55 protein-coding genes and 1 pseudogene (2 of these 56 cut by a window edge) are annotated in these 56722 nt (G+C 70.9%); 31 read left to right on the top strand and 25 right to left on the bottom strand.

What is annotated here, in order from left to right; genetic code table 11:
* A protein-coding gene (locus OG598_RS11460; protein ID WP_328654389.1) for a RecB family exonuclease crosses the window boundary here: on the bottom strand, window positions 1-882 show its 5' portion. It extends 33 nt beyond the left edge of the window; the window shows 882 of its 915 coding nt (coding positions 1-882); it begins with the start codon at window positions 880-882; its stop codon lies beyond the left edge, outside the window.
* 140 nt (window positions 883-1022) lie between these two features.
* Here OG598_RS11460 and OG598_RS11455 point away from each other — a divergent pair, with 140 nt between their 5' ends.
* Genes OG598_RS11455 through OG598_RS11445 form a run of 3 tightly spaced genes read left to right on the top strand, consistent with a single transcriptional unit; the run spans window position 1023 to window position 3731 of the window.
* On the top strand, window positions 1023-2114 hold the full coding sequence (locus OG598_RS11455; protein ID WP_442931500.1) for a site-2 protease family protein: 1092 nt from the start codon (window positions 1023-1025) through the stop codon (window positions 2112-2114).
* A complete protein-coding gene (locus OG598_RS11450; RefSeq protein ID WP_430501835.1) occupies window positions 2111-3112 on the top strand; it encodes a tRNA (adenine-N1)-methyltransferase in 1002 nt (333 codons plus the stop codon). The genes OG598_RS11455 and OG598_RS11450 overlap by 4 nt, the downstream gene beginning before the upstream one ends.
* A gap of 46 nt (window positions 3113-3158) precedes the next feature.
* Entirely contained in the window at window positions 3159-3731 is a 573-nt protein-coding gene (locus tag OG598_RS11445) for a hypothetical protein (protein WP_091408625.1), read from the top strand.
* A 50-nt stretch (window positions 3732-3781) separates the two neighbouring features.
* On the opposite strand, the gene OG598_RS11440 is transcribed toward OG598_RS11445, so the two are convergent.
* Window positions 3782-4075 (bottom strand): ferredoxin, encoded by a 294-nt coding sequence (locus tag OG598_RS11440; protein ID WP_091408893.1) that lies wholly within the window; start codon window positions 4073-4075, stop codon window positions 3782-3784.
* A gap of 178 nt (window positions 4076-4253) precedes the next feature.
* Here OG598_RS11440 and arc point away from each other — a divergent pair, with 178 nt between their 5' ends.
* Window positions 4254-6038, top strand: a complete 1785-nt coding sequence (gene arc / locus OG598_RS11435) for a proteasome ATPase (RefSeq protein WP_210781710.1) — start codon at window positions 4254-4256, stop codon at window positions 6036-6038.
* 64 nt (window positions 6039-6102) lie between these two features.
* Here the strand turns inward: arc and OG598_RS11430 are convergent, their stop codons facing one another.
* Window positions 6103-6456 (bottom strand): GtrA family protein, encoded by a 354-nt coding sequence (locus OG598_RS11430; protein ID WP_328654387.1) that lies wholly within the window; start codon window positions 6454-6456, stop codon window positions 6103-6105.
* Window positions 6457-6666: 210 nt separating this feature from the next.
* Here OG598_RS11430 and OG598_RS11425 point away from each other — a divergent pair, with 210 nt between their 5' ends.
* The 7 genes from OG598_RS11425 (at window position 6667) to prcA (ending at window position 13788) form a co-directional block, all read left to right on the top strand.
* Window positions 6667-8235 (top strand): DUF2142 domain-containing protein, encoded by a 1569-nt coding sequence (locus OG598_RS11425; RefSeq protein ID WP_328654386.1) that lies wholly within the window; start codon window positions 6667-6669, stop codon window positions 8233-8235.
* Window positions 8236-8272: 37 nt separating this feature from the next.
* Entirely contained in the window at window positions 8273-9790 is a 1518-nt protein-coding gene (dop, locus tag OG598_RS11420; RefSeq protein ID WP_112726389.1) for a depupylase/deamidase Dop, read from the top strand.
* A 113-nt stretch (window positions 9791-9903) separates the two neighbouring features.
* On the top strand, window positions 9904-11130 hold the full coding sequence (locus tag OG598_RS11415; RefSeq protein ID WP_328654385.1) for an acyltransferase family protein: 1227 nt from the start codon (window positions 9904-9906) through the stop codon (window positions 11128-11130).
* Window positions 11131-11238: 108 nt separating this feature from the next.
* Window positions 11239-11454, top strand: a complete 216-nt coding sequence (locus OG598_RS11410) for a ubiquitin-like protein Pup (protein WP_030332902.1) — start codon at window positions 11239-11241, stop codon at window positions 11452-11454.
* 6 nt (window positions 11455-11460) lie between these two features.
* Window positions 11461-12132, top strand: coding sequence for an endonuclease VII domain-containing protein (locus tag OG598_RS11405; protein WP_328654384.1), 672 nt, complete (start codon window positions 11461-11463; stop codon window positions 12130-12132).
* Complete coding sequence (gene prcB / locus OG598_RS11400; protein ID WP_181518379.1) at window positions 12051-12890, top strand: proteasome subunit beta; 840 nt, start codon at window positions 12051-12053, stop codon at window positions 12888-12890. Before OG598_RS11405 ends, prcB begins: the two co-directional genes overlap by 82 nt.
* Before the next feature lie 58 nt (window positions 12891-12948).
* Complete coding sequence (gene prcA, locus OG598_RS11395; RefSeq protein ID WP_328654383.1) at window positions 12949-13788, top strand: proteasome subunit alpha; 840 nt, start codon at window positions 12949-12951, stop codon at window positions 13786-13788.
* A gap of 53 nt (window positions 13789-13841) precedes the next feature.
* On the opposite strand, the gene OG598_RS11390 is transcribed toward prcA, so the two are convergent.
* The 6 genes from OG598_RS11390 to rfbB are packed head-to-tail and all read right to left on the bottom strand — an operon-like array spanning window position 13842 to window position 19121.
* On the bottom strand, window positions 13842-14870 hold the full coding sequence (locus tag OG598_RS11390) for a glycosyltransferase family 2 protein (protein WP_328654382.1): 1029 nt from the start codon (window positions 14868-14870) through the stop codon (window positions 13842-13844).
* On the bottom strand, window positions 14867-16177 hold the full coding sequence (locus OG598_RS11385) for a lipopolysaccharide biosynthesis protein (protein ID WP_328654381.1): 1311 nt from the start codon (window positions 16175-16177) through the stop codon (window positions 14867-14869). Before OG598_RS11385 ends, OG598_RS11390 begins: the two co-directional genes overlap by 4 nt.
* Complete coding sequence (locus OG598_RS11380) at window positions 16174-16875, bottom strand: glycosyltransferase family 2 protein (protein ID WP_328654380.1); 702 nt, start codon at window positions 16873-16875, stop codon at window positions 16174-16176. The genes OG598_RS11385 and OG598_RS11380 overlap by 4 nt, the downstream gene beginning before the upstream one ends.
* Window positions 16868-17239, bottom strand: a complete 372-nt coding sequence (locus tag OG598_RS11375) for a DUF2304 domain-containing protein (RefSeq protein ID WP_112587313.1) — start codon at window positions 17237-17239, stop codon at window positions 16868-16870. Before OG598_RS11375 ends, OG598_RS11380 begins: the two co-directional genes overlap by 8 nt.
* A complete protein-coding gene (rfbD, locus tag OG598_RS11370; protein ID WP_328654379.1) occupies window positions 17236-18123 on the bottom strand; it encodes a dTDP-4-dehydrorhamnose reductase in 888 nt (295 codons plus the stop codon). Before rfbD ends, OG598_RS11375 begins: the two co-directional genes overlap by 4 nt.
* The gene (gene rfbB, locus OG598_RS11365; protein WP_328654378.1) at window positions 18120-19121 is read right to left on the bottom strand and encodes a dTDP-glucose 4,6-dehydratase; all 1002 of its coding nucleotides are present in this window, start codon (window positions 19119-19121) and stop codon (window positions 18120-18122) included. The genes rfbD and rfbB overlap by 4 nt, the downstream gene beginning before the upstream one ends.
* 85 nt (window positions 19122-19206) lie before the next feature.
* On the opposite strand from rfbB, the gene rfbA reads away from it, so the two are divergent.
* The 4 genes from rfbA (at window position 19207) to OG598_RS11345 (ending at window position 22418) form a co-directional block, all read left to right on the top strand.
* Complete coding sequence (rfbA, locus tag OG598_RS11360) at window positions 19207-20097, top strand: glucose-1-phosphate thymidylyltransferase RfbA (protein WP_328654377.1); 891 nt, start codon at window positions 19207-19209, stop codon at window positions 20095-20097.
* A complete protein-coding gene (rfbC, locus tag OG598_RS11355; RefSeq protein ID WP_328654376.1) occupies window positions 20094-20717 on the top strand; it encodes a dTDP-4-dehydrorhamnose 3,5-epimerase in 624 nt (207 codons plus the stop codon). The genes rfbA and rfbC overlap by 4 nt, the downstream gene beginning before the upstream one ends.
* A 68-nt stretch (window positions 20718-20785) precedes the next feature.
* Window positions 20786-22144: a Pup--protein ligase gene (gene pafA / locus OG598_RS11350; RefSeq protein WP_328654375.1), complete on the top strand. Its 1359-nt coding sequence runs from the start codon at window positions 20786-20788 to the stop codon at window positions 22142-22144.
* A 79-nt stretch (window positions 22145-22223) separates the two neighbouring features.
* Window positions 22224-22418 carry a hypothetical protein gene (locus tag OG598_RS11345; RefSeq protein WP_328654374.1) on the top strand — a complete coding sequence of 65 codons (195 nt, stop codon included), beginning with the start codon at window positions 22224-22226 and terminating at the stop codon, window positions 22416-22418.
* Window positions 22419-22524: 106 nt separating this feature from the next.
* Here OG598_RS11345 and OG598_RS11340 read toward each other — a convergent pair whose 3' ends face one another.
* Window positions 22525-23610, bottom strand: a complete 1086-nt coding sequence (locus OG598_RS11340) for a DUF3866 family protein (RefSeq protein WP_328654373.1) — start codon at window positions 23608-23610, stop codon at window positions 22525-22527.
* Window positions 23611-23658: 48 nt separating this feature from the next.
* Window positions 23659-24663 (bottom strand): cation diffusion facilitator family transporter, encoded by a 1005-nt coding sequence (locus OG598_RS11335; RefSeq protein WP_328654372.1) that lies wholly within the window; start codon window positions 24661-24663, stop codon window positions 23659-23661.
* Window positions 24664-24780: 117 nt separating this feature from the next.
* On the opposite strand from OG598_RS11335, the gene OG598_RS11330 reads away from it, so the two are divergent.
* The 6 genes from OG598_RS11330 (at window position 24781) to OG598_RS11305 (ending at window position 29592) form a co-directional block, all read left to right on the top strand.
* On the top strand, window positions 24781-25779 hold the full coding sequence (locus OG598_RS11330; protein ID WP_328654371.1) for a helix-turn-helix transcriptional regulator: 999 nt from the start codon (window positions 24781-24783) through the stop codon (window positions 25777-25779).
* Window positions 25776-26831 (top strand): helix-turn-helix transcriptional regulator, encoded by a 1056-nt coding sequence (locus OG598_RS11325; protein ID WP_328654370.1) that lies wholly within the window; start codon window positions 25776-25778, stop codon window positions 26829-26831. Before OG598_RS11330 ends, OG598_RS11325 begins: the two co-directional genes overlap by 4 nt.
* A 10-nt stretch (window positions 26832-26841) precedes the next feature.
* The gene (locus OG598_RS11320; RefSeq protein ID WP_328654369.1) at window positions 26842-27087 is read left to right on the top strand and encodes a hypothetical protein; all 246 of its coding nucleotides are present in this window, start codon (window positions 26842-26844) and stop codon (window positions 27085-27087) included.
* A gap of 159 nt (window positions 27088-27246) precedes the next feature.
* Window positions 27247-27561 (top strand): Sec-independent protein translocase subunit TatA, encoded by a 315-nt coding sequence (gene tatA, locus OG598_RS11315; protein ID WP_091408718.1) that lies wholly within the window; start codon window positions 27247-27249, stop codon window positions 27559-27561.
* Window positions 27562-27579: 18 nt separating this feature from the next.
* Window positions 27580-28530 carry a twin-arginine translocase subunit TatC gene (tatC, locus tag OG598_RS11310; protein ID WP_328654368.1) on the top strand — a complete coding sequence of 317 codons (951 nt, stop codon included), beginning with the start codon at window positions 27580-27582 and terminating at the stop codon, window positions 28528-28530.
* Window positions 28531-28668: 138 nt separating this feature from the next.
* Window positions 28669-29592 (top strand): diacylglycerol kinase family protein, encoded by a 924-nt coding sequence (locus OG598_RS11305; protein WP_328655315.1) that lies wholly within the window; start codon window positions 28669-28671, stop codon window positions 29590-29592.
* Here OG598_RS11305 and OG598_RS11300 read toward each other — a convergent pair.
* Window positions 29555-30472: an EamA family transporter gene (locus OG598_RS11300; protein ID WP_328654367.1), complete on the bottom strand. Its 918-nt coding sequence runs from the start codon at window positions 30470-30472 to the stop codon at window positions 29555-29557. The genes OG598_RS11305 and OG598_RS11300 overlap by 38 nt on opposite strands.
* Before the next feature lie 113 nt (window positions 30473-30585).
* Here OG598_RS11300 and OG598_RS11295 point away from each other — a divergent pair, with 113 nt between their 5' ends.
* Window positions 30586-30882 (top strand): hypothetical protein, encoded by a 297-nt coding sequence (locus OG598_RS11295; protein ID WP_328654366.1) that lies wholly within the window; start codon window positions 30586-30588, stop codon window positions 30880-30882.
* Window positions 30879-31277 (top strand): PIN domain-containing protein, encoded by a 399-nt coding sequence (locus OG598_RS11290; RefSeq protein ID WP_238659051.1) that lies wholly within the window; start codon window positions 30879-30881, stop codon window positions 31275-31277. The genes OG598_RS11295 and OG598_RS11290 overlap by 4 nt, the downstream gene beginning before the upstream one ends.
* An 18-nt stretch (window positions 31278-31295) precedes the next feature.
* On the opposite strand, the gene OG598_RS11285 is transcribed toward OG598_RS11290, so the two are convergent.
* Entirely contained in the window at window positions 31296-32066 is a 771-nt protein-coding gene (locus OG598_RS11285) for an HAD family hydrolase (RefSeq protein WP_328654365.1), read from the bottom strand.
* Window positions 32067-32152: 86 nt separating this feature from the next.
* Between OG598_RS11285 and OG598_RS11280 the strand changes: the two genes are divergently transcribed.
* On the top strand, window positions 32153-34954 hold the full coding sequence (locus OG598_RS11280; RefSeq protein WP_328654364.1) for a DEAD/DEAH box helicase: 2802 nt from the start codon (window positions 32153-32155) through the stop codon (window positions 34952-34954).
* 165 nt (window positions 34955-35119) lie between these two features.
* Window positions 35120-36004, top strand: a complete 885-nt coding sequence (locus OG598_RS11275) for an MHYT domain-containing protein (protein ID WP_328654363.1) — start codon at window positions 35120-35122, stop codon at window positions 36002-36004.
* 43 nt (window positions 36005-36047) lie between these two features.
* On the opposite strand, the gene OG598_RS11270 is transcribed toward OG598_RS11275, so the two are convergent.
* From OG598_RS11270 to OG598_RS11260, 3 genes are all read right to left on the bottom strand, one after another.
* Window positions 36048-36920: an endonuclease/exonuclease/phosphatase family protein gene (locus OG598_RS11270; RefSeq protein WP_328654362.1), complete on the bottom strand. Its 873-nt coding sequence runs from the start codon at window positions 36918-36920 to the stop codon at window positions 36048-36050.
* A 131-nt stretch (window positions 36921-37051) separates the two neighbouring features.
* The gene (locus tag OG598_RS11265) at window positions 37052-37990 is read right to left on the bottom strand and encodes an SMP-30/gluconolactonase/LRE family protein (protein WP_328654361.1); all 939 of its coding nucleotides are present in this window, start codon (window positions 37988-37990) and stop codon (window positions 37052-37054) included.
* A gap of 160 nt (window positions 37991-38150) precedes the next feature.
* Entirely contained in the window at window positions 38151-40484 is a 2334-nt protein-coding gene (locus tag OG598_RS11260; protein WP_328654360.1) for a beta-L-arabinofuranosidase domain-containing protein, read from the bottom strand.
* 691 nt (window positions 40485-41175) lie between these two features.
* On the opposite strand from OG598_RS11260, the gene OG598_RS11255 reads away from it, so the two are divergent.
* Both OG598_RS11255 and OG598_RS11250 read left to right on the top strand, forming a co-directional pair.
* On the top strand, window positions 41176-42954 hold the full coding sequence (locus tag OG598_RS11255; protein ID WP_328654359.1) for a family 43 glycosylhydrolase: 1779 nt from the start codon (window positions 41176-41178) through the stop codon (window positions 42952-42954).
* A gap of 340 nt (window positions 42955-43294) precedes the next feature.
* Window positions 43295-44674, top strand: a complete 1380-nt coding sequence (locus tag OG598_RS11250) for an endo-1,4-beta-xylanase (protein ID WP_328654358.1) — start codon at window positions 43295-43297, stop codon at window positions 44672-44674.
* Between the two features lie 98 nt (window positions 44675-44772).
* Here OG598_RS11250 and OG598_RS11245 read toward each other — a convergent pair whose 3' ends face one another.
* From OG598_RS11245 to OG598_RS11235, 3 genes and pseudogenes are all read right to left on the bottom strand, one after another.
* On the bottom strand, window positions 44773-47640 hold the full coding sequence (locus OG598_RS11245) for a glycosyl hydrolase (RefSeq protein ID WP_328654357.1): 2868 nt from the start codon (window positions 47638-47640) through the stop codon (window positions 44773-44775).
* 272 nt (window positions 47641-47912) lie between these two features.
* Window positions 47913-48266: pseudogene (locus OG598_RS11240) on the bottom strand (MmcQ/YjbR family DNA-binding protein); the annotation flags it as partial.
* 40 nt (window positions 48267-48306) lie between these two features.
* Entirely contained in the window at window positions 48307-49002 is a 696-nt protein-coding gene (locus OG598_RS11235; protein ID WP_328654356.1) for a DUF1223 domain-containing protein, read from the bottom strand.
* 155 nt (window positions 49003-49157) lie between these two features.
* On the opposite strand from OG598_RS11235, the gene OG598_RS11230 reads away from it, so the two are divergent.
* Window positions 49158-49460, top strand: a complete 303-nt coding sequence (locus OG598_RS11230) for a GNAT family N-acetyltransferase (protein ID WP_091408758.1) — start codon at window positions 49158-49160, stop codon at window positions 49458-49460.
* 22 nt (window positions 49461-49482) lie between these two features.
* Here OG598_RS11230 and OG598_RS11225 read toward each other — a convergent pair whose 3' ends face one another.
* On the bottom strand, window positions 49483-50073 hold the full coding sequence (locus OG598_RS11225) for a TetR/AcrR family transcriptional regulator (RefSeq protein WP_328654355.1): 591 nt from the start codon (window positions 50071-50073) through the stop codon (window positions 49483-49485).
* Window positions 50074-50282: 209 nt separating this feature from the next.
* Here OG598_RS11225 and OG598_RS11220 point away from each other — a divergent pair, with 209 nt between their 5' ends.
* Window positions 50283-50999, top strand: a complete 717-nt coding sequence (locus tag OG598_RS11220; protein WP_328654354.1) for an isocitrate lyase/PEP mutase family protein — start codon at window positions 50283-50285, stop codon at window positions 50997-50999.
* Window positions 51000-51197: 198 nt separating this feature from the next.
* On the opposite strand, the gene OG598_RS33545 is transcribed toward OG598_RS11220, so the two are convergent.
* The 5 genes from OG598_RS33545 to OG598_RS11195 form a co-directional block, all read right to left on the bottom strand.
* Window positions 51198-52391: a helix-hairpin-helix domain-containing protein gene (locus tag OG598_RS33545; RefSeq protein ID WP_442931469.1), complete on the bottom strand. Its 1194-nt coding sequence runs from the start codon at window positions 52389-52391 to the stop codon at window positions 51198-51200.
* A gap of 278 nt (window positions 52392-52669) precedes the next feature.
* A complete protein-coding gene (locus OG598_RS11210; RefSeq protein WP_328654353.1) occupies window positions 52670-54019 on the bottom strand; it encodes an FAD-dependent oxidoreductase in 1350 nt (449 codons plus the stop codon).
* Window position 54020: 1 nt separating this feature from the next.
* Window positions 54021-54431, bottom strand: coding sequence for a TcmI family type II polyketide cyclase (locus tag OG598_RS11205; protein ID WP_328654352.1), 411 nt, complete (start codon window positions 54429-54431; stop codon window positions 54021-54023).
* Between the two features lie 130 nt (window positions 54432-54561).
* Complete coding sequence (locus OG598_RS11200; protein WP_328654351.1) at window positions 54562-55359, bottom strand: AfsR/SARP family transcriptional regulator; 798 nt, start codon at window positions 55357-55359, stop codon at window positions 54562-54564.
* Between the two features lie 280 nt (window positions 55360-55639).
* Entirely contained in the window at window positions 55640-55786 is a 147-nt protein-coding gene (locus tag OG598_RS11195; RefSeq protein WP_328654350.1) for a hypothetical protein, read from the bottom strand.
* Between OG598_RS11195 and OG598_RS11190 the strand changes: the two genes are divergently transcribed.
* Window positions 55785-56123, top strand: coding sequence for a TcmI family type II polyketide cyclase (locus OG598_RS11190; protein WP_238685782.1), 339 nt, complete (start codon window positions 55785-55787; stop codon window positions 56121-56123). The two genes, OG598_RS11195 and OG598_RS11190, sit on opposite strands and share 2 nt — an antisense overlap.
* Window positions 56120-56722, top strand: the start of a protein-coding gene (locus tag OG598_RS11185) for an acetyl-CoA carboxylase carboxyltransferase subunit alpha (protein ID WP_328654349.1). 1146 nt of this gene lie beyond the right edge of the window; only the first 603 of its 1749 coding nucleotides appear in the window; its start codon is at window positions 56120-56122; its stop codon lies off the right edge, out of view. Before OG598_RS11190 ends, OG598_RS11185 begins: the two co-directional genes overlap by 4 nt.

The following is a 56722-nucleotide window of genomic DNA, read 5'->3' as shown; positions in this document are numbered from 1 at the left end:
CCGGGAGTCACGCAGCGGGTCGGCGCTCGCCGCGGCGACCGGGAACGGCGGCGGGGTGCCGCCGAAGCTGGGACAGAGCGCCTGGTGGCTGCACCAGTCGCAGAGCCGGCTCGGCCGGGGCCGGAAATCCTGCCGGGCGGTGGCCTGCTCGATCGCCCGCCACAGCGCCACCACTGTGCGCTCGAAGCGGACCAGCTCGTCGGCGTCGGGGGTGTAATCCAGCACCTCGGCGTCGCGCAGGTAGAGCAGCCGCAGCACCCGGGGAACCACCCCCCGGGTGCGCCACAGCACCAGGGCGTAGAACTTCAGCTGGAACAGCGCCCGCGCCTCGAACGCCTCCCGCGGAGCGCCCCCGGTCTTGTAGTCGACCACCCGTAGCGCGCCGTCCGGAGCGACGTCGAGCCGGTCGAGGTAGCCCCGGATCAGCAACTCCTCGTCGACGACCGCGGAGATCAGGCTCTCGCGTTCGGCCGGCTCCAGCCGGGTCGGGTCCTCCACAGCGAAGTAACCCTGTAACAGCCCGGCGGCGGAGCGGAGGAACTCCACCGGGCCGGCCGGCTCCGCGCCGTCGAAGATCCCGGCCAGCTCGGGCTGCTCGGTGACCAGCCGGTCCCACTGTGGGGCCACCAGGTCGCCGGCCGCCTCCGGTGTGCGGCCGGTGGCCGGCAGGTCGAACAGGCGCTCCAGCACCGCGTGCACCAACGTGCCCCGGGCCTGCTCGATGGTGGTGCGCTCGGGCAGCCGGTCGATGCTGCGGAACCGGTAGAGCAGCGGGCAGGTCTTGAAATCCGCCGCCCGCGACGGGGACAGCGAGGCCCGCACCGTCGGCGGCGCCTGCGCCGCGGGGGAGGACTGGGAGGTGGTGACCGATTCCGCCGTCATGTCGGCAAAGGTTAGGGCACCGGTGTGACACCCACCGCCGCCCGCCCCACACAGCGACGGTCCGTAGCATCGTGGCGATGGAGCAGACAACCAGGCCGCCGCGCCGACCGGACCGACGTCTCGGCCTGAACGTCGGCAAGGTGTTCGGGGTGCCGCTGTACCTGAACGGCTCCATGGTCCTGCTCGCGGTGCTCATCGCGGTGCTGTACGGCGAGTTCGCCCGCCGACAACTGGACCTGCCGCAGCTCAGCGGCTACCTGATCGGCTTCGGTTTCGTCGTGTCGCTGCTCGGCTCGGTGCTGCTGCACGAGCTGGGCCACGCCCTCACCGCCCGGCGGTACGGCATCGGTGTGCGGGGGATCACCCTGGAGCTGCTCGGTGGTTACACCGAGATGGACCGGGACGCCCCGTCGCCCCGCGTCGACCTGCTGGTCTCGCTGGCCGGTCCTGCGGTCTCCGCGGTGCTCGGCGTCCTGGCGGTCGCCGCCACGCTCGCCCTGCCCGAGGGGACCGTGGCGCACCAGCTCGCCTTCCAGCTCGCGGTCAGCAACGTCATCGTGGCGCTGTTCAACAGCCTGCCCGGGCTGCCGCTCGACGGCGGCCGGGCGCTGCGCGCCGCCGTGTGGGGGCTGACCCGCGACCGGCACCTCGGCACCGAGGTCGCCGGGTGGGCCGGCCGGGTCGTCGCCGTCGGCACCGCGGCCCTGGTCCTGCTGCTCACCGTCGAGCGGCGGCTGGCGCCGCTGGCGCTGCCGCTGATGCTGCTGGTCGCCGTCACCCTCTGGCGTGGCGCCGGCCAGTCGATCCGGGCCGCCCGGGTCAGCCGCCGGTTCCCGCTGATCGACCTCGCCCGGCTGGCCCGTCCGGTCTGGCCGGTGGCCACCGGCACGCCGCTGGCCGAGGCCCAGCGCCGACGCGCCGAGAGCGGGCAGCCCGGCGCCGCGCTGCTGGTCACCGACTCCACCGGTCGGCCGGTGGCGCTGGTCGACCCGGCCGCCGCCGACGCGGTGCCGGTCGAGCGCCGACCGTGGCTGGCGGTGGACGCCGTCGCCCGGTCGCTGGGCACCCTTCCCACGTTGTCGGTCGGATGGGACGGCGAGCGGGTGATGGAGGCCGTACAGACCTACCCGGGCGCACAGTACGTGGTGACGTCAGGCGAAGATGTCGTCGGCATTCTGCACATCGCGGACCTGGCACAGCTCCTCGAACCCAACCGGAAGATGACACCGTGACCGCAACTCCCTCCACCGTCGCCGCCGACCCCGCCAACCCGGCGCTGACACCCGTGCACCGCGGGCCGTTCCGGCCCGGCGACCGGGTCCAGCTGACCGACCCCAAGGGGCGGATGCACACCGTGACGCTGGAGCCCGGCAAGGAGTTCCACACCCACCGCGGCATCCTGGCGCACGACGCGCTGATCGGGCTCCCCGACGGCAGCGTGGTGACCACCTCCGGCGGCGGCACCGCGTTCCTGGCCCTGCGGCCGCTCCTGTCGGACTACGTGCTGTCCATGCCGCGCGGCGCCCAGGTGATCTACCCCAAGGACTCGGCGCAGATCGTGGCGATGGGCGACATCTTCCCCGGCGCGAAGGTCCTCGAGGCCGGCGCCGGCTCCGGCGCGCTGAGCTGCTCCCTGCTGCGCGCCGTCGGCACCGAGGGCGAGCTGCACTCGTTCGAGCTGCGCGACGACTTCGCCCAGATCGCCAAGCGCAACGTCGAGGCGTTCTTCAACGGGCCGCACCCCTCGTGGAACCTGCACGTCGGCGACGTCGCGCAGTGCCAGGAGACCGGCTTCGACCGGATCATCCTGGACATGCTGACCCCCTGGGAGACCCTCGACATGGTCGAGCGGGCGCTGGTGCCCGGTGGGGTGTTCATCGGCTACGTCGCCACCACACCGCAGCTCTCCGAGCTGGTGGAGGCGCTGCGCGAGCGGGGCGGCTGGACCGAGCCGCGGGCCTGGGAATCCCTGGTGCGCGACTGGCACGCCGAGGGCCTCGCCGTCCGTCCGGACCACCGGATGATCGCGCACACCGCCTTCCTGGTGTCCGCGCGCAAGCTGGCCCCGGGGGTCACCGCGCCGCCGCGCCGACGCAAGCCCAGCAAGGGCACCGAGGCGTACGCGCAGCGCCGCCAGGACCTGCGCGAGGCGGAGGCGGCCCGACAGGCCGCCGCCGCACAGGCGGCAGGTGCGCAACCCAACGGTGCGGGGGAGATGGACAGGCCGTGACCAACGAGCTGGGTGTCGGCAGCGCCGAGCAGGGGGAGACGCTGGCATGAGCCGACCGGGCTACGGCGGTGGAGACCTCCCCGCGGTCTTTCCCGACTGGTCGCCCTACCAGGATCTGGAGTCGGCGGCGCGGGCCTACCTGCGCGACCCGGACGTCGCCCTGGAGGCGCTCGGCGGCGTGCTGCGCGGCGCGTCGGTGCTCGGCTTCACCCTGGAACGCTTCGTCAACGAGGTCAACGGGGTGTGGCAGGAGGTAGTGGTCTGCGACGGCAGCCGGCTGATCCTCTGGCACGGCGAGGACGTACCGCCGGAGGAGGGCCCGCCGGGCTCGATGACCTCGTCGCTGCGGGTGGTGCCGGTCTCCACAGTCACCGAGGTGGGCTGCCGGCGGCGGCTCAACCGCGCCGAGAGCGGCGAGATCCGGGTCGACAGCATCGACGTCTATCTGCTGCTCACCTCGTTGGACGAGGCGCCGCCGAGCGAGGAGATGGCCGGCACACCCCGGCACGACGCGTTGCGCTTCGGCAAGACCCTCGACGACGGCGGGGCCGGGCAGATCGCCCGGTTGGAGGAGTTCGCGCGATTGGTCGCCTCGGTGGTCGGCCGTCCGATGCTCTGAGGCGTACCCCGAACCGGGCCCGGCCGGGCCGTTGCGGCCCGGCCGGTGGGTCAGTCTTCCTCGGCGTCCGGGCCGGCGACCTCGACGCCGTCGCCGCGCACCACGTGGATGCAGTCGCCCGGGCACTCCTTCGCGGAGTCGATCACCTCGAGCCGCAGGTGCGCGGGGACGTCGACCCGGCTGCCCGGTGCCATCCGCAGCTCACCGTCGACGCCCTTGACGTAGGCCAGGCCGTCGATGTCGAACTCGAACACCTCCGGCGCGTACTGCACGCAGAGCCCGTCGCCCGTGCAGAGGTCCTGGTCGACCCAGACCTGCAATTCGTCGGTCGCGACCTCGGCCACCTGTGCACCCCCCATGTTCTCCCGTGCCACGCTCCGACGGTACCTGAACGCCGGTAACGGCCCGTCAGGCCACCCTTGGCGATCAAGGTTCGGTGACGAGGGTGTTGCGTGGGACCGAATCGGCCTCATAGCGGCTAGTGTTAGGGCAGAACGTTCAAGCCCCCCGGGGAGGTGGGACGTGGCAGCACGTAGCGACGACGCGGACTCGCGCGCCGCACGGTGGGAGAAGGAAGCCCACGATCTCTCCACGCAGGTCGCGTTCCTGCAAGAGGAACTCGCCCTGGTGCGGCGCAAGTTGACCGAAAGCCCCCGACACGTCCGGCAGCTCGAAGAGCGGCTGGCGGCCACCCAGGCACAGTTGGCGCGGCTGACCGAGAACAACGACCGGCTGGTGAGCACCCTCAAGGAAGCTCGCACGCAGATCGTGACGCTCAAGGAGGAGATCGACCGGCTCGCGCAACCGCCGAGCGGTTACGGAGTCTTCCTGGCCAAGCACGAGGACGGCACGGTGGACGTCTTCACCGGTGGCCGCAAACTGCGGGTCGCGGTCTCGCCCTCGCTCGACGTGGGTGACCTGCGGCGCGGCCAGGAGGTCCTGCTCAACGACGCGCTCAACATCGTCGACGCGTTCGGTTACGAGCGGGTTGGCGAAGTGGTGATGCTCAAGGAGATCCTGGAGGGGCCGAACGGCGGGCCGGGCGACCGGGCGCTGGTGGTCTCCCACTCCGACGAGGAGCGCATCGTGCACCTCGCCGAGACGCTCATCGGCTCGGCGATCCGGGCCGGCGACTCGCTCATGATCGAGCCCCGCTCGGCGTACGCGTACGAGCGGATCCCGAAGAGCGAGGTCGAGGAGCTGGTCCTGGAGGAGGTGCCCGACGTCGACTACGGCGACATCGGTGGCCTCCAGTCGCAGATCGAGCAGATCCGCGACGCGGTGGAGTTGCCGTTCCTGCACGCGGACCTGTTCCGTGAGCACCAGCTCCGCCCACCGAAGGGCATCCTGCTCTACGGCCCGCCCGGCTGTGGCAAGACGCTCATCGCCAAGGCGGTGGCCAACTCGCTGGCCAAGAAGATCGCCGAGCGGCAGGGCAAGGAGAAGCACACCAGCTTCTTCCTCAACATCAAGGGCCCGGAGCTGCTCAACAAGTACGTCGGTGAGACCGAGCGGCACATCCGGCTGATCTTCCAGCGCGCCCGGGAGAAGGCCGGCGAGGGCACGCCGGTGATCGTGTTCTTCGACGAGATGGACTCGATCTTCCGGACCCGTGGCTCCGGTGTCTCCTCCGACGTGGAGAACACCATCGTCCCGCAGCTGCTCAGCGAGATCGACGGCGTGGAGGGGCTGGAGAACGTCATCGTCATCGGCGCCTCCAACCGGGAAGACATGATCGACCCGGCGATCCTGCGCCCCGGTCGCCTCGACGTGAAGATCAAGATCGAGCGACCGGACGCCGAAGCGGCCAAGGACATCTTCTCCAAGTACATCCTCTCCGGGCTGCCCCTGCACCCGGACGACCTGGCCGAACACGGCAGCGACCCCCAGGCCACCGTCGCGGCGATGATCGACGCCGTGGTGCTGCGGATGTACTCGGAAACCGAGGAGAACCGATTCCTCGAGGTCACCTACGCCAACGGTGACAAGGAAGTCCTCTACTTCAAGGACTTCAACTCCGGCGCGATGATCCAGAACATCGTCGACCGGAGCAAGAAGATGGCCATCAAGGAGTTCCTCACCTCGGGTCGCAAGGGGCTGCGTTTGCAGCACCTGCTCGACGCCTGCGTCGACGAGTTCCGCGAGAACGAAGATCTCCCCAACACCACAAACCCCGACGACTGGGCGCGCATCTCCGGCAAGAAGGGTGAGCGGATCGTCTACATCCGCACGCTCGTCTCCGGCGGCAAGGGCGCCGAGGCCGGCCGGTCCATCGAGACCGCCAGCAACACCGGCCAGTACCTCTGACCCCAACAGCGAGGGTGCCCACCATCCGGTGGGCACCCTCGCTGCGGGTGTGTCAGGGCGTCGGTCAGGCAGCGAAGATCCACCGCTTCGACACCACATAGTTCGCCGCCGACAGCGACGCCGTCACCAGCAGCTTCGCCAGCAGGTACGGCGTGCCCGCCCAGGTCAACGCGGACACCAGCACCACGTTGGCGGTCAGGTTGGCGAGGACCAGCGCGAAGTAGCGCCCCACCTGCGGCACCATCTGCGCGGACGAGCCGAACGACCACGCCCGGTTCAGCCCGAAGTTGACCCAGAACGAGGTCAGGAACGACATGGCGGCCGCGACCGGCAGGACAATCCGGAGAACTCCGTGGTACACGAAGAGTGATCCCGTGTCCACGGCAACGCTCAGACCCCCGACGACCAGGAACCGCACAGCACTGTGTCGGGACAGGTGGCGGACGGAATCGGCAACAGGTGACAGCAAAGAGTTCTCCAAGGGGGGACCCGGAGCGGTGAGGACGACGAGGGAGTCTATCGTCTGTCCATCCACCCAGCGGGGCCTGCCCGCGCGAGCCGCGAGGTTGACGTGCCTGATCCCGGAAGAGTGACGCCGCCGGCCACCGGCGGAAGCCCGGCGGCCACCATGAGCACAAGCCGACGGCACTGGGCCCTCGCCTTCGCCGCATTCTTCCTGATCATCTTCGCCTGGTCGATGGCCGCCCCCTACGACGGCACCCCGGACGAGCGCGAGCACATCGTCCGAGCGGCCGGCGTCGCCGCCGGGCAGATCGCACCCCCGCCCGCCGAGGCGAAGAAGGGCACCGGCGCCTTCCAGACCGTCCCTGGCGGTCTCGTCCGCGAGCAGTGCTGGCAGTTCAAGAAGGAAGTTTCGGCGGCCTGCGCCCAGCCCCCCGGCAGCGACGACACACCGACCCGCGCCGGCACCGGGGCCGGTCGGTACTTCCCCGCCTACTACGCCCTCGTCGGCGCACCCACAGTGCTCTGGCCCGGCTGGTCCGGCGTCCTGCTCGCCCGAATGATCAGCGCCCTGTGCTGCGCCGCGCTGCTCGCCTGCGCGTACGTCGTGATCCGCAACCGATCCCGCCGCGGCCTCATGATGGGCGCCCTGCTCGTCGTCACCACCCCCATGGCCGTGCACATGGCCAGCGCAGTCAACCCGAACGGCCTGGAAATCGCCGCCGGCATCGCCTTCTTCAGCGCCGTCATCCCCCTGCTACTCGGCCCACCCGGCCCACGGCGCGGCCTCATCGTCCTCGTCGGGATCAGCGCGCTGCTCCTCGCGGTGCTGCGCCAGACCGGCCCGCTCTGGCTGGCGACCGCCTTCCTCGCGTTCGCCTTCCCGCTGCGCCGCAGCAACCTCCTCGGCCTGCTGCGGGACCGGGCAGCGCAGCTCTGGGCAGGTGGCATCGTCCTGTCCACCCTCGCCGTGCTCGCCTGGTCCGTCCGCCAACAGACCTCCGACCTCGGCAACTACTCCGCCGACAAGCTCACCTACGGGCAGGCGGCCCTGCGCGAGGCCGACCGGTGGCGGGGATACCTCGACCAGATCGTCGGGGTCACCTCCTGGCTGGACACCCGGATGCCCGCCCCGCCATACCTGATCTGGCAGCTCGTCGCCGGAGCGCTGCTGCTCATCGGGGTCGTCTGGGGCAGCACAATCGACCGGTGGCGCCTGCTCGTGCTGCTCGGCGGCGGCGTGGCCGTCCCCTCCCTCATGCAGATCGCCCTGGTCAACGAGAGCGGCTTCGTCACCCAGGGCCGCTACATGCTGCCCATGCTGGTCGGCGTCCTGCTCTACGCCGCGTGGATCGCCGAACAACGCGGCTTCGAGGTCGCCCGAGCCCGCTCGTTCACCCGCCTCGCCGTGCTGCTCCTCCTGCCTATCCAGCTCTTCTGCCTGGCGTACACGATGGTCCGCTGGCAGAACGGCCTGCCCGCCAACATCGGGCTGAGCAGCCTCAACCCCCTCGCCGGCGACTGGCACCCAGTGGTCGGCTCGGTCGTTCCGCTGCTGAGCGCCAGTGTCGGCCTGGTGCTGTTCGGGTGGCTCGTCTGGACCACCCGCGCCGCCGCGACCGACGACCCGACGCCGCCCGCTGAGCATTCCGACACCGAATCCGGCGAACTGTTCCGGCCCGCCGGCACTCACCTACAGAGTGCAGGTGCTCAGGGCGGACTACGCTCGACCTGACGGTGGACCGGGTCGGGCGAGCGAAACGGGTAGGTCGATGAGCGTAAGACGGATCATGGGCACCGAAGTCGAGTACGGCATCTCCGTGCCCGGGCAGGCCGGAGCCAACCCGATGGTCACCTCATCGCAGGTGGTCAACGCCTACGGGGCACGCCCGGAACTCAACCGGGGTGGCCGGGCCCGATGGGACTACGAGGAAGAGTCGCCGCTGCGCGACGCCCGCGGCTTCACCTACTCCGGTGCCGCGTACGACCCCGCCGAGGCCCTCGCGGACGAAGACCTCGGCCTGGCCAACGTGATACTCACCAACGGCGCACGGCTCTACGTGGACCACGCTCACCCCGAATACTCCACCCCCGAGGTCACCACCCCCAGGGACATCGTGCGCTGGGACAAGGCCGGCGAGCGGGTGATGGCCGAGGCGTCCCGCCGGGCCGCCACCATCCCGGGCACCCAGCCGATCCACCTCTACAAGAACAACACCGACAACAAGGGCGCCAGCTACGGCGCCCACGAGAACTACCTGATGCGCCGGCAGACGCCGTTCGCCGACATCGTGGCGTACCTGACGCCGTTCTTCGTCACCCGGCAGATCGTCTGCGGCGCCGGCCGGGTCGGCATCGGCCAGGACGGCGGCCAGAGCGGCTTCCAGATCTCCCAGCGCGCCGACTTCTTCGAGGTCGAGGTGGGCCTGGAGACCACCCTCAAGCGGCCGATCATCAACACCCGGGACGAGCCGCACGCCGACGCCGACAAGTACCGCCGGCTGCACGTCATCATCGGCGACGCCAACCTCTCCGAGATCTCCACATACCTCAAGGTCGGCACCACCGCGCTGATCCTCACCATGATCGAGGAGAAGGCCCTCGGCGCCGACCTCGGCATCGCCGACCCCGTCAGCGAGCTGCGCGCCGTCAGCCACGACCCCGCCCTGACGCACCGCATGCGACTGCGCGACGGCCGTCGGCTCACCGCCCTCGACCTGCAATGGGCGTACCTGGAGCGGGTCCGGTCCTTTGTCGACGACCGGTACGGCACCGACGCCGACGAGCAGACCATCGACGTGCTGGACCGCTGGGAGAGCGTCCTCGACCGGCTCGGCCGGGATCCGATGCTCTGCGCCGACGAGCTGGACTGGGTGGCCAAGCTGCGGCTGCTGGAGGGCTACCGGGAGCGGGAGAAGCTCGGCTGGGGCTCGCACAAGCTCCAGCTCGTCGACCTCCAGTATTCCGACGTCCGGCCGGAGAAGGGCCTCTACCACCGGCTGGTCAGCCGGGGGGCGATGAAGACGCTGCTCACCGACGACGAGACGCGCAGCGCGATGACCGAGCCACCGGAGGACACCCGGGCCTACTTCCGCGGCCGCTGCCTCGCCCAGTACGCCTCCGAGGTGGTCGCCGCGAGCTGGGACTCGGTGATCTTCGACGTGGGCCGGGAGTCGCTGGTCCGGGTGCCGATGATGGAACCCGAGCGGGGCACCCGTGCGCACGTCGGGGCGCTGTTCGACCGCTGCGCCAGCGCCAAGGACCTGTTGGAGACACTGACCGGGGGCTGAGATCCGCTGCCTCCGCCGGCAATCACCGTGTGGCATGCTAGGCCGTCCCCCGATCCGTCGACCCACACGGTGATGCGATGCTCCCCTCAGCCCGGCAGGTTGGCCTGCGTGCGATGACCGCTGTACCACTGTCGAACGCGTACGCCGGGCGTGCGAACAGTTTCGGCTTCCTGCGGCTCTGCTTCGCCGTAGCGGTCGTCCTCGCGCACACCGCGGTGATCGGGTACGCCCGACCGTTGACCGAGGTCGTCGACGTGGCCGGTCTGGGGGTGGCCGGCTTCTTCGGCATCTCCGGCTTCCTCATCACCCGCAGCGCCCGGCGGGCCAGCCTGCCCCGCTACCTGTGGCACCGCGCCCTGCGCATCTGGCCGGGCCTCTGGGTGTGTCTGCTGTTCATCGGCTTCGTGGTGGCCCCGATCGTCTGGTACGCCGATCGCGGCAATCTGGACGGCCTGTGGCGGCACCCGGCCGGCGTGGTCAACTTCCTCCAGGCGAACTGGTGGGGTGGCTACCGCCAGCAGGGGATCGTCGACGTCTTCCGGGACACGCCGTACGGCGACCTGGTGCGTAAGAGCGTCCTCGACGGCTCACTCTGGACGCTCAGTTACGAGATCTTCTGCTACCTGATCGTGGCGTCGCTGGCAGTGGTGGCGGTGCTGCGCCGTGCCCGCTGGCTGGTGCTCGCGGCCGCCGTTCTCGTCTTCGGTCTGCTGCTCTGGAACCAGTACGAGGCGCTGCGCTTCGGCGGATCGACGTACTTCACCAGCGGCTCCGCCGCTACGCTGCCGCTGCTCGGCACGCTCAGCAAGATCTGGTTCCTGCGGTTCGGCTTCATGTTCCTGGTGGGCGCCGTGGCGGACCTGTACAGCGACAAGCTGCCCATCAGCGACGTCCTCGGCGTGCTCGCCATCGTGGTGACCGGCTGGCAGACCCTGGAGGGCCACCTGTTCGGCCCGGCGTTGCTCACCTACGAGTACGCCATCCTCTACCTCGCGGTCCGGTTGCCAGGGTTGCTGCACCGGGTGGGCCAGAAGAACGACTACTCGTACGGCATCTACATCTACTCCTTCGTCGTGCAGCAGATGCTGGCCTGGCTGGGGGCGGCTGCCTGGGGGTTCGTCGGCTACTTCGCGGTGGTCATGGTCTTCACCGTCGTCCTGGCGTTCCTGTCCTGGCATCTGGTGGAGAAGCAGGCGCTGCGGTTCAAGGACTGGACGCCCCGCCTGCGGCGCGAGGCACCACCGGCGGAGGCGTCGGGGGAGGGGCAGCGTGAGCCGGAGCGCGTCCCGGTGCCGGTCCCGGCCCCGGCCCCGGCTGACGCGTCGGCTCCTCGGGGCTGACCGCTTCGGCGCGATCGAACGCCCCCGACCCGAACACGGCGGACGTGAGGGCTTTCTGTCGCCTGCGCGGGGTAGATTTCATCCCAGACGATCGTGGAGGAGACAGCCATGGCCACTCATGACAGCGGCGGCCAGTCGCAGTCCGGCAAGTCCCGTCAGGGCGAGGAAATCGAGGACGTCACCACCGAGGCCAACCCCGAGGTGGCCGAGCGGCACGCCGAGATCACCGAGGACGTCGACGACCTCCTCGACGAGATCGACTCCGTCCTCGAAGAGAACGCAGAGGAATTTGTGAGGGGCTACGTCCAGAAAGGGGGTCAATAGAGGCATATGTCCGATTTGCCGGACCACCCGGACAAGACGTGTCCGCAGTGCAAGAGAACGCTGGCCGGTACGGAGTTCCACCGTGACCGCCGACGGGTAGACGGTCTCGCCTTCTACTGCAAAGCCTGTGCCGCCGTCCGGTCCGAGGCCAGCCGGCGTAAGCGCGGCATCGCCCCACAGCGAAAGTCGCCCACGCCCGTCGGTGAGGGTCTCAAGTGGTGTCCGGACTGCGAGCAGATCAAGTCTCTGGACGACTTTCCCACCACCACTACCAAGGCCAGTGGCCGGCACAGCTACTGCAAACCCTGCCATAATGCCCGCGGCAAGGAGTCAGCGCAGCGACTCTACGGCGGGACTCGCGAGTACCACCTGCGGCGGCGGTACGGCGTGGGTGAGAAGGAGTTTCAGGAGCTCCTGGCCGAGCAGGGCGGCGTCTGCGCGATCTGTGGCGGCGCCGACCCGCAACATCTGGACCACGATCATCGCACCGGATGGGTGCGCGGGATACTCTGCTTCAACTGCAACGGTGGTCTTGGCCAGTTCCGTGACAGTCCCATGAGGCTGGCCAGGGCGATCACGTACCTGAGAGGAACCACGTGGCAGCGGGCTTTGATCCATCCGGGCGTCTTCCAGATGTGTTCACCAACGCGGGGACGTCCTCCTTCACGACGTTTCTGAGTCGGGTGGCCCCCGAGATGTTGCCCGGTCGGCGACCGCTGCCGCCGGGCATGGCCGCCGACCTGGCGCCGCACGCGACCACCATCGTGGCCATCGCGGCCGCCGAGGGTGTGGTGATGGCGGGCGACCGACGGGCCACCATGGGCAACCTGATCGCTCAGCGCGACATCGAGAAGGTGCACCCCGCCGACGCGTACTCGCTGGTCGGCATCGCGGGCACCGCCGGTATCGGCATCGAGCTGATGCGACTGTTCCAGGTGGAGCTGGAGCACTACGAGAAGATCGAGGGCGCGATGCTCTCGTTGGACGGTAAGGCCAACCGGTTGGCCTCGATGATCCGGGGCAATCTGGGGGCGGCCATGCAGGGGTTGGCAGTGGTGCCGCTCTTCGCCGGGTTCGACCTGGCCGCCGCCGACCCGGCGCGCGCCGGTCGGATCTTCAGCTTCGACGTGACAGGTGGCCCGTACGAGGAGACCGGCTACGACGCGATCGGGTCCGGGTCGCTGTTCGCGAAGTCCGCGTTGAAGAAGCGGTTCCGGGCCGGGTTGTCCGTCGAGGACGCGACGCGGCTGGCGGTCGAGGCGCTCTACGACGCCGCCGACGACGACACCGCGACCGGTGGGCCGGATCTGACCCGCCGCATCTACCCCGTGGTGATGACCGCGACCGCCGAGGGCACCCGCCGGTTGACCGACACCGAGACGGCGGCGATCGCCGAGGGTGTGGTTGCCGGCCGGATGGAGAACCCGGGCGGTTGAGACCCGCACCTCACCAGTCAGCAGTCGTCAGCACAGCGCCGTAAGGAGAACCGCCGACGTGGCCATGCAGTTCTACGCCTCTCCCGAACAGATCATGCGCGACCGCTCCGAGTTGGCCCGCAAGGGCATCGCTCGGGGCCGCAGCGCGGTGGTCCTCAGCTACTCCGGCGGGGTCCTCTTCGTCGCGGAGAACCTTTCCAGCGCCCTGCACAAGGTCAGTGAGATCTACGACCGGATCGGGTTCGCCGCGGTCGGCCGGTACAACGAGTTCGAGAACCTGCGCCGCGCCGGTGTTCGGATGGCCGACCTGAACGGGCTCAGCTACGACCGGCGTGACGTTACCGGTCGGGCCCTGGCCAACGCGTTCGCGCAGACCCTGGGTGCGATCTTCACCGAGCAGTCGAAGCCGTTCGAGGTGGAGATCTGCGTGGCGGAGGTCGGTGCCACCCCGGAGGCGGACGAGCTGTACCGGCTGACCTATGACGGTTCGGTAAACGACGAGCCGGGGCGGATGGCCATGGGTGGTCAGGCCGAGGCGATCACCGGCGTGTTGAAGTCGCAGCATCGGGCGGACATGTCCCTGGGCGAGGCGGTCAGGGTGGCGGTGCAGGCGTTGAGCACCGTCGGTGGTGAGGGCGGTGCCGCCCGGACGATCGCCGCGAACCAGCTCGAGGTGGCGGTCCTGGACCGTCAGCGGATCGGACGGACGTTCCGGCGGATCACCGGTGCCGCGCTGACGGCTCTGTTGGACGGGGATGCGGCGGCCGAGAGGCAGGCGGCGGATGCGGCGGGCGGTCCCGCCGAGCCGGTCGTGCCGACCACGGAGGGGCACAAGCCGACGTCGTCGGCCGGTTCCGCGGACTTGGAGGACCGGCCCGCGGAGGGCGGCGAGCGCTAGGGTTTCGCCCGCTGGTGCCGCGCCCGTGTTCGGGGCCGGCACCAGCGCAGCGGTCATCCTCGGCGCAGCAGGGGCCGGGCCAGGGCCCAGTAACCGCCGGCGACGGCGTTGAACGCGCCCAGGCCGGGTGTGGTCGGCACACCGGAGGGTGTGACCCGACCGGTCATCAGTTCCGCGATGACCCCGTCCGGCACCCGGCGTTCGGCCTGTAGCTGGCGTCGACGGCCGCGAACCCAGTCGCGGTTGCGCCACAACCAGCCCCAACCCCGCAGTTTCTGCCGGGACCAGCCGCCGACGACAGCGGCGGTGAGCATGGCGGCTTCGGTGAGCAGCAGCGCCGGGGCGAGCACCACGAGTGTCCGCGCCTCGTAGGCGGTGAGCAGGGTGACCAGTCGGTTTCGCTCGACCAGGTAGAGCTTCAGGGCGTTGCGGGAGAACTCGTAGTGGTGACGGACGACGGCGTCCGGCACGTACTCCAGTCGTAGTCCGCGTTGCCACAGTCGCAGGCTGAGTTCGGTGTCCTCGTGGTATGCGAAGTATTCGGCGGCGAAGCCGTCGAGTTCGCGCCAGAGCTGCCGGCTGATCACGAAGCAGCAGCCGCTGAGGGAGGGCACGGCCCGCCGCTCGGCGTGGTTGCTGGCCGGTTCGCCGTTGCCTCCGGCCCAGGAGAGGCCGGTGAAGTGCAGCGGGTTACCGCTGGTGTTGATCAGCTCGGGGGTGTCGGCCAGCCGGATGGACGCCATGGCCGCGCCTACGCCCGCTTCGGCGGCGACGGCGGTGGTCTTGGCCAGGGCGTCGGGTGCGACGACGGCATCGGAGTTGACGAACGCGAGCCAGTCGCCGGTGGCCTCGGCCGCGCCGACCCGGCAGCCGCCGGAGTAGCCGGTGTTCTCCTCCGGTCGGATCACCCGTACCCCGGGGAGGCCCTTGACGATGTCGATGCCGTCCCCGGTGCAGCCGTTGTCGACGACGATGAGGTCGATGTCGACGTCGGTGCTGGCCAGCACCGCCTGGGCGGCGTCGACGAGGTAGGGCTCCGGGCCGTAGGCGAGCATGACGGCGCTCATCCGGGGTCTGGTCATCGGATGCCTCCGGATGCGGCAGGGGCGACGGCCTCGGCGAGCGGCCGGATGGGGGTGGTGGGGCGGCGGACGCTTCCGCGCAGCAGCATCGCCATGGTGGCGGCGACGATGACGGAGCCGATGGTGTACGCCAGTTCGACTCGCAGGGTGACCGGAGCCGGGATCAGCGTCACGGCGATGAGGGCGGCGACGCCGGCGGTCCAGGCGAGGGCCTGGGCGCGGTGCCGGTCGAGGGCGAGGAGGGCTTGGCCGAGCACCATCGCCCACAGGTAGGCGAGCGTGGCGGCCGCCAACCAGGCGAAGTCGCCGTGGCCGAGAACGCCGGGCGCGTCGAAGAGGGTGCCGACCAACCATGGGCCGAGCAGCACGGCGCCGAGGGCGCCGGTGAGGCCGAGCGCGGTGACGATGCCGAGCGCCCGGCGCAGCAGGCTGTGGAAGCCGGCCTGGTCGCCGGTGGTGGCGGTGGTGGCCAGGCCGGGCAGCAGTGACGCCTGTAGGGAGCCGAAGACGAACAGGGGGATGCGGACCAGCACGAGGGCGGAGAGTAGTGCGCCGGCGGCTGCCGCGTCGGAGGGGGCGAGTAGCTGCACGTTGATCACGCCGATGTTCACCACTACCTGGGAGAGCAGGCTGGAGGCGGTGAGCAGGCCGAGGCCGCGGAGCAGGGTGGCCCAGGCCACCGGCGGGCCTCCGCCGATGGCGCGCAGCACCGGCGGCAGGGTGAGCAGGACGCTGACCAGTGGGGCGGCGACGAGCACGAGCCCGTACCAGAGGGGCGACGTCACTCCGGCCAGCCCGAGCAGGGCGACCATGATGATCCGCAGGCCGCCGTCGATGCCGAGTTGAGCGCCGTACCAGGGGAACAGTTGCAGGCCGGAGAGGACGCCGCGGGTGGCGTAGGCGACGGCCATCGCGGCGAGCGCGCCGATCAGCACGGTGACCAGGTTGCCGTCACCGGCGAAGAGCTTGTCGGCGAGCGGCTGACGGCCGATGGTGACGGCCAACACCAGCACCGCGAGCATCACGGCGGCGACGGTGACGCCGCGGGCCAGTACCGGCCCGGGCGGTAGCCCCTGGCTGTGTCGGGCGGCGACGACCCGGGCGACCTCCTGCTCGATCGGCATGAACACGCCGATGCCGAGGGTGAACACGATCGACCAGAGCACCGACAGGGACGAGTAGTCGGCCTTGCTGAGGCTGTGGCCGGCGACGGCGAGGTGAACGTAGGAGGCGAGCCCGAGAAGGGCCAGCCCGGCACCGACAGCGACGGTGCCGGGCGGGACCAGGCTCAGTAGCCGTCGGATCACCGGCGGATGAGCGCCAGCGTGAGAACGGCGAACGCGCGGCCGAGGTAGACCATCGCCTTGGCGGGGGAGTGGCTGGGTGTGCCCGCCATCCGCTTGCGCATGGCGACCGGCACCTGGCGGATGCGGTAGCCGCGGCGGGCGGTGTGCACCAGGGTCTCCACCGTGTCGCCGAGGTACTCGGCCGGGTACCAGCCGGCGAACATCTCGATGACCCGCCGGTTGGCGGCCCGGAAGCCGGAGGTGGTGTCGGTGAGCTTGGTGCGGGCGACCCGGGACAGCACGGCGGAGAGCATCACCATCGCCCAGCGGCGGGGGCCGCGGACGTTGTAGTCGCCCTCACCGGCGAAGCGGGCGCCGATGACGAGGTCGTTGTCCTCGAGCAGGTCGACGAGCTTCGGCACGTACCGGGGGTCGTGCTGGCCGTCGGCGTCGATCTGGATGGCGACGTCGTAGTCGTGGTCGCGGGCGTAGCGGTAGCCGAGGCGCATGGCCCCACCGACGCCGAGGTTGTACGGCAGTTTGGCGACCAGGGCGCCGGCGGCGGCGGCGACGGCGGCGGTGCGATCGGTGGAGCCGTCGTCGACGACGAGCACGTCGACGCCGGGCAGTTCGCCACGGACCTCGCCGACGACGTCGGCGATCGAGCCCGACTCGTTGAGAGCCGGGATGATGATCAATGTGCGCTTGCCGTTAACCATCGGTCGACACCAGTTCGTCTCGGGCTGCCCGGTCCGCGTCGATCTCAGCGCGGAGCAGGGCGAAGTCTTCGGCCAGGGTGCGGGTCTCTTCTTCCAGGGCGCTGACCTCCCAGCTGAGGTGTACGCACACCAGCAGCAGGAAGACGATGCCGAGGAAGAGCACCAGGCTGACACCGGAGGCGACGCCGAGGAGTTCGGCGACGTTGTCGAGCAGCCGGGGGAAAAGGGACAGCGGAATCACGATGATCAGTACGGCGAGCCAGAGCATGCCGTACTTCTCGCGCAGCTGACGGCGGCGCAACAGCTCGACGATGGTGCCGAGGAGCAGCAGGCCGGTCAGGCCGGTGACGAGGGTGAGCTTCATGCGACCTTCCACGGGGCGGGTGGAGCGGGGGAGTGGAACGCGTCAACCAGGGCGCTGTGCCAGTCTGGAAGCGAGGGCAGACCCACGGCTGCCCAGCGGCTGTGCCCTAGCACACTGTACGCAGGCCGGGGGGCGGGACGCGGATACCGGTCGCTGGTGGTGGGTCGGATCCGGTCCGGGTCCAGTCCGGCCAGCGTGAACGCGGCGCGGGCCAGCCCGTACCAGGTCGTCTGTCCGGCGCAGGTGCCGTGGTAGACGCCGGGCGTCGCGTGACCGGCCAGCGCCGCGTCGGCGAGCGCGACGAGCCGCTCGGCGAGCGCGTACGACCAGGTGGGTTGGCCGTGTTGGTCGTCGACCACGTCGAGGTGTTCGCGCTGGGTGGCGAGTCGGAGCATGGTGGACACGAAGTTCGGGCCGTGCGCGCCGTAGAGCCAGGCGGTGCGCACGACGTACCCGGTGTCGGGCAGCAGTCGCGCGACGGCCTGTTCGCCGACCAGCTTGCCGCGGCCGTAGGCGTTGACCGGCGCGGTGGGCGCGTCCTCCGGGTACGGGGTGTCCGCGTTACCGGCGAGGACGTAGTCGGTGGAGACCTGGATCAGCCGGCTTCCGTCGGCGGCGCACGCCGCTGCCAGGTTGGCCACGGCGTGGCCGTTGACGGCGGTCGCCGCGGCCTCGTCGGCCTCGGCGGCGTCGACGTTCGTCCACGCGGCCGCGTTGATCACCAGGTCGTGCCCGGCGACGGCGGCGTGGACCGCCGCGCGGTCGGTGACGTCCAGGTCGGCGCGGGTGGCGGCGGTCACCTTGAGGTCGGGCCGTGCGCCCAGCACGGTGACCAGGTCCCGGCCGAGCATCCCGCCCGCGCCGGTGACGAGGAGTCGGGTCATGCGGTCGGCGCGGACTTGAGGGGCTCCCACCAGTTGCGGTTGTCCCGGTACCAGCTGACGGTGTCGGCGAGGCCCTGGTCCAGGGTGATGCTGGGGTGGTAGCCGAGCTCTTCGCTGATCTTGGTGATGTCGAGGGAGTACCGGCGGTCGTGGCCCTTGCGGTCGGTGACCGGGACGACCCGGTCCCACCCGGCGCCGCAGGCGTCCAGGAGCAGGCCGGTGAGTTCCTTGTTGGTCAACTCGGTGCCGCCGCCGATGTTGTAGACCTCACCGGCGCGGCCCTTCTGCTGGACGAGGGCGATGCCCCGGCAGTGGTCGTGCACGTGCAGCCAGTCACGGATGTTGCCGCCGTCGCCGTAGAGGGGGACGGTGCCACCGTCGAGCAGGTTGCTGACGAACAGCGGGATGACCTTCTCGGGGAACTGGTACGGGCCGTAGTTGTTGGAGCAGCGGGTGACGACCACGTCCATGCCGTGGGTGCGGTGGTAGGACAGCGCGAGCAGGTCGGAGCCGGCCTTGGATGCCGAGTACGGCGAGTTGGGGGCGAGGGGCCAGGTCTCGGTCCAGGAGCCCTCGTCGATCGAGCCGTAGACCTCGTCGGTGGAGACGTGCACGAACCGGCCGGTGCCGTGGCGCAGTGCCGCGTCGAGCAGCGTCTGGGTGCCCAGCACGTTGGTGGTGACGAACGGCGCGGCGCCGGCGATCGAGCGGTCGACGTGTGACTCGGCAGCGAAGTGCACGATCACGTCGTGCTCGGCCACCACCTCGTCGACGACGACCGGGTCGCAGATGTCGCCCTGCACGAACCGCAGTCGCGGGTCGTCGCGGACGGGTTCGAGGTTGGCCAGGTTGCCCGAGTAGGTCAGCTTGTCCAGCACGGTCACGACGGCCGGCTCGAGCGGCGGCACGCCTTCCGCACTGCCGAGGGGCTTGCCCAGCAGCAGGCGAACGTACTCCGACCCGATGAATCCGGCTCCGCCGGTGACGAGGATCCTCACGGGTCCGGAAGTATACGCGACGGGCGGCGCGGCCCCTGGTACGCGACCCCCGCACAACGTGTCCGGGTGCGGCTAGGCTTCCCCGATGCGCGGAATCCTACTTGCCGGCGGCACCGGGTCCCGGCTCTGGCCGATCACCCGGGCGGTCTCGAAGCAGCTGATGCCGGTCTTCGACAAGCCGATGATCTATTACCCGCTCTCCACCCTGGTGATGTCCGGGGTCCGGGAGATCCTGGTGATCACGACTCCGGACGACCAGGACCAGTTCCGTCGGCTGCTCGGCGACGGCAGCCAGTTCGGGCTGCGGCTGGAGTACGTCAGCCAGGAGCGTCCGGAGGGCATCGCGCAGGCGTTCATCCTCGGCGCGGACTTCATCGGCACCGAGTCGGTGGCGCTGGTCCTCGGCGACAACATCTTCCACGGCGTGGGTCTGGGTCGGCAGCTCGCCGACCACGGTGACCCGGTCGGTGGGCGCGTCTTCGCCTATCAGGTGGCCAACCCGCAGGAGTACGGCGTCGTCGACTTCGACGCCGATGGTCGGGTGCTCTCGATCGAGGAGAAGCCGGCCCGGCCGAAGTCCCGCTACGCGGTGCCCGGCCTCTACTTCTACGACAACCGCGTGGTGGACATCGCGCGCAAGCTCACCCCGAGCGCCCGCGGCGAGCTGGAGATCACGGCGGTCAACGAGGTGTACCGGGAGACCGGGGAACTGGCGGTGACGGTGCTCGATCGGGGCACCGCCTGGCTGGACACCGGCACGTTCACCTCGATGATGCAGGCCGCCGAGTTCGTCCGGGTGGTCGAGGAGCGGCAGGGTCTCAAGATCGGTTGCGTCGAGGAGGTCGCCTGGCGGGCTGGTCTGATCGACGACGCGCAGCTGCGCGCGCTCGCCGAGCCGCTGACCAAGAGCGGCTACGGCAACTACCTGCTCGGTCTGCTCAACGACAAGGCCGACGACGACGGGGGTTCCTGGTGAAGATCCGGGATCTGAGCATCGAGGGCGCCTGGGAGATCACCCCCCAGCAGCACGGTGACCCGCGCGGCATGTTCATGGAGTGGTACCGCTTCGACACGCTCGCCGAGGTGGTGGGGCATCCGCTGCGGCTGGCCCAGGCCAACCTGTCGGTCTCCGCGCGTGGCGTGGTCCGCGGCGTCCACTTCGCCGACGTCCCGCCCGGGCAGGCCAAGTACGTCACCTGTGTGCGGGGCGCGGTCCTCGACGTGATCGTGGACCTGCGGGTGGGCTCGCCGACCTTCGGTCGTTGGGAGGGCGTCCGGCTGGACGACACCGACCGCCGGGCGGTCTACCTCAGCGAGGGGCTGGGGCACGGTTTCTGCGCGTTGACCGACGACGCGACGTTGAGCTATCTCTGCTCGGCCACCTACAACCCGACCGGCGAGCACGCGGTGCACCCGCTGGACGAGGAGTTGGGCATCGAGTGGCCCGCCGACGTTCCAAAGCTGTCCGCGCGCGACGACGCGGCGCCGACTCTGGCGCAGGCCCGCGAGCGGGGCCTGCTTCCGGAGTACGACAGCTGCCGGCGGTTCGTGGCGAGCCTCGGTCCGGACGGAATGTCGCACTCAACCGGTATGTGACAGCGCTCGGGGCACGACCTGTGGTCTGACAGTGACGAACCGGGCCTCCGGGCGGCTAATGTCACACCATGGAGCGGCGAATCTTCGGCCTCGAGACCGAGTACGGCGTCACCTGCACCTATCGCGGGCAGCGGCGGCTGTCCCCGGACGAGGTCGCGCGGTATCTGTTCCGTCGCGTGGTCTCCTGGGGCCGGTCGAGCAATGTCTTCCTGCGCAATGGGGCCCGGCTCTACCTGGACGTCGGGTCGCATCCGGAGTACGCGACACCGGAGTGCGACTCGGTGACCGATCTCGTCGCCCACGACCGGGCCGGCGAGCGGATCCTGGAGGGGCTGCTCGTCGACGCGGAGAAGCGGCTGCACGACGAGGGCATCGCGGGTGAGATCTACCTGTTCAAGAACAACACCGATTCGGCCGGCAACTCGTACGGCTGCCACGAGAACTACCTGGTCTCCCGGCACGGCGAGTTCGGCCGACTCGCCGACGTGCTCATCCCGTTCCTGGTCACCCGGCAGTTGATCTGCGGGGCCGGCAAGGTTCTGCAAACCCCACGCGGCGCGGTCTACTGCCTCTCGCAGCGGGCCGAGCACATCTGGGAGGGCGTCTCCTCGGCGACCACCCGCAGCCGCCCGATCATCAACACCCGCGACGAGCCGCACGCCGACGCCGAGCGCTACCGGCGGCTGCACGTGATCGTCGGCGATTCCAACATGAACGAGGTCACCACGCTGCTCAAGGTCGGCACCGCCGACATCGTGCTGCGGATGATCGAGGCCGGGGTGGTGATGCGCGACCTGTCCCTGGAGAACCCGATCCGGGCCATCCGGGAGGTGTCGCACGACATCACCGGCCGGCGCAAGGTGCGGTTGGCCAACGGCAAGGAGGTCAGCGCCCTGGACATCCAGCAGGAGTACCTCGCCAAGGCCACCGAGTTCGTCGAGCGACGCGGCGGCGACCAGGCCGCCAAGCGGGTCGTCGAGCTGTGGGGCCGGGTGCTCAACGCGGTGGAGAGCGGCGACCTGGAGCCGGTCTCCCGGGAGATCGACTGGGTCAGCAAGCTGCGGCTGATCGAGCGCTACCAGCGCAAGCACGACCTGCCGCTGTCGCACCCCCGGGTGGCGCAGATGGATCTGGCCTACCACGACGTGCGCCGTGGCCGGGGCCTCTACGGGCTCCTGGAGCGCCGCGGTGAGGTCGACCGGGTGGCCACCGACCCGGAGATCTTCGAGGCCAAGGAGACCCCGCCACAGACCACCCGGGCTCGGCTGCGGGGCGAGTTCATCAGGCACGCTCAGGAGAAGCGCCGGGACTTCACAGTCGACTGGGTGCACCTGAAGCTCAACGACCAGGCGCAGCGCACAGTGCTCTGCAAGGACCCGTTCCGGGCGTACGACGAGCGGGTGGAGCGGCTGATCGCCAGCATGTGACCGGTTGCCGGCCCCGTCGGTGCGCTGCGCCGACGGGGCCGGTCAGCCCGGCGGAGCGAGCGGTTAAGCTGAGCGCGCCATGACGACTTCTGGACCTTCCGACCGCTCCGAGCGCGGCACCGAGCGGCAGAACTGGGTCGAACGCCGGCGGGAGAAGATCCGCGCCGAGGTCGACCGTAACCGGCGCGGTGACTACACGGTGCCGACCTGGGTGCTGGCCTTGGCGCTGGCGCTCATCGTGGGCGGCTGGCTGGCCCTGATCTTCCTGGCCTAACCGCCCCCCAGGCCCCCGCCCGCGCCGATCATGAAGTTGTTGCCATGACACGCCGAGGCGGCGCGCAACAACGTGATGATCAACCGGGTCGGCGGCCCGGACCGGGTCAGGGGAGGAGGGTCACCGCGTGGCGGCCGGCGGCGGCTGCCGCCAGGAAGTACGCGTGGTCGGCGTCGAGGCCACGGCCCATGGTGGACAGGGGCACGGCGCTGGCCCGCAGCGCGGCGTCCAGACCGTCGGTGAGCACCCGGACGATCCGGTGCCGGGCCGCCAGCGGCGCCAGCGCCGCGTGCACCTCGGCCGCGAGGGACGGCTCCAGATCCTCGGGCACCACCAGCTCCGCCGGGGCGAGCGCCACCCGGCCGTACGCGGTGAGGCTGTGGTGTGACACGCCCCGGTGTCGGGGGCGGGGGTCGGCGTCGGAGATGCGCAACGAGCCGACCGGCTTCCCGCCCAGTGTGGCGATCGCGTTGACCGCCTCGCCGACGGCGACGCCGGAGAAGCCCCACCGGGTTCCGGTGCCCAGGTTGCCTGGTCCCTGCGCCACGATCGCCACGTCCGCATGGAGGACGTACCGGGCGGCGAGCAGACCGCCGTGCACTGTGGTGGCCTCCAGGTCGCCGCCGAACGCCTGCCCGACGGTGATCGTGCCGGCCAGCTCGGCCCGCAGCCCGGCGAGGGTGCGGGAGAACCAGGCGGGCAGCGCCCCTCCGTCGGTGAGCAGGTACGCCACCCGCGCCTTCGGGGCGTCGGCCCGGATGCCGGCCAGGATCGCCGGGAGCGCCGAGTGCAGGTCGGCGGTGACCACCGGCAGGCCGCCCAGGTCGTCCGCGTCGGCCAGCACGTCGCGGTGCGGCGAGGCTTCCTCGTCGACGCCGAGGAGGATCGGCTGCAACGGCGTGTAGCGGGCCTTGACGAGGTGCCCGGCGTCGCGGATGTCGGCGACGTCCGGCGGGTCCGGCGGCAGCCGGTCCGGCAGGGCGACCACCAGGGCGTACCCGCCGGTGCCCAACCCCATCAGCAGCGCGCCGGCGTTGAGCAGCACCCGGTCGCCGGGCTCGGGCGTGCCGACCAGCTCCGGGTAGGCAAGTGCCCGCATCCGCGTGCCGTCGGGCAGGTCGACGTCCAGCTCCACCGCCCCGGTCCACTGCCGTCGCAGCGTCGCCACCGTCCCCGTACGCCATCGCACCATGACGGGCACGCTAGCCGCGCGGGCGTGGCGGCCCGCGCCCGGGTGTGGTCAGGTCGGCTCGGGGCCGCCGGCGTCCGGGCTCGGCCCGGCCTGGGTGTGCCGGGCGGTGCCGGTGGCGCCCGGCATCGAACGGGTCGGGTCGAGGAAGACGAAGCGGATCTCCGGGTACCGGTCGGTGAGCCGCCGCTCGGCCTCGTCGGCGGTGGCCTCGATCTGCGCGCCGGTGGCCTCGTCGCGGAAGTCGACCTTCGCGGCGACCAGGATGTCCTGCGGGCCGAGCTGCATGGTCAACAGGGTGTCGATGCGCTCCACCTCAGGCAGCCCGGCCAGATCCTGCTCGATCTCGTGGCGCAGCCGCTCGGGGACGGCCCGGCCGACCAGCAGTGACAGGTTGTTGCCGGCGAGGACCCCGGCGACGGTCAGCAGCAGGAGCCCGATCAGGATCGACGCGACGCCGTCCCACACCTCGTCGCCGGTGGCGTGCGACAGGCCGACGCCGAGCCCGGCCAGCACCAGGCCGATCAGGGCCGCGCTGTCCTCCAGGAAGACCGCCTTGACCGTGGTGTCGGCGGTCAGCCGCAAAAACCGCCGAGGTGTGGTCCGCCAGCGTCGCGACTCGCGGCGGACCTGCCGCACCGCCCGGGCCAGTGAGATCGACTCGATGACGAACGACACCCCGAGCACGATGTACGAGATGAGGTAGTCGCCGCTGTGCTCGTGCACCAGGATCGTGGTGACGCCGTGGGTGACGGCGAAACCGGCGCCGGCGACGAACGTGAACATGGCGGCGAAGAACGCCCAGACGTAGCTTTCCTTGCCGTACCCGAAGGGGTGTCGCTGGTCGGCCGGGCGGGCGCCGCGGCGCAGCGCCTGGAAGAGCAGCACCTCGGTGGTGGTGTCGGCGACCGAGTGCGCCGCCTCGGAGAGCATCGCGGCTGATCCGGAGATCAGCCCGGCGATCAGCTTGGCGATGGCGATGGCGAGGTTGGCGGCACCGGCGACGACGACGGTGCCGACGCTCTCACTCTCGGGCCTGGCCTCCGCTTGCGACATGAGGATCACCCTATGACCGCGGACGGCGACGCGCCGGGGGAGGCCCGATCCGAACAAGTGTGCGGCACGCCCGCGTGGGTGCACGGTGTGGGCGGGTCGGCTGCTAGCGTCTACCGCGTGTCGCGGACCCGCACCGAACGCCTGGTCAACCTGGTGATCTGCCTGCTGTCCACGCGACGGTTCCTGACCGCCGCGCAGATCGCCGCGACCGTGCCCGGTTACGAGCACGATCCGGACGACGCGCGCGACCACGAGGCGTTCCAGCGCAAGTTCGAACGGGACAAGGCCGAGCTGCGTGAGCTGGGTGTGCCACTGGAGACCGGCACGGCGAGCGCCTTCGACGCCGAGCCCGGCTACCGGATCGCCCACCGCGAATACGCGCTGCCCGACATCCTCCTCGAACCGGACGAGGCCGCAGCGGTCGGCATCGCCGCCCGCCTGTGGCAGCACGCCGGGTTGGCCGCCGCCGCGTCGTCGGGGCTGGCCAAGCTGCGTGCCGCCGGGGTGGACGTGGACCCGCAGGCGACCCTCGGCCTGGAGCCGATGGTCACCGTCGACCCGGCGTTCGCGCCGCTGACCGCCGCCGCTCGGGACCGCCGCGAGGTGGGCTTCGACTACCGGGTGCCCGACCGCGACGCGCCCAGCCGGCGGCGGCTGCAACCGTGGGGCGTGGTCTGCTGGCGCGGCCGGTGGTACGTGGTCGGCCACGACCAGGACCGGGAGGCGACCCGCTGCTTCCGGCTGTCCCGGGTCGTCGGCGCGGTCCGGGTGACCGGCGCCCCCGGCGCGTACGAGCCGCCGGCCAACGTCGACCTGATCAGCCACGTGGCCCGCTGGTCGGGCCCGGTGGAGCGCACCGGTCGGGCCACGGTGCTGGCCGCGCCCGGGCGGGCCGCCGGGCTGCGCCGTTGGGCGGTGGAGGTGACCGCCGGGCCGGACGGCGACCGGCTGGTCCTGCCGTACGCCGACCCGGACGGGCTGGCCGGTCATCTCGTCGGCTACGGCCCGGACGTGCGGGTCCTCGACCCACCGGAGGTCCGCGAGGCGGTCATCCAACGACTCAAGGAGATCGCCGTGCGCAGCGACGAGCTGGCCGTCAGCGGAGGTGCCCGGTGACCCGCCCGGCCGCCCGCAACGGTTCCCGCGCGTCCGCCGACCGGCTGGCCCGACTGCTCAACCTGGTGCCCTACCTGCTGGCCCGGCCCGGCATCGAGATCGCCGAGGCGGCCGGTGACCTGGGCGTCACCGAGCGCCAGCTCCGGGAGGACCTGGAGCTGCTCTGGGTGTGCGGGCTCCCCGGGTACGGCCCCGGTGACCTGATCGACATGGCGTTCGACGGTGACCGGGTGACCATCACCTACGACGCCGGCATCGACCGGCCGTTGCGGCTGACCCCCGACGAGGCCCTGGCACTGGTGGTGGCGCTGCGGATGTTGGCCGAGACGCCCGGGGTGGCCAACCGGGAGGCCGTCGAACGGGCCCTCGCCAAGATCGAGGCCGCGGGCGACCTGGTGGGCGCGCCGGTGGCGGTCCGGTTGCCCGGGGACACCCCGCGGGTCGAGGCGCTGCGCGCCGCCGTTGAGGGCGGCAAGGCCCTGCGGATCACCTACTACACGGCTGCCCGGGACGAGACCACCGAACGCGTCATCGACCCGCTGCGGATGCTCATGGTCGGTGGCCGGGCGTACGTGGAGGCGTGGTGTCGGCGTGCGGAGGCCGTCCGGCTGTTCCGCGCCGACCGCATCGACGCGGTCACCGAGCTGGACGAGCCGGCCACGGTGCCGCCGCAGGCCGTCCCGCACGACCTCACCGAGGGCGTGTTCCGCCCCTCGGCCGACCTGCCGTTGATCACCCTGCGCATCGGTCGGGGCGAGCGGTGGATCACCGAGTACTACCCGTGCGAGCGGGTGGAGGCCGGCGACGGCGACCAGTGGCTCGTCTCCCTGCGGGTCACCGACCTGCTGTGGGCCCGCCGGTTCGTGCTGGGCCTCGGCCCGGAGGTGACGGTGGTCGCCCCGGTCGAGTTGGCCGAGCAGGTGAGGGCGACGGCGGCCGCCGCGCTGGACGCGTACGCCGTGCCAGCGCCCACGGCCGTGCCCCGGCCGCCCGAGGTCGACCCGGAGCGCGCGGCGTCGGGTGACCCGGCGGTGGCTGGCCGCACCCAGTAGGCTGACCGCCGTGCTGATCTGGATCGTGCTCGCGGTGGTGCTGCTACCCCTCGTGGCGCTCGCGTTGGCCGCGCGCCCGGTGCTGGCCCGGCTGCCCCGGCTGCGCCGCGCCGCCGTGGCGTTGCAGCGGCGGGCCGCCGAGGCCGAGGCGCTGCGGGAAACCGCCGAGGCGCTGCAACAGCGTGCCGAGGAGGTCCAACGTCGGCTCGACACCACCTCCCAGCGACTCGCGGTGATCAAGGCCAAGCGCGGCTGATCGGGTACGCACCCGGCGGTGGTTGACGGATCATCGCGGGTTGGTCAAGACTTCACCCTCCCGCCCGGACCACCACCACCCAGTGGGTGGCGGGCAGCCGATCCGCACGTACGATGGGCTGCGTACCACCCCCCGGACACAGAGCGACTGGAGCTTCTCATGGGTGCCCTCAAGCCGTGGCACATCGCTGTTCTCGTGGTTGTGCTGATCCTGCTCTTCGGTGCGAAGCGGCTCCCCGACGCGGCCCGTTCGCTGGGTCGGTCGCTGCGGATCATCAAGGCCGAGACCAAGAGCCTGCAGGAAGACGACCGTGACCTCGCCGAGAAGGCCGACGCGCAGGCCGGCTACCAGCCGCTGCCGCCGCACGCCGGGCAGCAGGCGCCGTACGCTGGTCAGCCGCAGCAGGCCCCGTACCAGCAGGCGCCGCCGCAGCAGCCGGTCGTCGACCCGGTGCACCGCGTCCGCGACAACTGACCGAAGGGCCCCACTCCCGTGGCCTTCGCACTGCGTAAACGCGGCCCAAAGGCGTTCGAGCGGGCCGCCGACGGGTCGATGACGCTCATCGAGCACGTCCGTGAGCTACGTAATCGTCTGTTTCGCGCGTCCGTGGCGATCCTGATCGGGTTCGGCTTCGGTTTCTGGTTGGCCAAGCCGGTGCTGCACCTGCTCCAGCAGCCCTACTGTGACCTGCCGCAGGCCAAGTATGTCGACGGCAAGTGTCAGTTCGTGCAGCTCGGCCCGGCCGACCTGTTCCTGCTCAACCTGAAGGTCGCGCTCTGGGTCGGGTTGATCATTGCCGCGCCGATCTGGCTGTACCAGCTCTGGGCGTTCATCGCGCCCGGCCTGCACCGGCACGAGCGGCGCTACGCGTACTTCTTCACCGCCCTCGCCGCGCCGCTGTTCGCGGCCGGTGCGGTGCTGGCGTACTTCGTCACGGCCAAGGGTCTGGAGTTCCTGCTCAGCATCTCGGACAGCGAGATCAGCACGACTCTGGAGATCACCAAGTACATCTCCTTCGTCACCAACCTGATCCTGTTGTTCGGTGTGGCGTTCGAGTTCCCGCTCGTCGTGCTGATGCTCAATTTCGTGGGCATCGCCAGCGCGAAGCGGTTGCTCAGCTGGTGGCGCGTGGCGATCTTCGTGTTCTTCGCGTTCTCCGCCGTGGTCACTCCGACCCCGGACCCGTTCGGGATGACGGCGTTGGCGATCTGCCTCTCCGCGCTCTACTTCGGCGCGGTGGGCATCGCGTTCCTCAACGACCGGCGGCGTGGGCGCGGCAAGGAGATCTACGCCGGCATCGACGACGACGAGGTGTCGCCGTTGGAGTTCGACGCGGACCCGGTAGTGGCCGGGCAGCGGGTCGACTCGACGGCGCCGATCGGCGTACCCGAACCGGTCGCCCCACCGGCGCCGATCGAACGCCGCTACGACGACATGACCTGACGGCCCCGCGCCGCCCGGTCCCACCGACGCCGTCCCCGTCTACCGGGGGCGGCGTCGTCGCGTCACCTCGCGCGTCGGCGGCGGAACCGAGGGTGACGGCGTGTGCCCCTGGTGAACGGCGGGTGTCCGACCGGTACGGTGCTGCCCGTGACCGCAGACGATCACCTGCCCGGCCCGGTCGCCGTGCTCGCCAACCCGACCGCCGGTCGTGGACGGCACCGCGCGCTGCTGCCCCGGCTGCTGGACGGCCTGGCCGCCGCCGGACGGCCGATCCGGTTGCTGCCGGCGTCCAGCCCCGCCGAGGCGGAGACGGCGTGCCGGGCCGCCGTCGCCGACGGCGCTGGCGCGTTGGTGGCGGTCGGTGGGGACGGCACGGTGCACCGGGCGTTGCAGGCGGTCGCCGGCACCGCCGTGCCGTTCGGCCCGATCCCGGCCGGCACCGGCAACGACTTCGCCCTGGACACCGGCTTCCCGGCCGACCCCCTCGCTGCGGCGGCGGTGATCGCCGAGGCGGTGCGTGACGGCCGCAGTCAACCGGTCGACCTGGCCCGGATGGTCGGGGCCGACGGCGTCGAGCGCTGGTACGGGGCTGTCCTCGCGGCCGGGTTCGACGCGATCGTCAACGAGCGGGCCAACCGGATGCGCTGGCCGCGCGGCCCGCGCCGGTACGACCTGGCGATCCTGGTCGAGTTGGCCCGGCTGCGCCCACGCCGCTACACGCTGCGCCTCGACGGCGTGCCGCACGACCTGGACGCGGTGCTGGTGGCGGTGGGCAACTGCCCCACGTACGGCGGTGGGATGCGGATCTGCCCCGACGCGGACCCGACCGACGGACTGCTCGACGTGGTGGTGGCGGGTCGGGTCAACCGGCGGACCCTCGTCCGGGTGAAGCCGCGCATCTACCGGGGCACCCACGTCAGCCACCCGCTGGTGCGCAGTTTCCGGGCCCGCACAGTGGAGTTGGCCGCCGAGGGCATCACCTCGTACGCCGACGGGGAACGCTCCCTGAGGCCGCCGGTGACGATCAGCGCGGTTCCGGGCGCCCTGCGGCTGCTGCGTTGACCCGTACCGCGCCGATGCTGGCGGCGATGACCAGCACGATGGCGGCGCATTCCAGCACTGTCAGCGCCTGCCGCAGCACCAGCCACCCGGCGAGCGTGGCGACGGCCGGGCCGAGGCTCATCAGCACCGCGAAGGTGGCGGTGGGCATCCGCCGTAGGGCCAGCAGCTCCAGGGTGTAGGGCAGCCCGGAGGCGAGCACCGCGAGGGCGGTGCCGAGCGCCAGCACCGGCGGGTCGAGCAGCACCGCGCCGCCGTCGACGATGCCCAGCGGCAGGGTGACAAGCGCGGCGACGGCCAACGCCAGGGCCAGCCCGTCCGCGCCGGGGAAGCGGCCGCCGACCCGGGCGCTCAGCACGATGTACGCGGCCCACATGGCGCCCGCGCCGAACGCGAAGGCCACCCCGACCGGGTCCAGCCTGTCGAAGCCGCCCTGCCCGAGCAGCGCCACCCCGGCCAGTGCGAGACCCGCCCAGCCCCAGCTGGCCAGCCGGCGGGCGGAGAACACCGACAGGGCGAGGGGGCCGAGCACCTCCAGGGTCACCGCCGGGCCCAGCGGGATGCGTTCGATGGCCTGGTAGAACAGCGAGTTCATGCCGGCCAGCGCCAGCCCGAACGCCCCGGCCGCGAGCCAGGCCGACCGGTCGTGTCCGCGCAGCCGGGGCCGGCACACCACGAGCAGCAGCACCGCCGAGATGGTCAGCCGTAGGGTCACCGCGCCGGCCACCCCGGTACGCGGGAAGAGCAACGCGGCCACCGCGGAGCCGAACTGCACCGACAGGGCCCCGCCGAGCACCAGCCCCACGGCGGCGACGCCACCGCGCCGGGCTGGTGGCGTGTCGGCCGGCGCCGTCGTGGGCAGCAGGATCTCGGTCACGGGCACGACGGTAGGCCGTCCGCCCTGGCCAACCTGCGGCGGTGTCCACCCGCCGACACGGCCGCAAGTGTTCGCCAACGTGGTGCTACCGGCGTACGGTCCCTGGTATGACGAGCGCGATGCGGAAACTATCAATCTCCGTGCCACCCGATGTGGCTGAGCGCCTGGAGCGCGAGTCCAACGCTAGCGCCTACATCACCCAGGCCGTCCGTGACCGGATGCGGCTGGACGCCCTGGATGCGGAGCTGGCTCACCAGGGCATCCCGATCAGCGAGCAGGGCGTGGCCGAGGCGCGCGCCCGCCGGGCTGCCGTGGAGGCCGACTGGTCGCCGGCGCGCCGCAGCGCCCTTCGCGAGCGGGCCCGCCAGCACGCGCTGGACGCCGCCGCCGGCACGGTCGAACAGCCGGCGGCGTGAGCCCCGAGGACGACCGACCGGTCCGGCTCGTGCTGGACCGGTCGGCACTGCTGGCGTACCTGGCGGGGTCGGTGCATGTCGGGGAACCGCTGCACGAAGTCATCCAGGACCGCAACAGGTTTGGCGTCACCGCAGTGACCGCGGCGGAGGCGCTGGCGATCGTCAGCGACCCGAAGGAGCGGGCGACCCTGCACCGGCTGTTGAACCTGGACGCCTGCGAGGTGCTCTCGACGGAGGGGCACTCCTGGCACGAACTCAGCTTCTGGCGGACGGTGACGGGCCGTGCCGATCTGGCCAGCACAGCGCTGGCCGTCCTCGAACACGACGCCTCGATCCTCACCGGGGAGGACCGGTACGGCGATGGCGAGCTACCGGTGATTCACATTCCCGACTGACGGCACACGAACCGCAGGTCAGCCTGGTAAAGCGAGGTCGAGCACAGCGCCCAGCCCGTTCTCCCGGCCCGGCTCGGCTGCCGGGAGCACCAGCACCGAGCAGCCGGCGGCCACCGCGCCCGCGTCCGCCGGGGTGTCACCGACCATCAGGGTCTGCTCCGGGTCGACGCCCAGCATGCCGCAGGCACGCCAGAAGATCGCCGGGTCGGGCTTGCAGCGCCCCACCTCGTAGGAGAGCACGAACGCGCCGATCAGGTCGGTCAGCCCCCAGGTGTCGAAGTGTGGCCGCAGGTCGAAGCCGATGTTGCTGACCACCGCCACCGGCACCCCGGCGTCGCGCAGCGCGGTCAGCGTGGGGGCGGTGTCGGCGTACGGCAGCCAGCCCTCGGTGGTCAGCAGCCGCTCGTAGAGCGCGTCGGCGAAGCCGTCGATGCCGGCGTCGACGGTCTCGGCCAGCCCGGTGTACGCGCCCCGGTGGGCGTGTTGGTAGAGGTCCCGGTCGGCCCACAGTTCGGCGAGTCGGGGCGGCACCCGTGCCGGCAGTGGCCCGCCGGCGCGGCCGGCGGTCAGCAGTCGGTCGGCCAGCGAGGTGGCGCGGACCGGGTCCAGGGTGACGCCGCACGCCGCAGCGGCCTCCAGCACCCACCGCTGGGGGTCCTCCACCTGGGCCAGGGTGCCGTGGAAGTCGAAGAGCACCGCCTTGACAGGGCGTCGGGACGCCCGGCGGGCGGCGGGCGCCTCAGCGGTGCCCGGCGGACTGGTCTGGGGCGGTTCGGCATGGTCCGGCACGCCGTGCACCCTACCGACCGCCCCCGACCGTGCCTCCGGACGGCCTTGTGGGGTGACATGACTCGGCACGCACTAATCTTGGTGCCATGTCGAGCCCCGCCGAGCGGTACGCAGCGGCGCGCCGCAAGGCCGCACAAGCCGCACAGTTTCCGGCGCTGGACGAGTTCGCCCTCGAGTTGGGGTTCGACCTCGACGACTTCCAGCGGGAGGCGTGTCAGTCGCTGGAGCGGGGCAGCGGTGTGCTGGTCTGCGCTCCCACCGGCGCCGGTAAGACGGTGGTCGGGGAGTTCGCCGTCCACCTGGCGTTGCGGGGGCGGCCCGACGACCCGGTGCCCGACGTCGACGCGGCGACCCCACCGGCGCGGCGCAAGTGCTTCTACACCACTCCGATCAAGGCGCTGTCCAACCAGAAGTACCACGACCTGGTCGCCCGGTACGGCGCCGAGCAGGTCGGCCTGCTGACCGGCGACAACGCGATCAACGGCGACGCGCCGGTGGTGGTGATGACCACCGAGGTGCTGCGCAACATGCTCTACGCGGGCTCCAGCACCCTCCAGGGCCTCGCGTACGTGGTGATGGACGAGGTGCACTACCTGGCCGACCGGTTCCGCGGTGGGGTCTGGGAAGAGGTGATCATTCACCTGCCCGCCTCCGTCACCCTGGTCTCGTTGTCGGCGACCGTCTCCAACGCCGAGGAGTTCGCCGACTGGCTGGTGACCGTGCGCGGCGAGACCGCAGTGGTGGTCAGCGAGCACCGGCCGGTGCCGTTGTGGCAGCACATGCTGGTCGGCAAGCGGATGTTCGACCTGTTCCACGACGCCGACGCCGCCCGCAAGCACGACGTGCACCCGGAGCTGCTGCGCTACACCCGGGAGACCGCGCGGCGGCTGGAGTTGGGTGAGGGGCGCAGCGCCGGGCCCGGTGCCGGCCGGCGCGGCCCGCGCTGGCGTGGCCCGTTGCGCCCGGACATCGTCGACCGACTGGACCGGGAGGGTCTGCTACCGGCGATCCTGTTCATCTTCAGCCGGGCCGGTTGCGCCGCCGCCGTGCAGCAGTGTCTCGCCGCCGGGCTGCGGCTCACCTCGGCGGAGGAGCGGGCCGAGATCCGCCGCGTCGTCGAGTCCCGGGTCACCGCCATTCCCGGTGAGGACCTGTCGGTCCTGGGCTACTGGGAGTGGCTGGACGGCCTGGAACGCGGCCTGGCCGCCCACCACGCCGGCATGCTGCCGGTGTTCAAGGAGATCGTCGAGGAGTTGTTCGTCCGCGGTCTCGTCAAGGCGGTCTTCGCCACCGAGACGCTGGCGTTGGGCATCAACATGCCGGCCCGCTGCGTGGTGCTGGAACGGCTGGTCAAGTACAACGGCGAGGCGCACGTCGACCTGACGCCGGGGGAGTACACCCAGCTCACCGGGCGCGCCGGCCGTCGAGGCATCGACGTGGAGGGGCACGCCGTGGTGGTGTGGTCCCCGGAGACCGACCCGCGGCAGGTGGCCGGGCTCGCGTCCACCCGCACCTACCCGCTGCGCTCCAGCTTCCGGCCGTCGTACAACATGGCGGTGAACCTGGTCGGCACTGTCGGCGCGGAGCCGGCTCGGGCCCTGCTGGAGTCCTCGTTCGCCCAGTTCCAGGCGGACCGGTCGGTGGTCGGCCTGGCCCGGCAGGTGCAGCGCAACACCGAGACCATCGAGGCGTACGGCGCGGAGGCCGCCTGCCATCACGGCGACTTCGACGAGTACTTCGCGCTGCGGGTGGCGATCGCCGACCGGGAGAAGGCGATCGCCCGGCAGGGGCAGACCCAGCGCAAGGCCGCCGCGGTGGCCTCGTTGGAGCGGCTGCGGGTCGGCGACGTGATCCGGGTGCCGTCGGGCCGGCGGGCCGGGCTGGCCGTGGTGCTGGACCCGGCGACCGGTGGGTTCGGTGAGCCCCGGCCGCTGGTGCTCACCCAGGACCGGTGGGCCGGGCGGGTCAGCCCCGGCGACTTCACCACTCCGGCCGAGGTGTTGGCCCGGATCCGGGTGCCCAAGCACTTCAACCACCGGTCCCCGGGCGCCCGGCGGGATCTCGCCGCCGAGGTCAGCGGCACCGGCCTGGATCGGCACGGTGGCCGACGCGGGGGCCGTTCCCGGCAGGTGACCGGCGAGGACCACCAGATCACCCAGCTCCGCACCGAGCTGCGTCACCATCCCTGCCACGCCTGCCCGGAGCGGGAGGAGCACGCCCGCTGGGCGGAGCGGCGTCGACGGCTGGAGCGCGACACCGAGGAGCTGCGGGAGCGCGTCAGTGGTCGTACGGGGTCCCTCGCGCGAACGTTCGACCGGATCGTGGCGCTGCTGACCGAGCGTGGCTACCTCGCCCGCGACGGCGCCGTCACCGACGCCGGTCGGATGTTGGGCCGGATCTGGACCGAGGCGGACCTGCTGGTCGCCGAGTGCCTGCGCCGGGGGGTGTGGAACGGGTTGTCCCCGTCCGAGCTGGCCGCCGCGGTGTCAGTGGTGGTGTTCGAGGCGCGCCGCGATGTCGACGAGCGGGCGTCGCTGCCGCGCGGGCCGGTGGCCGACGCGGTGGACGAGACGCTGAAGCTGTGGGGGGAGATCGAGGCCGACGAGGCCGCGCGAGGGCTGACGGCGACCCGGGAGCCGGATCTCGGTTTCGCCTGGCCCGTCTACCGGTGGGCCCGGGGCGAGGCGCTGGCGAAGGTGCTCGGCAGCGGTCACGAAATCGATGGCGAGATGCCCGCCGGTGACTTCGTCCGGTGGGCCCGACAGGTCGTCGACCTGCTGGGTCAGATTGCCGACTCCGGCGGTGCCACAACGGAGCTGCGGTCGACGGCTCGACAGGCTATAGCGGCAGTCAATCGAGGTGTTCTCGCGTACCACACGTCAGCGTGACAATCACGCTCAGTCATTATCGTCGGTGAATCGACGCAGCGGACGGTCACCGTGACGGCACCCCTCGGATAGCCCGGGGGGCACTGTTGCGCCTGATCACAGCACCCCTGATCATTGCCGAGGCGTCTTGTTGACGCGTCGGTAACGAATGGGGAGAAAGCCGCCGTGGCGGAGATCAATCACTTTGAGTACGGTTGGATCACGCCCGCGCTGAGCTACGCGCTGTCCGTGCTCGGTTCGATCCTCGGTCTGGTCTGCGCCGGGCGCATCCGCACGGCCCGCACCAACGGCCAGCGGGCGTGGTGGGGTCTGCTGTCGGCCTGGGCGCTGGGCGGCACCGCCATCTGGGCGATGCACTTCATGGCCATGCTCGGCTTCGCCGTCGAGAACACCCGGATCCGCTACGACGTGCCGCTGACCGCGGCCAGCACGGCCATCGCCGTGGTGGCGGTCGGTATCGGCCTGGCCATCGTGGGCACCGGCCGGCTGAATCCGGTACGCCTGATCGCCGGCGGTATCTTCACCGGCGCCGGCGTGGCCTCCATGCACTACACCGGCATGGCCGCCATGCGCCTCAACGGCAGTCTCGGCTACGACACGGTCCGGGTCGTGCTCTCGGTGGTCATCGCCGTGGTGGCGTCCACCGTCGCGCTGTGGCTCGCGATGACCGTCCGGCGGGGGTTGGCGATCTTCGCCTCCGCGCTGGTCATGGGGATCGCCGTCAACGGGATGCACTTCACCGGAATGAGCGCCCTGTCGGTGCACCGCCACGAACGCGCGGGTGAGGTGACCGGCGCCGGGGTGAGCACCCTGCTCGTGCCGATCGTGCTGGCGGTGGTCTTCGGGGTCGTCGGGCTGCTCTACGCCCTGCTCGCCGCTCCGACCGACGACGACCGGGCCGCCACCGCGTACCTGGACGCGCGGCGGCTCTCGGAGCCGGCGGCCCCGGCGCCCACCGCTGCTCCCGACCCGGTCGGCTTGCGCGCCCGCTCCACCCTCGGCCAGCCCGGTACTCCTTTCCCGTCCCGCCGGGACACGCCGCCGCGCTGACGCCGGCCGGCCACGCGTCGTCCGCGCCCGCTGAGGAGGCGGATCAGGCCGGCGGCCGGCCGGGTCGGCTCCGGTCGATCGTGAGGGTGACCAGCAGCCCGGGGTGGTCGGTCGTCCCGTGCATGGGCACCAGTCTGCGACAGCAGAGCGTGATGTCGGTGGTCGCCGTGACGTGTTGCAGTCGGCCGTCGTCGACCCGCTGGTGGCCCGTCGGGGTGCAGGAACGTACGTCGGGGTCATGGCCGGAGCGCAGGTTGAGGTCGCCGCCCAGCACTGTGGGCTCGTACCCGGCGTTGCGGCCGATCGTCGGCAGGATGGTGTCGATCAGGTGCTCGCACTGGGTGAGCGCGACGCGGTAGCCGGTGGCCGACAGGTGCGTGGTGCAGGCGAGCAGGGCGCCGTCGACGTTGACGCAGAGCCAGGCTCGTTCCTCGGGATCTGCGAGGTCCTGCGTCGGGTGAATTCCGGCGTGCACGGTGCGCGGGGTGGCCGGCGTCCGCACGTGGGTCAGCAGCCCGATGCCGAACCGTTGGCCGTTGCGACACCGGGTGTCGTCGCCGCTCGGGCGGTCGCCGGCGGCCTGGAACGCGGCCACGACGGTCCGCCCACTGTGGATGGTCTGAAAGACGCCGTGCAGGGCGGACAGGTCACCGGCACAGATCTCGTTGAGGGTGACCAGGTCGGGTGTCTCGGTCCTGATCACCTCGGCGGCCCTGCCCATCGCTCGGCCGGTGTAGCAGCCGGCGCGGCCACTGTTGCAGAGGTTCAGCTGGAGCATTCGTAGGACCGTGGGCTGCGCGGCGTCGGTGGGCGCGACCGGCGATGCGGCCTGCCGGGTGGCCGGGAGCGCGGCGGCGGCGAGTAGGCAGCCCACAGCCAGGGTTCGGCGCAGGAACCGGTACGGACGGGCGGCCACACGGACTCCGGGGTGCACGGGGCGACAGTCATCGCCGAGGTGCCAGTGATCCTACTGGCGGCCGAATCGGTGATTCAGGTCCAGAGCGGTGGGCCGAGGGGGCACGCGCGGCGCGTACCCCCTCGGGTCGCTCAGTGGGTGCGGACCGCGACGGCCGTGTACGGCGTGGTGGGTGTCGGCGGTGTGGTGAACCGGGCGTTGGGCAGGTAGAGCCGGCCCAACGCCTTGGCCACTGTGGTGGGTACGTCGAAGTTCGGATCGGTGATGGTGCCGGTGAGCGTTCCGGCGGTGCCGGCGTGGTTCAGCCGGACCACGGCGATCTGGTTGAGGCGGTTCTGCACGACGTAGAGGGTGCGGCCGAGCAGGAGAAGTCCGTCGCCGTTGGTGAAGGTGTGGCCCGGCACGTCCACGACGGTGCTCGCCCCGGTCGCCGGGTCGACCCGGTACAGGTTGCCGGTGGTGGACTGGACGACGATCAGCGCCCGGCCGTCCGGTGTGGTGGCGATGCCGTTGAGGTTCACCCCCGTGCCGACCTGCTCGTACGCGCCGGTCAGGGTGATCGTGGTGAATGCGTCGGCGGGCGGCAGCGCCCCACGGCGACCGAGCGGCAGCCGGTAGAGCACCGGCCGGTTCGAGTCGGTGAAGTATGCCGCGTCGCGGGTCAGCACGACGTCGTTGACGAACGTCGGGGCGGTGGCGAACTGGTAGCGGGCCAGCACCTCGCCGGTGCGGGTGTCGAGCACGCGAGAGTCGCCAGCCGTGCCGCCGGAGACGAAGAGCCGGCCACGTGGGTCGACCTTGAGGCCGAGCGACGGCGTGCCGGTGGCCGCGCCGATCGTCGTGCCCCGGCCGGTGACCAGGTCGACGCGCTGGATGGCACCCGTGGCGCGGGAGCCGAAGTAGGCGTACCGGCCGGCGGTGGCGATGCCCTCGGGCTGGAATCCGTCGGGGAGGGCGAGGACGGCCGGCGGCCGTCCTGCGGGGTGCGCCTGCGCCGGCGCGACGGCGACGGTGGCCAGCATGGCGGCTGTCAACGCGCCGCCGAGCGTGGTGCGGAGGGGGCGGTTCACTGTGCTCCTTCCGGGCGGAAGCGGCACGAGCCGACACGTCCGCCACGTTCACTGGGGCCAGGACCCTCCCCACTGTACGACCGCTGGCGGGCGCCCGCCCGGCGTCACCGGCGCGGCCTTCGGGTGACCGCGCCGGTGAGCCCGCCTGGCGGGGCGGAGGTCAGGCGTTGCGGACCAGCCTCCACCGGTTGTCCGCGCTGCCGTTGTCGGAATCCTGCACGGCCTGCGCGCCCATGGCGGTCGACCCGTTCAGGATCCCGAGCAGCTTGTTGCTGTTGACGTTGCGGATCTTGTAGGTGCCGTCGCCGTTGTCCACCAGGATCCACCGGTGGTCGGCGGTGCCGTTGTCGGCCCACTGCAGGACTCGGGCGTTGTCGGCGGTGGACATGTTCTCCACGCCCAGGACCTTGCTGCTGTTGACGTTGCGGAACCGGACCGCGTTGCCGTCGGTGATGACCACCCAGTTGTGGTCCGCGGTGCCGCTGTCGCTCCACTGCACGGCCAGACCACCGTCGGCCGTGGACATGTTCTGGACGCCGAGGACCAGCCCGGTGCCGACGTTGACCAGGCGGTAGCTGCCGGTGGGGCCGCCGCTGCCGCTGGTGTTCCAGTAGACCGTGTAGTTGTAGCCGTGGGCGTCGTAGAAGGGGGCGAGGTTCACAGTGGACCCGTTGGCGCTGGCGGTGAACGCGAGCGAGCTGGTGCTGGTCCGACTGATCGAGGAGACGGTGAGGGTGGGCAGGGTGCTCAGGGCCGTGTTGCCGTAGTTGCCGGCCAGCACCGTCGGGCCGTACGTGACCGCGCCGACGTTGGCGTTGTCGTTGGCGGCCTTGACGGCGATCTGCATGGGCAGCCGCACGGTGATGGTGTCGCCCGCGGCCCAGGTGCGCGTGACAGTGGCGTAGCTGCCCGGTGTGGTGGTGACGTTTTCCACAGTGCCGTTGACGGCGATCGTCGCACCGCTGGTCCAGGACGGGATCCGCAACCGGATGCTCCACGACCCGCTCATCGAGCCGGACAGGGTCAGCGTGGTGGTGTCACTGACCGGGAAGCTGGTGGTCTGGGTGACGGTGATGCCGCGCTGCGTCCAGTTCAGCACCGACGGCGTGAACAGGTTCACGGTCAGCGTGCTGCCGTTGTAGAAGTAGATGGAGTCCATCAACCTCGTGTTGATCTCCAGGCCGGTGCCCTGGCAGCACCAGAACGAGTTGTAGTCGGTGCTCCAGGTGCCGCCACCCCACGCCGGGCCCACACCACGACGTCCGCCCGGCCGCAGCGGGGTGAAGTAGGTGATGTGGCCGCGGCTGTCGGCCGGGTTCTGTCCGCCGATCAGGTGGTTCATCAACGCGCGCTCGTAGAAGTCGAAGTAGTCCGCCCGGTTTGGGTCGAGCACCCACAGCTCCCGGGTCAGCTTGAGCATGTTGTACGTGTTGCACTGCTCGCAGGTGTCGTTGGTGAGGTAGCCGGCGATCGCGTTCGGCGGCCGGAAGTGCTCCGCCTGGCTGTTGCCGCCGATGGCGTAGGTGTGCGCGCCGACGGTGATGTTCCACGCGTTGCTGGCGATGTTCCGGTAACGGGTGGTCCCGGTGGCCTTGAACTCCCGGGCCGCGCCGATCCACTTCGGCACCTGCGTGTTGGCGTGCTTGCCGTTGAGCTGGTCCTGGTTGTTGGCCAGCGGGTCGAACACGCCGGCGTGGTCGAACCGCTGCGCGGTGGCGAGCCAGCGGCTGTCACCGGTCTGCTGGTAGATGTCGGCGAGCACGTCGTTCATGCCCCCGAACTCGGTGCCCAGCATCGACTGCATCTGGCTGGAGCTCAGCCGGCTGGTCCGGGTGTCGACCCAGCCGGCGAGGGACAGCAGCACCGTACGGGCCTGGGTGTTGCCGATGTAGCGCCAGACGTCGAGCAGCCCGGCGAGGGTCTTGTGGATGCAGTAGTAGGGCACGTTGCCGTTGGACAGCGTCCGTGCCTCGAGCGCGGTGAAGTCGGACTCCGGGAAGCCGGAGAGGTAGCCCGCGCCGAATCCGGCGGCACCGTTGTTGGCCTGGCACTTGGCCAACTCGGCGACCATGTAGTTGGCCTTGTCCCGGCAGGTGGTGTCGCCCAGCACCGCGTACGCGTACGCCCACGCGCTCAGGAAGTGGCCCTGCATGTGGGTCCGGAACGGGAAGTTCGGCGCGTCCCAGCCCCCGTTGGTGGCGGCGCCGTTGGTGGACAGCCGGTGGTTGGCGCGGAAGTTGTAGAGCATCCGGTCTACGTCGACGAACCGCAGGTAGTTGAGCGTCCGGTTCTGGTTGTCCATCCAGCGGCCGGAGGTCAGCCGCACCTGACCGAGGTCGAACGCGTACGCCGAGACGCCGATGTCGGCCCGGGCCGGGGGCACGACGGCTGCGGACGCGCTTCCGGGGGAGACGGCGACGCCGGTCGCGGAGACCACCGCGGTGGCTCCGGCGGCCTGAAGCAGGTGGCGACGGCTGAGGGGCAGGGGTGGCATGGGGAACCTCCAGGTGGCCGGGTACGTCGGGGCCGCCATCGACGGCGGTGGGTCGTCGGCGGCACGGGGGCCGACGCCGGGTGCGGTGTGGTGGGTGGGACGTGGGTCGCCGTGGACGCCGGGTGCCCACCCCTGCGCTTATCGCGGCACATCGATGTGATCGCTAACATAGTTCGTCGTTAACACACCCGCAACCCCCGGGGCACCTCGCCGACCCAATCCGCGGGCGACCTGGAGCGGGGCCGCCGGGTCCGGTGGCGGCAGCGGTCCGGAACGGACATCTGCCGGGCTCGCCAACACCGAAGCGTCACCGTGGGTGACGGTCACGGAGGCTTCCCCTCCGTTGACGCCCCTCGGGTCGCTCAGTACCGTGCATCGTAAATCTTCGATGTCAGCGTCGATGCCTCAATGCTGCGATGCGGTTACGACGGTCATCCTGCGGCTCACAAAAATCCAGGTCAGGTGGGGGAGGGGTCATTCAGGAAACGCTGTTAGCGCTAACACGGTCGCCGGCCGTGCTGCTCCGCGAGTGAACGACAAAGCCCGTTCGAGTGCCGCCGGAACGGCGGTGGCTCGCCCAGTCAACATCGCGCACGGCGCACTCTCTGTGGGAGTAATCGTGAACGTGAAGGATCGAACCGCAACCCGGGCCACTCGCCGGACCAGGCGCGCCATCGCCTGGCTGGCAAGCATGGCCTGTCTTCTCGCACTCATCCCGGGTACGGCCAAGGCCGACAACCCCATCGTCCAGAACATCTACACGGCCGACCCGGCGCCAATGGTGCACAACGGCCGGGTCTACCTCTACACCGGACATGACGAGGATGGCTCCACCTATTTCACCATGCGCGAGTGGCGGGTGTACTCGTCCGCCGACATGGTGAACTGGACCGATCACGGATCGCCGATGAATCTGGCGACGTTCGCGTGGGCCGACGCCAACGCGTGGGCCGGGCAGGTCGTTGCGCGCAACGGGAAGTTCTACTGGTACGTGCCGGTGCGCCAGCGCTCCAACGGGCAGATGGTCATCGGCGTCGGGGTGGCCGACAGCCCGACCGGGCCGTTCCGCGACGCGCTCGGTCGACCATTGGTCGGCAACAACGAAATCGACCCGCACGCGTTCATCGACGATGACGGTCAGGCGTATCTGTACTGGGGTAACCCGGGTCTGTGGTACGTGAAGTTGAACCCCGACATGATCTCGTTCTCCGGCAGCGCGACACGCATTCCACTCACGACGGCGGGGTTCGGTACTCGTAACGGGAATGCGAGTCGGCCGACGCTGTACGAGGAGGGGCCGTGGGTGTTCAAGCGCAACGGGTTGTACTACAACGTGTTCGCGGCAGAGTGCTGCTCGGAGTTCATTGCGTACTCCACGGCGACCGGGCCGACGGGGCCGTGGACATATCGCGGAACGATCATGCCGCGGCAGGGCGCCAGCTTCACCAATCACGCGGGTGTGATCGATTTCCAGGGTGGTTCGTATTTCTTCTATCACAACGGGGCGTTGCCGGGTGGTAGTGGTTACACCCGCTCGGTCGCTGTGGAGAAGTTCAGTTACACCAGCAATGGCCTGTTCCCGACGATCACGATGACGAACACCGGCGCCCCTCAGGTGGGCACGCTGAACCCGTACGTGCGACAGGAGGCCGAGACGATCGCCTGGGGTTCGGGGATCGAGACCGAGGCGTCCAGCGAGGGCGGGATGAACGTCGGTTGGATCGAGAACGGCGACTACATCAAGGTCAAGGGCGTCGCGTTCGGCGCGGGTGCGACAGCGTTCAGCGCCCGGGTCGCGTCGGCCACCAGCGGCGGCCGGATCGAGGTACGCCTCGACAGCGCCACCGGCCCGACAGTGGGCACCTGCACAGTGGGCGGCACCGGCGGCTGGCAGACCTGGACCACCAGCACCTGCGCGGTCAGCGGAGCGACCGGCACCCATGATCTCTACCTGCGCTTCGCCGGCGGCACCGGCAACCTCTTCAACATCAACTGGTGGCAGTTCGGCGGCACCGGCGGCGGCAGCGCCACCAACCTGATCACCAACGGCGACGTGGAGAACGGCACGACGGGCTGGGGTGTGCACGGCAGCGGAACGCTCGCCAGGAACACCACTGTCGCGCACGGCGGCAGCGGATCGCTGTCGATCACCGGCCGGACCGGCGCCTGGAACGGCCCCAGTCAGGACGTGACCGCCAAGCTCACCAACGGCAAGAGCTACACCACGAACGTCTGGGTACGAGCACAGGGCGGCACCCCGTCGGCGAAGGCGACGTTGTCGCTGACCGCGAACGGCACGACGAACTACCTCCAGCTGACGCCGGCGGTGGGGGTGAACGTCAACGGCTGGACACTGCTCACCGGAACCGCGACAGTGTCGTGGACCGGCACCCTGACCAGCGCCGCCTTCTACGTGGAGACGGCCGAGGGCACCGACAGCCTCCTCGTCGACGACGCCTCGTTCCAGTGACGGGCGCTGCCGGAGCCGTGCTCGGCGCGGCTCCGGCAGCACGGCGACGTGCCCCACCACTGCGGCGGAACGACAGGTTTCCCGGCGCGGTTGGTTACGACTTGACGAACGGCATGTTATCGCTCACAGTCGATGGTTGAGGGTAGCCGCACCCGTGGTTCACCGGGCGAACCTGCTGTGGCACCTCGACCCGCGACGTCCGCCCAGGGCATGCCGGACGTCGGGTCAGGACTCCCCGCACCGCTGCCGCGACGGCGACCGTTGCTGACGTCTCCCATGTCGCAGGAGCAGATTCGGGCGTGCGTCTCCATCGCTGCACCACCACAGAGAAGGAATCCGCATGAATCACAGAAGAGCCCTGCGGGCGGCGGTGACCATCGCGGTCACCGGCGCCCTCGCCGCCGCTATGACGATGACGCTGACCTCCACGGCCAGCGCCGGCACGACCCTCCGGGCCTCGGCGGCCGAGAAGGGCCGTTACTTCGGTGCCGCCGTCGCGACGGGCAAGCTGTCGACCAGCGCGTACACGACGATTTTGAACCGTGAGTTCAACAGTGTCGTGGCCGAGAACGAGATGAAGTGGGACGCCACCGAGCCACAGCAGGGCCGGTTCAGCTACACCGGTGGTGATCGTCTGGTCAGTCACGCGCAGGCCAATGGCATGAGTGTGCGGGGTCACGCTCTGTTGTGGTACCAGCAGCAGCCGGGCTGGGCGCAGAACATGTCCGGCAGCGCGCTGCGCAACGCGGCGATCAACCACGTCACCCAGGTCGCGACGCACTTCCGGGGCAAGATCTATGCCTGGGACGTGGTGAACGAGGCGTTCGCCGATGGTAACTCCGGGGCGCGTCGTGACTCGAACCTTCAACGCACCGGGAATGACTGGATCGAGGCGGCGTTCCGGGCGGCGCGGGCAGCGGATCCGGGTGCGAAGTTGTGTTACAACGACTACAACACCGACGGGATCAACGCGAAGTCGACGGGCATCTACAACATGGTGCGGGACTTCAAGTCCCGTGGCGTGCCGATCGACTGCGTGGGCTTCCAGTCGCACCTGGGCACCTCGCTGGCCGGTGACTACCAGGCCAACCTGCAGCGGTTCGCCGACCTCGGCGTGGATGTCCAGATCACCGAGCTGGACGTGATGACCGGCGGCAACCAGGCCAACATCTACGGCGCCGTCACCCGCGCGTGCATGAACGTCTCGCGTTGCACCGGCATCACGACGTGGGGTGTGCGGGACTGCGACTCGTGGCGTGGTTCCGACAACGCCCTGCTGTTCGACTGCAACGGCAACAAGAAGGCCGCGTACACAAACGTTCTGAACGCCCTCAACGCCGGCCCCGCCATCCCGACGGACCCGCCGACCGACCCGCCGACCGATCCGCCGACGGACCCGCCGACCGACCCGCCGACGGACCCGCCGGCGGTTGGTTGTTCGGCATCGGTGTCACTGAACTCGTGGACCGGCGGGTTCGTGGCCACAGTGAAGGTGACCGCCGGCTCCACCGGCACGAGCGGGTGGAACGTCGGCTTCACGCTCCCGAGTGGCGCCAGCGTCACCAACACCTGGAGCGCGACGGCCAGTGGCTCCACCGGCGCTGTGCGGTTCGCCAACGTGAACTACAACGGCCGGCTCGGCGCGGGCCAGGTCACCGAGTTCGGCTTCCAGGGCACCGGCAGCGCCTCCGGCGTCACGCCGACCTGCACCGCCTCGTGATCACCCGATGACCGACTGAACAATCGACGTCGGCCGGTGCGGAGGACCGATCCTGGTCCTCCGCACCGGCCGACGTCATGTCGCGCCGTGCCTGTCGATCAGGAGTAGGGAAGCCGCAGCACCGACTGGTTGCCGATGCCCAGCGTGGTCGGGTTGTTGCCGATCGCGGACCAGACTTCCACCCGGACCGTGCCGTTGCTCAGCGCGCCCAACGTGCCGGTGGCCGAGGACAGGCCGGCGTTCTGCGTGTAGTGCTCGTAGCCGGTGACCGGGTCGGTGGCGAAGTAGCGCAACGTCTCCACCCGGTCCCAACTGCCGTTGCCGGTGAGGTCGTAGGAGACCCTCGCCTGCACGCCGTTGCCGACCGCCGACCCAGCGTCCACGAACAGATCGATCGCGGTCTGCCCGCCGGCGTAGGCGAGGTTGAGGCCGGTCGCCGTGAATACCTGGGCGTTTGTGGGCGTACCGTCGTGGTTGCCGTTCGCCGCCGCGACAGCCGTCGTGGCCGCGCTACCGGCGGCGCCCAACCCGCCCCCGGGCAGCAGGTACCGCGTCGGGGTGCCCGGGTTCGTCGGCGGGTCGGTCGTCGGCGGCGGGTCCGTCGGCGTCGTCGGGGGGACGCCGCCGGCCGCGTTGCCACCACTCCAGGTGTACGCCCCGGTGGTGGCCGTCTTCCCGGCGCCCACGGCGAGCGTGGTGCCGTTGGAGAACGTCACGGTGATCGGCGTCGCCGTCGGGTTCGACGCCACGTAGGTGCGGGCCCCGTTGCGCGAGAAGACCGCGGACAGCGGATGGTTGCCGGTCACCGTCGTGTCGACGTTGCCGAGGGCGGCGAGGTTACGGATCCAGTGGAACGTGTGCGCCCGACTCTCGCCCTCCTCCGGGGTGTAGCCCGGATTCGCACGGAGGCTCGCCAGCGCCGCGTCGGGGTCGCCGAGGGCCTGGAACTGCCAGAGGATGTCCTGCCACACCGTCGGTTGTCCGCCGTTGTTGCGGACCAGTTCGGCGTAGTTCGTCCGCACGTACGCCGGGTTGTTGCCCAGGTAGAGGTGACCGCCGGTGACCGGCAGCAGGTTGATGCCCTGGATCATCTCCGGCTCGCCACTGAACCAGGTGGCGTACGCGCCGCCGTCACCCCAGACCATGCCGACAGTCGAGTGCCCGAAGGCGGCGGGGAAGTTCTGGTCGCTGACGTCGAACCAGTACTCCTGGATGGCGGCGGCCTGGGTGGTGTAGAGGAAGACGCCAGCGTCGCGGATGGCGGTGTTGCCCGTCGTCTGCCCCCACTGGATGAGGGCGCTCGCGAAGTTCATCCCCTCCGACGAGGACTCCTGGTTGTTGCCGGAGCCGAACGAGCCGTGCCCGGACGCCCAGTCGTGCCCGGCGTAGATGTCGAAGTCGCGCAGGTACGGGAACTGGGTGTCACCGCGGCGGTAGTTGTTGGCGTCGCGGATCAGCAGGTCGACCATGCCGCCGTAGCGGCTGGTGGCCGCCCAGGCCGGGTCGAACTTCGCCAGCGTCGCGGCCGCGGCGATGTAGTAGCCGTAGTGGAAGTGGTGGTCGTTGAGCTCCTGGTCCGACCCGTACGACGCCGGGTAGCCGATCAGGGTGCCCCAGTTGTTGTCGTAGTAGAAGACCCGGCTGGTCTTGCCGCTGGACGCGGTGAACCAGTCGGTGAGCGTGCTGCGGATCGCGTTCAGCGCGCTGTCGCGCGTCGTGGTGTCGTTGACCTGGTCGGCCATCTCGGCGATCCGGGCGGCCCGGCCGAGCCCCTTTCCGGTCCAGTAGGTGTCGTTGCCCCGTTGGTCCATCGGGTTGGCGCGGGTGGCGGCCAGGTGCCCGGTGAGCGTCGACAGGTCACCACCGCTGCCGTCGCCGACGGCCGGCAGCTCCGGCAGGATGCCCTGGAACTTCATGGCGGTACGGAACTGGTTGACGCCGGTGAGCACCTTCATCCGGCCACGCGCCGACGGGTAGGTCGGCGTGATCGCTGTGGAGCCGCTCAGCGACTTCCACTGGTGCGGGTAGAGACTGACCACTGTCTGCGTGGCGGTGCCCTCCCGGGCGGTAGTGGTGAACGCGTACGTGGTGGTCAGGCCGCTGGTCGCCGGGTTGTAGGCGTACGACACCTGGGTGCCGGTCACGTGGGCGTGCGCGTACTGACCGTAGGTTGCGGCCAGCGCGGCGCGCTCGGTCGCGCTGGAGGTCGGCGGCAGCAGCGCGACGGAGAAGTAACCCCGACCGGCCAGGGTGGAGGAGATCCGGCCGGACGCCACGGTCCAGCTGGCGCCGCTGGGCGCGTACCCGACGTAGTCGTGGCCGTTGACCCGGAAGCCGATGGTGGCGCCGTTGTTGGACCAGACGTCGGGGGTGCCGGCGGTGCTGATCTGCGCGTTCCCCCCGGTGGTCTGGAAGTACGCGAAGGGCAGACCGTGGCCGATGGTCGCGCGCATGGTGCGCGTGCCGTCGCTCCAGTGCGGGCTGACCGTCCAGTCCGTCCAGCCGTCGACCTTCACCAGTGGTGCGGCGAGCCCGGCCATACCGACCCGGATGTCCTGCACGTACGGGTAGTGGAACTCACCGACGCCGGTGGCGGTGCCGCTGATGGCGGGCGTGGAGTTGGCGGAGAAGCCGAGCCCGTCGCCGAAGGTGTCGTACGAGATCGGGTGGGCGTGCAGCGGCTCACTGAAGGAGCAGTCGGTGCGCTTCCACAGCAGCGAGGACCACCAGTCGTTGGTGGGGATCGGCCCGGCGGGCGCGTTGGCGGTGGCGAACTGCCGGGGGTTGCTGGACATCGCGCCGCAGCCGCTGGGAAGCGCGCCGACCGGGGTGGTGGTGTAGCTGCCGGCGCCGACGGGTGCGGCTACGGCCGCGGGGGTGACGGGGATGGCGAGGCCGCCGACGACCAGGGCCAGCGCGGTGGCGGCGGCCAGGGCCCATCGGCGGTGGGGGACGGGAGGTTTCATCGTGCCTCCATCGCGCGCGCCGGGTACGGCTTGCCGGGTCCAGCGCTTTGCGTCTGAATTGGGGGGAAGGTCAGGTGAGAGAGCGCTCTCTCGGTCACCGTAATGGAGTACCGAGATCCCCGTCAATGTGTCCAACCCGTTGCGTGCTGATGTCGCTATTTGCCGGCGCCCGCATGGTCGCCCAGCGGTTCGCTCGCCCTGTCGCTCTGTGATTGGCCCGCACTGTCGCTCTGCGATTGGCCCGCACTGTCGCTCTGCGATTGGCCCGCACCGTCGTTCAACAGCGCGTCCGGCACGCGCATCCGCCACGCGTCGGTCACCAGCTCGGTCAGCCGGTCCAGGCCGACCGCCGCCAGGCGCAGCAGCACCAGGGGAAGGCCCTGGTAGCCGGGCGTGGTGAAGAAGATCTCGGGCTCACCGAGCAGGAGAGCCTGCTTCTCGGCCTCGTCGCCGACGAACAGCACCGCGATGTCGAGCCGGATCACCCGAGGCTTGCCCGGTGTCCGCTCCGGATAGGACCAGACGAAGCCCTTGTCGGCCACCCGGAAGTCGAAGCCGTCACTGGGAATCTCCACCGTGTGCGGCAGGGCCAACGCCACCCGGCGTACGTCGTCCGCGTCAGCCACCGAACCGCCTCGCACCCCGCACCATCCGCATGGGCTGAGATTACGCGGTGGACAGCTCGATGGCCGTGGCGCCGACGATCGCCCGTTCGCCGTTCTCCTGGACGTAGCCGACCACGCTCGCGCTTCGCGGATCGAGATCAGGTGGTGTCGCCAGCTCCACCTGCCCCCGCTCGGCGTCCAGGCCCACCGACCGGAAGGCCCGTACGACGTTGTCCTGCCGCAGCGTCCGCCCGGCGTTCTCCCCCCGGGCGATGTCGCTGGTCAGGTCCCGTTCCACGACCGCCACGTGCAACACCGCGCGCTCCGGCGGCTGTTCGGTCCGGTAGTCCACCATCACCCGGTCATTGCCCAGGTTGGCAATGGAGAGCGCCAGTGGTGTGGCGGCGGTCGGGACCATGGCGGACATGATCGCGGCGGCCGCCCGGCGGCGATCGGAGCCGACGAACTCGACGGTGCCGTTGACGACCATCTGCGGGGTGTACAGACCTCGGGTACCGAACGCGCGGGTGTACGCCTCCTGGCGCGCGGTGTACGCCGCGTCGGCGAACTGGTCGGGCCAGCCCAGGTCGTCCCAGTAGTCGACGTGGAATCCGAGGGCGAAGACGTTCTGCCGCCGGTCCCGTGCGTCGCGCTCGATCTCGCTCAGCAACTCCTCCGCGGGAGGGCAACTGTTGCAGCCCTGGGACGTGAACATCTCGACGACGGCGAAGCCGCCGTCCGTCGATGGATTCGTCATGGTGGCGTGTCCCCTCCCACGGTGTGCCCGCGGCGTCGCGTACTCCCGTTGGCCGGCGGCGTTGCGTTTCCCGTTTCGGCCGAGACAATGCGCGTGCTGTCGCGTCCCCTGCCGGCCGCGTGGAGCGCCGTCGGGCCGGGTGGTTGGATGGTCAGGTGCAGTTCACCGTGACAGACGCGCCGGCGCGGGAGCGTTTCGAGGCGCGCGACGAGGCGGGCGCGGTCGTCGGGTTCGTCACCTACCAGCTGACCGGCTCGATCATCGCCTACACCCACACCGAGGTCGATCCGGCGTACGAGGGCAAGGGCGTCGGGTCGACGCTGGCGCGGGCCGTGCTGGACGACGCGCGGAGCAAGGGCCGGACCGTCGTGCCGATCTGCCCGTTCATCGCCGACTGGGTGGTCAAGCACCCCGAGTACGAGAGCATCGTGGTCCGGTCCACCCGCAAGATCAAATAATCGCGCCCCCGATCGGGTGGTGTCAGGCGTCCGGTAGCAGCTTGGCGGCGAGGGTGCGGGCCGTGGCGGTCAGGGTGTCGATGTCCAGCCCCGTCCGGCCCATGAACACCAGGCCCTGCTGTGCGGCGAGCAGCGCGCGCGCCGTCTCGACCGGGTCGACGTCGCGCGGCAGATCGCCCTCGTCCTGGGCCCGCCCGACGCTCTCGGCGACCAGGGCGGTCGTCGCCTCGTAGGTGCGCCGCGCCTCGGCGAGGACGTCGGGGTCGCTGGTGGCGAGTTCGTACGTGCTGTTGGCCATGAGGCAGCCGCGCCGGGCTGCGGCACCACCCGGGTCGTTGACCGGCGCCATGACGAACGCGCGCAGCGCGTCCAGGGCGCGGGGAGCGGAGGCGAGCATCTCGCGCAGGTAGCCGCCGCTGGTGTCGGTGTATTCCCGCAGCGCCCGCAGGAACAGCCGGTGTTTGTCGCCGAAGGCCCCGTAGAGGCTGCCCTTGCCCAGCCCGCTGACGCGTACCAGGTCCTCCAGTGAGGTCGCCGCGTAGCCGGCGTCCCAGAACTGGTCCCGGACGGCGCGGATCACCTGCTCCTCGTCGAACTGCCGTGGCCTTGCCATGTGACCAGCGTAGCGATTGTTGACCGGTCGGTCCACCAAGCGTATGGTGGACCGGTCGGTCAACAACCGGGACCAACCCGTGACACCGTCTCTCGCCGGCAAGATCGCCCTGCCCTGCGGCCTCGTACATCACCGGCGCCGTGCTTGACTCCAACGGCGGACACACCGCCTGAGCCCGCCCTCCGCAGCCCCGTCGGGAGACCACAACGATGACAGCCTCGACCTTCCGTACCCTGCACCACGACCGCGCCGCCGGTGACCCGCTCGTCCTGCCGGGCCCCTGGGACGCGGCGAGCGCCCGGGTGCTGGCCGACGCCGGTTTCCCGGCGCTCGCGACCCCGAGCGCGGGTGTCGCCGCCTCGCTCGGCTACGAGGACGGCGCGACCCCACCGGACGAGATGTTCGCGGCGGTCACGCGTATCGTCCGCGCCGTGTCCGTTCCGGTGTCCGCCGACGTCGAGGGCGGTTACGGCCTCGCACCCCGTGAGTTGGTCGGACGGCTGTTGGAGGCCGGCGCCGTCGGCTGCAACCTGGAGGACTCGGAGGGGAACGCCACCCTCAAGGACCCCCGGCGGCATGCCGACTGGCTGGCCGAGGTGCGCGCGGAGGCGGGCGACGCTCTCTTCATCAACGCCCGCGTCGACACCTTCCTGTTCGGAACGGGTGACCCGGCCGACGCGGTGCAACGCGCCCGCCTGTACGTGGCCGCCGGCGCCGACTGCGTCTACCCGATCCTGGCGCCGCCGCAGGTGCTCCCGCAGCTGCGGGAGGGCATCTCCGGGCCGATCAACATGGCCGCCGAACCGCACCAGGAGTCCGTTGCCGAGCTGGGCCGGCAGGGCGCCACACGCATCACCTTCGGTCCCGGAATGCAGCGGTACGCAATGGCGTCGATCAGCGACCTCGCGGCCAAGCTGCGCGCCTGAGGCCGGGCGCCACCGCCCGCCCGAGAGATCGACTCGGGTTTCTGGAAGTCGGGGTGTCCCGGTCGGGTGGACCGGGCGATTTCCTGAATGCCGAGTCGATCACTCAGCGCGGTGGCGTCGGAGGAGTTTCGGCAGCTACAGCCGAGCCCCCGGCGGCCCGTCGCGGTGGACGGCTGCCGGGGGCTCGAGTGCAGGCGGTCAGACCTGGTTGCCGCTCGGCAGCACCGCTGCCATCTCGTCGCCGGCGCCAGCGAGCACGCGTGCCTGCTGCGGCCAGCTGGCCAGCCCGGGTGCGGCGCGCAGGCCGGCGGCCCGGATCAGGTCGCGCAGCGCCGGCTCGTCCAGCTCGCCGAGCTGGCCGTACGTGCGCACGCCAGCGTCCTGCAACGCGGCCGCCATCTTCGGCCCGATCCCCTGGATCCGGCGGAAGTCGTCGGCCGGGCCCGTCGGGTCGGCGTCGACGCTGCTGATCGCCGTGTCGGCGGCCGAACGGACCGGAGGGGTCGCGGCGGCGGCCGGGCGGACCGGAGGCGCGGCCACCGTCGACCGCTCGGCGACCGCAGCGGCAACCGCAGGCTCGGCGTTGACCGAGTCGGCCTGCACCGGCTCGGCATCGGACGGTCCTGCGCTCGCCAACACCTCTGCCGGCGTCGCGTCGACCGCAGTGGCCCTGGTCTCCACGTCGTCGGCCGGACCGACGGAGGCCGGCACGTCGTCGGCCGGCGTCGAGTCGATCGGCGTGGTGTCGACGGGCGCGGTCTCGACCTGGGCGTCGTCGGCGGGCGTGGTGTCGGCCGGGGTGGCCGCTACCGGCGCGGCGTCGATCGCCGCATCATCCGCCGGTGCCATGTCGAGCGGCGTCGTGTCGAGCGGTGCCGTGTCGGCCGGCGGGAGGTCGTCCGCGGGCTGGCGGGGAGCGACCACGGCCGCCGGGGCGGGCTGCTCGTCGACAGTAACCGGCTCGGCGGTCGAGTCCACGCCCGCCTCCTGCCGCAGCTCAGCGGCGTCGGACTGCTCGGCGGCCGGCACTGGCGGCGGGTTCTCGGTCAGCGCCATGTCCGCCGGGTCGACGGTGCTCGGGGCGTCCGCCGGCACGGGCACCGGGGTGGGGCCGTCCGTTTCGGTCAGCGCGGCCGGCGCGCTGACCGTGTCGACCGGTACCGGCTCGTCGGCGACCGCTGGGGGTGCCGGGTCGACGGCGGCCTCAGGCCGGGCGTCGTCGGTGGTGGCAGCCGGTGTGGGCGGGGTGATCACGGCCAGACCGGCGACGGGGTCACCATCCACAATCGAATTGCCCTGTACGCCCCGCCGGCCGCGCAGCAGCCACCCGGCGGCCAAGCCCAGCAACAGTGCCAGTACCACTATCAGCGAGTGTCCGAAAGACCACGCCACGGCGAACCTCCCTCTCAGGTCGTTGGAAAAGTCACGAGAAAAACTCGCCGCAGCTTCGCACACGCGTATTGCCGACGACAGGCAGGATCGGCCGTCAGCGTTGCCGGTGGGTGAGCCACCTCAGCCGGTGCCTACCGGGTAACACAGCGTCGTCCGATCACACCGAAACCCGACCCGATGAGACCGGCACCCGATGACACCGGTGCCGGCCGAGGTCCGGACACGACGAGACCCGGGCCCGGCGCGGGACGCCGAGCCCGGGTCGGGCGACGCGGGGTTCAGTCCCGGTCGCCCTCGTAGGTGTGGAAGTCGTCGACGAACCGGCGACGGAGCCGTGGTACCCGGCTGGTCACTCCGAAGTAGCCGCGCGCGCCGAGCAACGCGAGCCGACCCACCACCGGCCGGTACATCCGGTCGTCGCCGCTGGTGCCGCTGCGGTTCAACGATTCGGCGACCCGGGCGAAGCCGTACGGCGCCATCACGGCCTCGTAGTCGGCGACCGCCTGGAGCAGCGTCTTGTCGCCGGCGGTGGCGCGGCTGAGCTGTGTGCAGAGCAGGCGGGCGTCGCGCAGCGCGGTGTTCGCGCCCACGCCCCGACCCGGGGTCATGGTGTGGATGGCGTCGCCGAGCATGGTGACGGTGCTGCTCTTCCAGGGCGGCACCGGCTCGGACGTGGACACTTTGATCGGTAGGGCGCTGGCCGGGTCCGCGTGGGCGAGCAGTTCCCGTAGGTGCGGGTGCCAGTTCGCGGTGAGGTCCAGGGCGACCTGCAGCAGGTCCTCACCGCGGCGTTCCATGATGTCGGTAGGGAACCGGTTGGCCGCGCTCCAGATGATCAGGTTGATGTTGTCGGTGGTGGTGTCGTGGGCCAGGCCGGGCCAGTCTCGGAGCACTGCGGCGTCGGGCTCGCTGACGCCGGGCTTGATCGCGCGTTCGGCGTCCCACTTGAACTCCATGACGTGCAGCACGCCCATCATGCCGCCGACGCCGAAGATCAGTGAGATGCCCTGCTGGACCCGCTCCGGTATGAGGCCGCGGGTGTGCGGGGTCAGTGGGATCCGGGTGGCGATGTTGATCGTCCCGGCGTCGCGGGTGACGGCGTGCGGCAGGTACTGGCGGCGTACGGCGGAATGGGTGCCGTCGGCCGCCACCAGCAGGTCGCCGGTGGCGCTGGTGCCGTCGGCGAAGTGCGCGGTGACAGTGCCGTCGTCGCGCTGCTCGTACCGGGTGAAGGTCTTGTCGAAGTGCACCACGTCCTCCAGGCCGGTCAGCAGCACCTGGCGCAGCACCATCCGGGCCACCGAGTGTTCGGTGCGTACCGGGTCGGCGCTCGGCCGCAGCGCGAACGACGCGGTCTGGCGGAGCCCCTGAGTGACGACGTTGAAGTAGTGCGGCGGCCGGGCGCAGGTGGCCAGGAAGGTGGCGAACAGCTCCGGAGGCAGACACTCCCGCAGCGCCCGGCTACCGGTGGGGCCGATGCCGACCCGGTAGCCGAGCAGCCCCTCGGCGCGGTCGCGGTGCCGTTCGTAGACAGCGACGGTGATCCCGGCGCGGCGCAGGCCGTGCGCCAGGCACAGCCCACCCGTGCCCGCGCCGATGATCAGGACGTGCGGCGGCGCGGCGGACATGTCAGCCGGCCGGGTGCGCGGCGGGCGCCTCGGTAACGGCCGGGCGCGGAGCGGGCGCCTCGGTGCTGGCCGGGCGCTGAGCGGGCGCCTCGGCCGCGTCCCACCGGTAGAAGCAGCCGGCGATCGCGTCCCGGGGGGAACGCCAGGTCGGCAGGTACGGCGACGTGTGCGCGGAGAGCCGCTCGTTGACCTGTCGGAAGAGCGGGTGGTTGCGGGCCGCCGCGAGCGCGTCCGGGTCGACGTCGTCCGAGGTCTCCAGCAGGTGTACGCACAGGTCGTGCAGGCAGTACAGGGATCGGTGCGTGACACCGGTCAGGCCGGGCAGTTCGGTGGCGTCGGACTCGGCGAAGATCTGCGCGACCCGCCCCTCCGCTCCCGGGATGATCCGGCTGACGATCAGTAGACGACTCATGGGACCCCTTCCGCCGGTGGCCTGCCCGACCCCTCGGGGATCGGTGCCACGTGCTCTGTGCGCCCACCGTGCCGTAGCGCCTGTCACATCACCGTCACGTACGCCGGCCGGGCGGTGACGGGCACCGCCGTCAGGTACGCCGAACGGCGGGTGACGGGCGGTCGGTGATGGCCTCGCGGCTGGCCTGGCGGATCGGGGCGAGGGTGTCGTCGAGCAGGGCGCTCATGGCGGGGCTCGGCTCCAGCCGCAGCTCCCGGCGCAACAGGTCGCGGTAGACGTAGAAGGCGTGCACGGCTTCGAAGGCGTTGCCCTCGGCCAGGTGGATGCGGACCACCAGTCGGTGTGGTGTCTCGCGTAACGGCTCGGCGGCCATCGCCTCCAACGCGGCTTCGAGGGCCTCGCCGTGCCGCCCCGCGGCCAGGTGGTGCCCGGCCACCTGTTCCAGCATGTGCAGGCGGAGTTGGCGCAGGCGTTCCCGGTCCAGCAGCACCCAGTCGTCGTACCAGCCGGGCAGGAGGTCGTGGCGCCCGGCGGCGAGCGCCCCGGCGGCGGTGCGCGGGTCGTCGCCGTCCCGGACCCGGGCCGCGGTGCCGACCAGGTCGTCCACGTCGAGCCGGACCGCCGGGGCGAGGCGTACGGTGTCGCTGGCCACTGTCATCGGGCAGCACGGGTCCTGTCGCAGCCGCCACAGGGCGGTACGCAGGGAGGACAGCGCCCGTTCCTCCGACGCGTCGGGCCAGAGCAGCCCGGCGAGTTGACTGCGGGTGGCGCCGGGGCGGAGCCCGATCAGCGCGATCACCCGTTGCAGCCCGCGTGGCACCACGACCGGCACCGCCTCGCGGAGGAGTCGGAAGCCGCCGAGCAGGTGCAGTGAGACGCCCTCCTCGGGCGGGTCTCCGGCGGTCGGCACGGACGGATCAGCGGCCACGGCGGCACCCCCTGCGGAACGCTCGTCCCGACTGTCTGCTGTGTCCCGGATCGGTTGCCCTCGACGCCACTGTCGACCCCGCCGATCACGGCGTGGCCGGGCGCGGTCCCGCCCGCCGAGGCCGCCGGGCTGACCACGCTGAAGATTATCAATGATGGTCACGTTGCGTCAATGTCCGCGTGGACCTTCTATTGCCGACAGTCAACCCGAGATCGGTTCTGAACTGCATAAACATTGGAGCGTCAAGTACGCCGGGCACATAGCTGATACACAGGTTGCGTCAACGCAGCGTCACCACCACCCGTCGCTGGCCGACCCGGCGCGGTGACGCCGCCGTGACGAGGATCGGCGCATCGTGTCGGCAGTCGTCCAGCGCGTCCGGGGGCCACCCGTCGCCGGCCGGACGCTGTGGGGGGAGGCCCAACATGGACCGATCGCTGATCGTCGCGAAGGTCGATCCGACCGCCGAGGAGCGGGTCGCCGAGATCTTCGCCGAGTCGGACGCGACGGAGCTGCCACGCCTGGTCGGTGTCCGGCACCGCTCGCTGTACCGACTGCACGATCTCTACGTGCACCTGCTCGAGACCGCGCAGCCGGCGGAGGGCGCGGTGGAGGCCGCTCGTGACCATCCCGAGTTCATCCGGGTCAGTGACCGCCTACGCCCGTACGTGTCGCCGTACCTGTCGACCTGGCGCTCGCCGCGCGACGCTATGGCGCGGTGCTTCTACCGGTTCGACGCCCCGGATGCCGGGCGGCGGTCGTGACGGCCACCGCGCCGCGTGAAGAGCAGCTCTGGTCCCGCTGCGCCGGCTGCGCCAGCCTGCTCTACCGCAAACGGCTGCGCCGCAACCTCGACGTCTGTCCGGAGTGCGGGGAACATGCCCGACTCGGCGCGCCGGAACGCCTGCGCCAACTGGTCGACCAAGGTTCCCTGTGTCTGCTGCCCGACCGGCTGCCGGAGGCGGACCCGCTCGAGTTCGTCGACGTGCTGCCGTACCCGCACCGGCTCACCGGCGCGCGGGCCAGCACGGGCCTCGCCGAGGGGGTCGTCTGCGCCACGGCCACCATCGGTGGGCACCCGGTGGCCCTGGCGGTGATGGACTTCCGCTTCCTCGGTGGCAGCCTGGGTTGCGCGGTGGGCGAGCTGATCACCCGGGCGGCCGAACGGGCGCTGGACGACCGCACACCGCTCGTCCTGATCACCGCCTCCGGCGGGGCGCGGATGCAGGAGGGCGCGCTGTCGTTGATGCAGATGGCGACCGTCAGTCAGGCCATCGCCGCGTTGCGCGAGGCGGGGCTGCTCACAGTGAGCGTCCTCACCGACCCGACCTACGGCGGGGTGGCCGCCTCGTTCGCCACCAAC

It is taken from the genome of Micromonospora sp. NBC_00330 (genome assembly GCF_036136635.1).
GTDB classification, from domain to species: Bacteria; Actinomycetota; Actinomycetes; order Mycobacteriales; family Micromonosporaceae; genus Micromonospora; species Micromonospora salmantinae.
This window is presented reverse-complemented; position numbering and strand designations above follow the sequence as displayed.

Coding starts and splice junctions, on each gene's coding strand:
- OG598_RS11225 (WP_328654355.1), bottom strand. CDS start 50,073: ATGGCAAGGCCACGGCAGTTCGACGAGGAGCAGGTGATCCGCGCCGTC.
- OG598_RS11260 (WP_328654360.1), bottom strand. CDS start 40,484: ATGCCACCCCTGCCCCTCAGCCGTCGCCACCTGCTTCAGGCCGCCGGA.
- rfbD (WP_328654379.1), bottom strand. CDS start 18,123: ATGACCCGACTCCTCGTCACCGGCGCGGGCGGGATGCTCGGCCGGGAC.
- rfbA (WP_328654377.1), top strand. CDS start 19,207: ATGCGCGGAATCCTACTTGCCGGCGGCACCGGGTCCCGGCTCTGGCCG.
- pafA (WP_328654375.1), top strand. CDS start 20,786: ATGGAGCGGCGAATCTTCGGCCTCGAGACCGAGTACGGCGTCACCTGC.
- OG598_RS11405 (WP_328654384.1), top strand. CDS start 11,461: ATGTCCGATTTGCCGGACCACCCGGACAAGACGTGTCCGCAGTGCAAG.
- OG598_RS11245 (WP_328654357.1), bottom strand. CDS start 47,640: ATGAAACCTCCCGTCCCCCACCGCCGATGGGCCCTGGCCGCCGCCACC.
- OG598_RS11255 (WP_328654359.1), top strand. CDS start 41,176: ATGGCCTGTCTTCTCGCACTCATCCCGGGTACGGCCAAGGCCGACAAC.
- OG598_RS11425 (WP_328654386.1), top strand. CDS start 6,667: ATGAGCACAAGCCGACGGCACTGGGCCCTCGCCTTCGCCGCATTCTTC.
- OG598_RS11410 (WP_030332902.1), top strand. CDS start 11,239: ATGGCCACTCATGACAGCGGCGGCCAGTCGCAGTCCGGCAAGTCCCGT.
- OG598_RS11345 (WP_328654374.1), top strand. CDS start 22,224: ATGACGACTTCTGGACCTTCCGACCGCTCCGAGCGCGGCACCGAGCGG.
- OG598_RS11390 (WP_328654382.1), bottom strand. CDS start 14,870: ATGACCAGACCCCGGATGAGCGCCGTCATGCTCGCCTACGGCCCGGAG.
- OG598_RS11220 (WP_328654354.1), top strand. CDS start 50,283: ATGACAGCCTCGACCTTCCGTACCCTGCACCACGACCGCGCCGCCGGT.
- OG598_RS11415 (WP_328654385.1), top strand. CDS start 9,904: ATGACCGCTGTACCACTGTCGAACGCGTACGCCGGGCGTGCGAACAGT.
- OG598_RS11190 (WP_238685782.1), top strand. CDS start 55,785: ATGGACCGATCGCTGATCGTCGCGAAGGTCGATCCGACCGCCGAGGAG.
- OG598_RS11210 (WP_328654353.1), bottom strand. CDS start 54,019: ATGTCCGCCGCGCCGCCGCACGTCCTGATCATCGGCGCGGGCACGGGT.
- dop (WP_112726389.1), top strand. CDS start 8,273: ATGAGCGTAAGACGGATCATGGGCACCGAAGTCGAGTACGGCATCTCC.
- OG598_RS11205 (WP_328654352.1), bottom strand. CDS start 54,431: ATGAGTCGTCTACTGATCGTCAGCCGGATCATCCCGGGAGCGGAGGGG.
- tatA (WP_091408718.1), top strand. CDS start 27,247: ATGGGTGCCCTCAAGCCGTGGCACATCGCTGTTCTCGTGGTTGTGCTG.
- OG598_RS11445 (WP_091408625.1), top strand. CDS start 3,159: ATGAGCCGACCGGGCTACGGCGGTGGAGACCTCCCCGCGGTCTTTCCC.
- OG598_RS11250 (WP_328654358.1), top strand. CDS start 43,295: ATGAATCACAGAAGAGCCCTGCGGGCGGCGGTGACCATCGCGGTCACC.
- OG598_RS11380 (WP_328654380.1), bottom strand. CDS start 16,875: ATGGTTAACGGCAAGCGCACATTGATCATCATCCCGGCTCTCAACGAG.
- OG598_RS11195 (WP_328654350.1), bottom strand. CDS start 55,786: ATGTTGGGCCTCCCCCCACAGCGTCCGGCCGGCGACGGGTGGCCCCCG.
- OG598_RS11235 (WP_328654356.1), bottom strand. CDS start 49,002: ATGACGAATCCATCGACGGACGGCGGCTTCGCCGTCGTCGAGATGTTC.
- OG598_RS11340 (WP_328654373.1), bottom strand. CDS start 23,610: ATGGTGCGATGGCGTACGGGGACGGTGGCGACGCTGCGACGGCAGTGG.
- OG598_RS11280 (WP_328654364.1), top strand. CDS start 32,153: ATGTCGAGCCCCGCCGAGCGGTACGCAGCGGCGCGCCGCAAGGCCGCA.
- OG598_RS11295 (WP_328654366.1), top strand. CDS start 30,586: ATGCGGAAACTATCAATCTCCGTGCCACCCGATGTGGCTGAGCGCCTG.
- OG598_RS11375 (WP_112587313.1), bottom strand. CDS start 17,239: ATGAAGCTCACCCTCGTCACCGGCCTGACCGGCCTGCTGCTCCTCGGC.
- OG598_RS11335 (WP_328654372.1), bottom strand. CDS start 24,663: ATGTCGCAAGCGGAGGCCAGGCCCGAGAGTGAGAGCGTCGGCACCGTC.